This window comes from Mesorhizobium sp. C432A (assembly GCF_030323145.1).
Lineage (GTDB): Bacteria > Pseudomonadota > Alphaproteobacteria > Rhizobiales > Rhizobiaceae > Mesorhizobium.
On record NZ_CP100470.1, the window covers coordinates 3,488,692 to 3,545,861 of the forward strand.

Genomic DNA, 57,170 nt, shown 5'->3' on the forward strand with positions numbered 1-57,170 from the left:
GCGCGGCCCAGGCCGGCGGCGCGGCGGATGAAATGCTCGCAGAACATCCAGAAGCGGGTGCCTTTCAGGGGGCCGAAGACAGGGCCCATGAAGGTCTTGTAGTAGAAGCCGGCGGCCAGGATCTTGCCGCCGAGCTGGTTGACGGCGTTGATGTCCCAGGCGAGCGAGGGAAAGCGGTTCTGGCTGACGGCCACCAGCCCGTCATAGATCTCGACCATGGTTGCGGCGACGTTGGGCTCGCGCACTTCGCCGCGCAGCACCGTCACCAGCGCGTTCGGTTCCTCGACGCCGGCCGAGAGCAGGCCGCGCGGGCGGTGGTATTTGAACGAGCGGCCGAAAAGCGTGACGCCGTTGGCAAGCAGCGCCGAGGCCAGCGTGTCGCCGCCATGGCCGGTGTAGGGCGTGCCGTCGAAGGTGAAGCGGATGGTGCGCATGCGGTCGACGCGGCCGCCGGTCTCGGTGCGGCGCGGGCTCACGACTTGCCTCCGGCCTTGTGCCGGGCGGCGGCATTGTGGTCGCCGCGGGCGAAACCGGTGCTGGAAATCTCATGCGTGACCGTGTTGCGCACCATCCTCAGATGGGTGCGGCAGCCGCCCGAATGCTGCCAGATCTCATTGTGGTCGCCGGCCGGGTTCAGCCGATCGTAGACATAGGCGTTCCAGGCGTCGAGGTCCTGCGAGGCGGGCTGCGGGCGCTCGCGGTTGCCGTCGCCCTGATAGGTGAACTCGATGACGTCGCGCGGGCCGCAATAGGGACAAGTGATAAGCATTTGTTTGAACCCTAATGCAGCCGGGGCGTTGCGCCCTGGCCCTTGTCGTCAATCACCAGGCCGCGATAAAAACGGTCGAGCGTGAACGGCGCGTTGAACGCGTGCGGTTCGTCCTTGGCGATGGTGTATGCGAAGCACCAGCCCGAGGCCGGCGTGGCCTTGAAGCCCCCATAGCACCAGCCGCAGTTGAGATACATGCCGGGCAGCGGGCCGGCGGTGATGATCGGCGAACCGTCCATCGACATGTCGCAGACGCCGCCCCAGGAGCGCAGCATGCGTACACGCGCAAGGCCGGGAAACAGTGCCAGCATCTCGCTCATGACCTCGTCGACGATGGGCAGATTACCGCGCTGGGCGTAGCTGTTGTAGCCGTCGATATCGCCGCCATAGACAAGGCCGCCCTTGTCGGACTGCGACATATAGAAATGGCCCATGCCGAAGGTCAGGACCGTGTTGCAGAACGGTTTCAGCGACTCTGTCACGAAGGCCTGCAGCACATGGCTCTCTATCGGCATGCTATCGATGCCGGCAAGCTGCATCACCCGTCCGGTGCTGCCGGCAACGGCCACGGCAACTTTCTTGCCGCGGATCTCTCCGCGCGTCGTCTGCACGCCGGTGACGCGGTCGCCGTCGCGCAGGAAGCCGGTGACCTCGCAATTCTCGACGATGTCGATGCCGCGTCGGTCGGCGCCGCGGGCATAGCCCCAGGCAACCGCATCGTGACGGGCGGTGCCGGCGCGCGGCTGCATCAGGCCGCCGACGATCGGAAAGCGCGCCGAGGCCGACATGTCCAGCGCCGGGACCAGGCGCGCGATCTCGGCGGTGCTCATCAGCTCGGCATCGACGCCGAGATGGCGCATGGCGTTGCCGCGCCTGGCCAAGTCGTCGAACTGGGCCGGCGTGTGAGCCAGGTTCAGGCAGCCGCGCTGCGAGAACATGACGTTGTAGTTGAGGTCGTGCGACAGGTTCTCCCACATCTTCATCGAATGTTCGTAGAAGCGGGTGTTGGAGGGCAGGAGGTAGTTGGAACGCACCGCCGTGGTGTTGCGGCCGACATTGCCGGAACCCAGCCAGCCCTTTTCCAGCACCGCGACATTGGAGATGCCGTGCTCCTTGGCCAGATAGTACGCCGTCGACAGGCCATGGCCGCCACCGCCGATGATAATGACATCATAGGAGGCCTTGGGCTCGGGCTTGCGCCAGGCCGGCTTCCAGTCCTTGTTTCCCTTGAGCGCGTTCGTGAGAAGCGAAAGGGCTGAATATTCCGCCATTCTTCATGTCATCCCTAGAGCATGATGCCGAAAAGTGTGAAGCGGTTTTCGGACGACATCATGCTCTATATCTTTGATTTTTAGAGCCGGATGAATTCAGGTCGACCAGACCTGAAGCCATCCGGCTCGGGTGCGATGCGGCAGACTATAGAGCAGGCGGCGGGCGCAAAGCCAAGATTGCGCCATGGCTTTTCGACTGGCCGACTCCCGCAAGGCGCCCAACTGCCCATGACGTCGCCACGACTTGCCCCACGGGATGAGCGTCTCTATCAAGGACCGCTTTAGAAGCGGCCTTTGCCGCGCTTCGAGTCGCCACCATTATGTTTTTTCGCTTCTTTCGCCTGATCCTGGTCCTCGCGCTCGTTGCCTTGGCGCCGCATTCGTTCGGCGCGATGGCGCAGGGGCTGGGCCAGGCGCCTGCCGGGCTGGTCGCCGACCAGCAGAAAATCCTGCAGGGTTTGGCGACGAAGACCGACGCTCTGGAGAAGAAAGTCCAGGAGGACGGCGTCGACGACACCACCCTTGTCGAGATCCGCCTGCAGCTGGAAGAGCTGTCGCGCGCTGCGCTGAACAGCGCGCTGGCGTTTCGTTCGCGGCTGGGAGAGATCAATTCGAGGCTCGAGCAGCTTGGCGCACCGCCGGCTGCCGGACAGCCCCCTGAACCGGACATCGTGACCGGCGAGCGCCAGGCGCTGGCGTCGGAAAAGGCGGAGATCAACGCCGTCATCGCCGGCGCGCAGAACCTGTCGATCCGCATCAATGCGCTGATCGAGAAGATCGGCAACATGCGCAGCGAGCTGTTTCGCAGCGGGCTGACCAAGCGCTATGTGTTGTCCGATGCACTGAGCCCCCAGGTGTTTTCCGACGCAAGGGACGAATACGCCAACTTCTACAGGGCGGTGTCATCGTGGCTGAGCTTTGCCTTCAAGTTCAAGTTCCAGGCGATGCTCGCGGCGACCCTCATGGCGCTTGCTTTGGCGGTGGTGCTTCTGGTCGGTGGGCGCCGCCTGTTTGGGCGCATCTTCGAGCCCGACGCGTCGGTTGAAGATCCGACATATCTCAGTCGCCTGTCGGTGGCGTTCTGGTCGACTTTGCTGCCGACGCTGGCGGTCAGCGCCTTCCTCGCCTCGACGGTGTTCCTGTACAATTACTACAATGTGCTGCGCGGCGACATAGGCGTGTTCCTCAACGCTCTGGCAGCCGTCATCGCCATAGTGTTCTGTGTCAACCGCCTGACCAATGCGGCGCTGTCGCCCAGCATGCCGAACTGGCGCCTGATCCAGGTCGAGACCGGCCCGGCGCGTTGGCTGGTGCGGCTGACGACGGCCATGGCAGTCGTCATCGGCATCAACAATTTCCTGTCGATCGTCAACGACAAGATGGGCTCGCCCCTGTCGCTGACGGTGGCCAGGAGTTTTGTCGCCACGGTCATCGTGGGCGTCATCCTGATCCTTATGGCGCTGCTGAAGCCTTACAAGGACGCCGACGGGCGCTGGCGCCCCTGGCCGGCCTGGCTGCGCTACACCTGTGTCGCGCTCGGCCTGTTCACGATTGCGGCGGCGCTGTTCGGCTATATCGGTCTTGCCATCTTCGTCTCGTTGCAGGTCGTGGTCACCGGCACCATCCTGCTCACCGCCTATATCGGCTTCCTGTCGGCACGCGAGATCGGCGAGGAGGGTGGTTTCGCCGGCACGTCCATCGGGCGCTGGCTGAAGACCAATTCCAGCTATGAGGACACCGCGCTCGACCAACTCGGCCTCGTCGTCAGCGTCGCCATCAACCTGATGATCGTGCTGGTGTTCCTGCCGCTGATCCTGTTGATGTGGGGCTTCCAGCCCGGCGATATCCAGGCCTGGGGCTATAAATTGGCGACAGGCGTCACCGTCGGTTCGGTGACGATTTCGGTCACCGGCATCCTCACCGGAATCGTCGTCTTCATCATAGGCTATTTCCTGACCCGCTGGTTCCAGGGCTGGCTCGACGGCTCGGTAATGGCGCGCGGCAAGGTCGATACCGGCGTGCGCAACTCGATCCGGCTGGCGGTCGGCTATGCCGGCGTCGCGCTCGCTGGGCTCGTCGGCATCTCGGCGGCGGGCATCGATCTCTCCAACCTGGCGCTCGTTGCAGGCGCACTCTCGCTGGGTATCGGCTTTGGCCTGCAGAATGTCGTGTCCAACTTCGTGTCCGGCCTGATCCTGCTCGCCGAGCGGCCGTTCAAGGTCGGCGACTGGATCGTCGCCGGCGACACATCAGGCACGGTCAAGAAGATCAGCGTGCGCGCCACCGAAATCGAGACCTTCCAGCGGCAATCGGTGATCCTGCCCAATTCGAACCTCATCAACAACGCCGTCGGCAACTGGACGCACCGCAACAAGCTCGGACGTGTGGAGATCAAGGTCGGGGTCGCCTATGGCAGCGACGTCAAGCGGGTACACGCGGTCCTGCTTGAGATTGCTCGCGGCCATGCGCTGGTGCTGAAGAACCCGGAACCCTTCGTGCTGTTCACCAATTTCGGGCCGGCAGCACTCGAGTTCGAGATCCGCGTGTTCCTGGCCGATGTGCTGAACGGCGCCATCGTTCAGAACGATATCCGCTTTGCCGTTCTCGATGCTTTTGACGCCGAGCACATAGAAATCCCCTCGACGCCGCGCGCCGAGGTCAAGGTCAAGAAGACCGACGCATGGCCGATCGACGACGACAAGATCGAGGTCGAGTTCGCCGAGAAGGAGCAGGCGAAGGCCAGAGCCGCCGCCGAGGCGAAGCGGCTGGCCAAGACTGGTCGCAAGGCCCGCAAACCCGATCCTAGCTAGGGCCCCAAGCCCCTCCCAAACCAATTGCGGCATGAATGCGGCATTCAGTTGCGGTTCAGCTTGCATCTCATATAAGCTCACATGCAAAGGCGAGAATGCCTTGCGAAATGCAACAGAGGCGGTGTGGAAACACCGATATTGCAAAATGTGGAAGTCGCTCGTCGTCGCCATCGCTCTTACCGCAGCGAGTGGCTCGGCCTTTGCCGCCAGCGCGGTTAACAAGGATGCTGAGACCCGTACGCTGATCGTGACGGAAGGCGGCGGCAAGACGGAGCTGGCGCTGGCGGCCGGCGAAACCGTGGAATTCTGCCCTAACGGCTGTTTCGTCACCTTGCCCAATGGTGACCTCGAGGCCCTGACCGGCTCGGAAACGGTCGAAATCTCGGGTGGCGTTGCCCGCATCAAGTAAAGTCGGCAGGCAGCTCTTGCAGAGGCCGGGCAATGCCCGGCCTTTTCTCGTCTAGGGCAACGGTTGCTTAACGATGACGAGGGAAATACCCCGGCGCATATCCGTTGCAACCAGACGTTTTAACGTTCGTTGCGCCGTTGCTCGCTATGCCGGATACCAAGCCGCCGAAACGTGGCGCGACGGGTTTTTGAGCTGGGCAGGAAAGATATGGATGCGCGGTCGGACAAGAACGCAATCCCGCTTGCGGTCGACCTCGACGGCACGCTGATTGCGACCGATCTTCTTTGGGAAGGCCTGTTCATCCTGCTCAAGAAGAATCCGCTGTATGTTTTCCTGGTTCCGTTCTGGCTGGCCGCCGGCCCGGCGCGGCTGAAACAAGCGATTGCCGACCGCATCGACATCGATCCGGCCTCGCTGCCCTATCGCGAAGCGCTGCTGCAGCGGCTGCTCGCCGACCATAGCGACGGACGCAAGATCGTGCTGGCGACCGGTACGCCACGCAAGTTCGCCGAGACGATCGCCGCGCATCTGGGCGTCTTCGACTATGTGCTGGCGACCGACGGTCCCCACAACATGACCTCGGGCCGCAAGCGCGACGCGCTCATCGCCGCCTATGGCGACGGCGGTTTCGACTATGCCGGCAACAGCCGGCACGACCTCAAGGTTTTCGGAGCCGCGCGCAACGCCATCGTCGTGGCGCCCGATCGCCATGCGAAGCGCTGGCAGGCCGCGCATAGCGCCGAAAGGATGCCGGCGCCGAAAAGGACATTGAAGACATTCGTCAAGATGATGCGGGTGCATCAGTGGCTGAAGAATTCGCTGATCGCGGTGCCGATGGTGCTGTCGCATGAATACTTCAACATTAACATGATCTGGCAATGCCTGCTGGCGTTCGTCTCCTTCAGCGCCGTGGCTTCCGCCATCTACATTCTCAACGATTTCTTCGACCTTGCGCTCGACCGCAAGCATCCGACCAAACGCAACCGGCCTTTCGCCAGCGGCGCTTTGTCGATCCCGTTCGGTCTCGGCGCGATGGCGGTGCTGCTGGCGATCGGCATTGCCGCCGGGCTTCTGTTGCCGATCGAGTTCCTGGGCGTGCTCGCCGGCTATCTGGTGGTGACCACAGCCTATTCGCTGTCGTTCAAGCGCATGCTCCTAGCCGACGTACTGACGCTGGCCGGGCTCTACACGGTGCGTGTGCTGGCAGGTGCTGCGGCGACCGGGGTCGAAGTCTCGTTCTGGCTGCTCGCCTTCTCGATTTTCTTCTTCCTGTCGCTGGCGCTGGTGAAGCGCTATGTCGAACTGCGCACCACAGCCATTCCGGTGGGCGAGCGCATTGCCGGTCGCGGCTACCGCATCGAAGACCAGGAGATCGTCGCCCAGGCAGGAATGGCGTCGGCCTTCTCCTCGGCGCTGGTGCTGGCGCTCTACATGGACAGCGTCGCGGTACGCGAACTCTATCCGCATCCCTGGCTGGTCTGGCCGCTGGCGCCGATCGTGCTGTATTTGACCATGCGGGTCTGGATCCTGGCGCGCCGCAACGAGATGAATGACGATCCGGTCATCTTCATCATTCGCGACTGGCGAAGCCAGATCGTCGTGGTGATCGGCGCCGCCCTTCTGGTCGCGGGAGGCTGGTAGGGCATGGCCGGCGAACGGTACCGGAGTTTTGGCCTCGCCACGCCGGCCGCAAAGCGAGCCATCGCGGCCGACGATGCCATCGCGCTGATGCGAAGCGGCAAGGCGACAAAGAACGCTCTGCTCGCCTATGGCAATGGCCGCTCCTACGGTGATTCCTGCCAGAACGGGCCAGGTGCGGTCGTGGACATGCGGCCGCTGAACCGCATCGGCGCCTTCAATGCCGAGACCGGCCTGCTCGAGGCGGAGGCCGGCGTGTTCCTCTCCGATATCATTGCGCACACTGCACCTTACGGTTTCTTTCCGACTGTCGTCCCAGGCACCCAGTTCGTCACCCTTGGCGGCGCGATCGCCAATGACGTCCATGGCAAGAACCATCACCGGCGCGGCACCTTTGGCTGCCATGTCGAGTCGTTCACGCTGCTGCGCTCGGACGGGCGGACCTACACCTGCTCGGCAACCGACAATGCAAGGCTGTTTGCGGCGACGATCGGCGGCATGGGGCTGACCGGCCTGATCCTGTCGGCCTCGATCCGGCTGATGCGGGTGCATTCGCTCGATATCGCCGAGAAGGTAACGCGGTTTGCCGATCTCGGCGAATTCTTCGAACTGGCCGAGGCCGCCGACCAGGCCAATGAATATGCCGTCGCCTGGATCGACCAGCTTGCCGGCGGCCATGGCCGCGGGCGCGGCCTGTTGTTGACAGGCAATCATGCCGAGTATGGCTCGCATGCGGCGTCTCGCGCCGGCTCCCGTTTTTCAGTGCCGTTCCAGCCGCCGTTCAATGTGCTCAACCGGCCGTTCCTCACCGCCTTCAACGCCGCCTATCGGTGGAAGAAGGGGCGCTCGCCGGGGCCGAGCCAAACCGGCTACCAGGGCTTTTTCTTTCCGCTTGATGGTGTCGGCGACTGGAATCGGCTGTATGGCCCGAAAGGTCTCTACCAGCACCAGAGCTTGGTGCCGGAAAATGTCGCGCGCCAGACCGTGCCGGCGCTGCTCGAGGCGGCGCGACGGGCCGGGCAGGGCTCTTTCCTCACCGTGTTGAAGCGCTTCGGCTCGATCCGCTCGCCGGGGCTGCTGTCTTTTCCGCGGCCAGGCTTCACGTTGACGCTGGATTTCCCCAATCGCGGCGACAGGACGCTGGCCCTGCTCAGCGAACTCGACGGCATCACGGTCGCGGCCGGCGGCGCGGTCAACCCGTACAAGGATGCGCGCATGGGCGCTGATACTTTCGCGGCCTCCTTCCCGAATTGGCAGCGGCTTGAAGCGCTGCGCGACCCGGCGTTCGTGTCCAGTTTCTGGCTGCGGACGGCGAAAAAGCTCAACGTCCGGCCAGGGCGTGTCGAGGCAGCTGAATAGGTACAATCCGAATAAGTCATGGTGAATAGATCGTAATTTCCGTGGTTTACTCAAAGCATTGTCGTGACTTCATGAAATGTTTGCAGGTTCGTAATACGACCGTTGCGAGTGGCGGGTGCAAAATATGAAATACATCGTCTTCATTCTGTTCACGGTCATGACCAATGCCGCCGCGCAGCTGATGCTGAAGCAAGGCATGATGTCACTCGGGCCGATTTCGTTCGAAGGCACCAATCCGCTGTTGAGGCTGTTGCAGGTCGTTTTCAGCCCATGGGTGTTTCTCGGCCTGTGCACCTTCGTCATCTCGATGGCTTCGCATCTCTATGTGCTGTCCAAGGTCGAGCTCAGCTTTGCGTATCCGTTCCTCAGCCTTGCCTATGTCGCGGTTGCGATCTTCGCCTATTTCATCTTCCGCGAGGACCTCAATGCCTGGCGCATTGCCGGCATCGCCTTCATCTGCGTCGGCACCGTGCTGATCGCGCAAAGCGGTCGAGACTTGGGCGGGCGCGGGCATGACGACCAAACCGCTTCCATCATCCCCAACAAGACCAGCGAGATCGTTCGATGAGACATGTTATTTTCGGCGGCGACGGCTTCGTCGGCCGTCATCTTGCCCCGAAGCTTGTGGCCGATGGTGAAGAGGTTGTCGTTGCCGACATCGTCAAGAGCGACCTGGCGCACTATCGCAACGTTCGCTTCGTCACCTGCGATGTCACGGATACGGCCTCGGTGGCCAACATCGGATTGAAGGCCGACGACATGGTCTACAACCTGTCGGCCAAAATGCTGTCGCCGATCCAGGTGCGGGCCAAGCGTCACGACTTCTTCTTTCCGGTGAATCTCCACGGCACCGAACACATCATGCAGGCGATGGACAAGGCCGGCGCGTCCAAGCTCGTCCACTACACCACGGACATGATCTACGGCCACACGGTCACCCAGCCGATGACCGAGGAGCACCCGGTCGCGCCGCTCGGCGAATATGGCTGGTCGAAGCAGAAGACCGAGGAGCTCGCCGCGCAATGGCGCAAGCGCGGCATGTCGATCTCGCTTTTTCGACCGCGGCTGATCATCGGTCCCGGCCGGCTCGGGATCCTGGAAAAGCTGTTCAAACTGATCGACTGGAATTTTCCTGTGCCGATGATCGGCTCGGGCAAGAACCCCTATCAGTTCATCTCGGTGTTCGATTGCGCGGAAGCTGCCCGCGCGGCCTGGAAGGCAGGCGTGCCCAACCAGGCCTATAATCTGGGCTCCCTCAATCCGCCGCCGGTGAAGAAATTGCTGGGCGACCTGATCAAGCATGCCGGCTCGAAATCGCTGCTGATCCCGACGCCGGGCTGGGCGGTCAAGCGCACCCTCGACCTGCTCGATCTCATGAACATGCCGATCATGGATCCCGAACAATATCTGATCGCCGATGAGGAGTGCGTGCTCGACGTATCCAAGGCCGAGCGCCAGCTCGGCTGGGTGCCGCAATATCGCGACGAGGACATGCTGATCGCCGCCTACAGCGAATACCGCGCCAAGAAAGACGGGCTTGCCGTCACCGCAAATCATGTCCCCGCCGAATAGGTGGGACGACCAGGAGAACTCCGAAATGACCGTCATGGCCAAGCCTGAGCAGACGAACGCGCGCACCATGCTCGGCGCGCCGGCGTTGTCGCCTACCGCCATCGCCAAGCCCGACCTGATCAGCGTCGAGCAGGCGAAGGCGATGGATGTTGCGCGCATGACCGACTTGTTCAAGGCGCATCTCAATCCGGGCCAGCTGCATTTCATGAAGCTGCTCGGCTTCCACAAGATCAAGATCGAGCGTGCCGAAGGCATGTTCTACATCGACCAGAACGGCCGCAAGATTCTCGACTTCTTCGGCGGCTTCGGTTCGCTGGCCTTCGGCCACAACCATCCGCGCATCCTGGAGGCCCGGCGCAAATTCCAGGAGGAGAAGCGCCAGGAAATCGCCATCGCCTTCATGTCGCAATATGCATCGGCCCTTGCGCACAACATCGCCAAATGCTCGCCCGGCGATCTCGACATGGTGTTTCTGGGCTCGTCGGGTTCGGAAGCGATGGAAGCGGCGGTGAAGCTCGCCGAGCGCGCCGCCGGGCCTAAGAGGCCAAAAATCGTCTATGCCGAGAATTCCTTCCACGGCAAGACCAAGGGCGTGCTCGGCATTACCGATGGCCAGCTCTACCGCGCGGACTTCAAGATGGCTGAGAACACCGTTCGCATTCCGTTCGCCGATATCGAAGCGGTCGAGCGGCTGTTCCGCTCCGACCCGGAGGTCGGCGTCATCGTGCTTGAGACAATCCAGGGCGGCGGCGGCATCATCCAGGCGCCGGCCAAATACTGGCAGAAATTGCGCGTGCTCTGCGACCAGTATGGCGTGCTGTGGGTGGCGGACGAAGTGCAGTGCGGCTATGGCCGTTCGGGACGCTTCTATGCCTTCGAGCATTATGGCGTCGTGCCCGATGTGACGGCGCTGGCGAAATCGCTCGGCGCCGGCAAGGCGGCGGTCGGCGCGATGATCGCCCGGCGCGAGGTCTATATGAAGGCCTATGGCACGCCGAAGACGGCGATGATCCATGCCATGGCCACCTTTGGCGGCATGGGCGAGGCCTGCGTCACCGCGATCGAGGGCATCAACGTGCTCTATGATGAGGGGCTGATCGACAACGCCGCCACTACCGGCGACTATCTGCTGCAGCGCCTGCAGGCGCTGAAGGAGAAGTACCCGAAGATCATCAAGGATGTGCGCGGCAAAGGCTTTATGGTCGGGCTCGAGTTCCACGACTTCTCGCAGACCTTGCCGATGGTGCTGCGTCCGATCGTCAGCGTCCTCGACGACAAGCTGAAGGGCTCGCTGTCGGGCTTCGTCGGCGCGCTGTTGCTGCGCGACTATGACGTGCTCGTCGCCTTCACCGAATACAACCGCAACGTCATCCGTCTCGAGCCGCCGCTGATCTGCCAGCGCGAGCATGTCGACCATTTCGTCGATGCCTTCGATAGCCTGCTGTCGCGCGGCATCGTGGGGATCGTGAAGGATTTCGTCAAAAGCCAGGTCCGTTAAAGAAGTCCGTTGAGCGAAGTCCCGAGTCCGACAATGCTGAGCAAGTCTCCCGCCCCGCAAAACACACTCGACCGGCTGACCGCGGCCGCTCTGGCGTGGGGCGAGGGGACTTATGCGCGATGGGCCGCGCCAATCGGCGCGATCGCGTTTTCGCTCTATATCCTGCTGACGGCGTTTACCGCCTGGACGATGCCCGATGCCAATTGGGACATGCTGCCTTATCTCACAATCGCCGAGGAGGGCGCTTACCCAGATGCCCAGGCGCTGCATGACTATGCCTACAGGACGGTCCAGGCCGGCGTTTCGGCCGCCGACTACAAGGCGCTGACAGACGATGGCGGCGGCTTCCGCAGCCATATGGCGCAAAATGCCGCCGACTTTCACTCGCTGCTTGGCATGTACCGGATCAAGTTTCTCTATGCCGAGATGCTGTCGACGATGAGTTCGGTGATGTCGCCGGTCGAGGCGATGCGGGTGCTGCAGGTGGTCTCGGTGCTGCTGTTCGGGATGATCACGCTGCTGTGGCTGCGAACCGAAGGCGCGCTTGCGCTGGCGCCTGTGGTCGGCGCGGTGCTGATCATGGCCGATTTCGGCGATGCCGCACGCGCCTCGACCCCGGATCTGTTGTGCTCGGCGCTGTTCCTCGGCGGGCTGCTTGCCTATGTGCGCGGCCGCGAGGCAGCGACCGCTGTCCTGCTTTTCCTGGCCTTCATGGCGCGGCCGGACAACATCGTGTTCCTGGCCATTTTCGCCGTGCTGCTGCTGGTCTTCCGGCAGCGGGCGTGGGGCGCGCTGGCCGGCTTTGCCGCGTCCTTCGTCGCCTATTTCGCGATTTCGCACTGGGCCCAGCATCCCGGCTGGTGGCCGCATCTGTGGTTCTCCAGCATCGAGCAGCACTACAATATGGATGGCTTCGAGCCGCCGTTCTCGGTTGGCGCCTATCTCAAGGCGTTTGCCGCATCCTTCATTCGCGCTATCAGCATCAACAGCTGGGTCGGGGTCTCGGTTCTGGCGCTGGCCGCGTGGTTTGCGCTCGGCCGCGCCGGCTTCCGGCTCGATCGCCGCGCCGGCATCCTGCTTGCAGCACTGGTGCTCGGCGTGCTGGCGAAATTCACCGTCTTTCCGATCCACGACACCCGCATCTACTTCCCGAACCTTCTGCCGCCCTACCTTTTGCTTGTCGGCCCGATCATGGCGCTGTGGGCGTCGGCAAGCCTGAATGGAAGGCGGCCCATCGCCATACCTGGAGGTAAGCCATGAGTTCCATTTCCGGGCTGGCGCGCATCGCCCTTTCGCTCGGCCTGCCCGCCGGCCTGCTCGATCGCGGGCCGGCGTTGCGTGGCACGAAATTCCTGGCCAAGGCGGCGCTGAAGGCGCGGTTTGGCGGTGGGCAAGCCTTCCAGATGGTCAATGTCGGCGCTTGCGACGGCGCGCTGTTCGACGACGTCACGCCGTGGCTGCACCGCATTCCGCGGGCGCGGGCCGTGCTGGTCGAGCCGATCCCGTACAATCAGAAGCGGTTGCGCGCCAACTATCCCGACACGGAACGCTTCGTCATCGAACCGGTCGCGGTGACGAAGACCAAGGGCACGATCACCGTCCACACTTTCGATGCCGCGGCACTCGAGGCCGGCACGCTGCCGATCGAGTTCATCGGCTGCTCGTCGGTCACCGACACCAATCTGATGTCGGGCAAGAATGCCTGGGGCGAGGACGACGCCAATTTCAACAAGTTCGCGCCGCACGTGAGGGATATCGAGGTGACGTCGGAAACGCTGCAGACGCTGCTCGACCGCAACGGCATCACGCATATCGACGCCTTCCTGGTCGATTGCGAGGGCGCCGACTGGATCGTCTTCGAACAGCTCGACCTCAAGCGCTACCGCCCCGGCATGATGAAGGTCGAGGTCGGCGCGCTGCCGGCGGCTGAAATCGGCGAGGTCGTGGTCAAGCTCAAGACATCAGGCTATCAGGTCGGCTTCCAGGCCGAGGACATCTGGGCCTTCGCCTGAGATAGATCGCCACTGGCGGCACGCCGGCGCGCCGGGTCGCGTCGCATCTGCGACGTGTCGCAAACAGGCGGTAGCTCCATCCACGTCCTCTGCATATTGTGCGCCATTCGAACGGGCGCGGACACGCCCGCTTTATCCCCTTGGAGTCGCGGCAATGGCAGAGTTTCCGAAACAGGCGAAGGTCGTCATCGTCGGCCTGGGTGGCATTGTCGGCGCGTCGATCGCCCATCATCTGATCGAACGCGGCTGGACCGACATTGTCGGCATCGACAAATCGGGCATCCCGACCGACATCGGCTCGACGGCGCATGCCTCGGACTTCTGCTACACCACCAGCCACGACTTCTTGTCCTGCTGGACGACGCTCTACTCGATCGATTTCTACGAAAAGATGGGCCATTATGCCCGCATCGGCGGCCTCGAAGTGGCGCGCGTCGGCGACGACAGCCGCATGGACGAGATCAAGCGCAAGATCGCCTCGGCCAAATCCTTCGGCACCCGCGCCCGGCTGATCGAACCGGCCGAGATCAAGGAAAAATTCCCGCTGATCGAAGAGTCCATGGTGCAGGGCGGCCTGTGGGATCCGGACGCCGGCCTGGTCATCCCGCGCTCGCAGACCGTCGCCGGCAAGCTGGTCGACCAGGCGGAAGCTACGGGGAAACTCAAATCCTTCGCCAACACGCCCGCCAAATCTCTCATCGTCGAGGAAGGCCGCATCAAGGGCGTCGTTACCGACCGCGGCACGATCATGGCCGATTATGTCATCGTCTGCGCCGGCATCTGGGGCCGGCTGATCGCCGAGATGGTCGGCGAGGACCTGCCGGTCATGCCGATCGACCATCCGCTGACCTTCTTCGGTCCCTACAATGAGTTTGCCGGCACGGGCAAGGAGATCGGCTGGCCGCTGCTGCGCGACCAGGGTAATTCGGCCTATATGCGCGACACCGGCGACCCCAGGACCGCCGAGGGTGGGCAGATCGAATGGGGTTATTACGAAGAGACCAATCCGCGCCTCTGCCATCCGCGCGATTTGCTGGAAAAGGATCAGGCGCGGCTGTCACCGTCGCAGCGCGATCTCGACATGGAGCAGATCCTGGCGCCGCTTGAGCGCGCCATGGAGCTGACGCCGATCCTGGGCGAACTCGGCTACAATGAAAGCCATTCCTTCAACGGCCTGTTGCAGGTGACCCCCGATGGCGGCCCGTCCATGGGCGAGAGCCAGAAGGTGAGGGGCCTCTGGTACGCCGTCGCCATCTGGGTCAAGGACGGCCCCGGCATGGGCAAGCTGATCGCCGACTGGATGACGGACGGCCGCACGGAAATCGACCATCACGCCATCGACTATGCGCGCTTCTATCCGCACCAGACGAAAGAGCAGTTCATCTGGGATCGTTGCACCGAGACGGCGATGAAGGTCTACAATCCGGCGGTGCATCCGCGCGAGCCGTTCTCCAAAGGTCGCAACATCCGCCGCTCGCCGTTCTGGGAGCGCGAGAAGGAGCTTGGCGGTTACTTCATGGAGCTGGGCGGTTGGGAGCGCGCGCATGGCTATGCCGCCAACGAGCATCTGCTGGAGAAGTATGGCAACCGGGTTCCCGTACGTGAGAACGAATGGGACAACCGCCATTTCTGGCGGGTGTCCAATGCCGAGCACCTGGCGATGAGCGAGGATTGCGGCATCGTCAACCTCTCGCATTTCTCGATGTACGACATCGAAGGGCCGGACCATGTCGCGCTGCTGGAGTGGCTGTGCGCGGCCAAGATTGGTGGCGACAACAATATCGGCAAGGGTATCTACACCCACTTCCTCGACGAGGAAGGCATGGTGCGCGCCGACTTCACCGTCATCCGCATGGCCGACCGCTGCCGTCTGATCGACGGCGCCGACGCCGGTCCGCGCGACTTCCGCTACATGCAGCGCACCGCGCAGGACAAAGGCTTTGACGTCACCATCACCGACGTGACGGAAAAATACGTCACCATCGGCATCTGGGGACCGAACGCGCGGGCGACGCTGCAGAAAGTGGTCGAAAATCCGGATGGTCTCTCGCTCGAGAACTTCCCCTTCGCGGCGATCAAGCCGGTCAGGATCGGCGGCAAGGACGTCACCGCCTTCCGCATCTCTTATGTCGGCGAGCAGGGCTGGGAACTGCATATGCGTTACGAAGACGGCCTGGCCGTTTGGGACGCGCTGCGCTCGACCGGGGTCATGCCGTTCGGCGTCGAGACCTATGCCAACACCCGGCGCATGGAAAAGAGCCTGCGCCTGCAGAACGCCGACCTGTTGACCGAGTACAATCTGCTCGAGGCCGACCTTGCTCGACCGAAGGTCAAGGAGAACGATTTCTGCGGCAAGGCAAAACATGTCGAATACCGCGCCCGCGAGCACCAGCCGGCGATCCTGTGCACGCTGGTGATGACGGAAAACGTCGATTCGAAGGGTGTTGCCCGCTATCCCGTCGGCACCATGCCGGTGATGGATCCGAAGACCGGCGAGACGCTGGTCGACGAACTCGGCCGCCGCTCCTTCACCACATCGATGGCCTACGGCCCGACCATCGGCAAGAACATCGGCCTCGCCTATCTGCCCTGGGCCCATGCCCAGGAGGGCCGCAAGTTTGCCATCGAATATTTCGGCGAGACCTACCCGGTCGAGGTGGCTGCCGTCGGCTACAAGCCGCTCTACGATCCAGAGAATCTGAAGCCGAGGAGTTGAGCTTCATCGGTTCCAACCAACATATCGAAAAGCCGGCACCTCGCCGGGCTTTTTGCTTTGTCAGCAGCCGGTTTTCGCTTACCTTCGGGTATGTCTGCTTTTTCTTGCGCACGACATTTCCTTTCAGGCAGCGCCGCGCTGGCGCTGGGGCTCTGGCTGGTGCCGCCGGTTCAAGCCGCCGAGCCGGTCGACGTCGAGCTGGTGCTGGCCGTCGACGTGTCGCTGTCGATGTCGCCGGGCGAACTTGAAATCCAGCGTCACGGCTATGCTGCTGCGCTGACGCACGACAATGTTCTGCAGGCCATCGCCGATGGCGCCTACGGCAAGGTCGCCGTCACCTATGTCGAATGGGCGGGAGCGACCACGCAGCAGGTCGTCGTGCCGTGGACGGTGATCGCCAGCCGGGCCGATGCCGAGCGGGTGGCCGCGCAGCTTTCCGCCCATCCGCCGGCCAGCGCCCGGCGCACCTCGATTTCCGGCGCGCTGGAATTCGGCAGCGATCTGTTCGCCGAAAGCGGTTTTCAGGGGACAAAGCGCGTCATCGATATTTCCGGCGACGGGCCCAACAACCAGGGCGCGCCCGTCGACATCACCCGCGACGCGGTGGTCAAGCAAGGCATCATCATCAACGGCCTGCCGCTGATGACGCGCGGCGGGTTCGGCGGCGCCTATGACGTCAACAATCTCGACCGCTACTACAGCGACTGCGTCATCGGCGGTCCCGGATCCTTCATGATCCCGGTCAATGACTGGACGCAGTTTCCCGAAGCCATCCGCCGCAAGCTGGTGCTGGAGCTGGCCGGCGCCGCTTCGCCGCAACGGGCGCGCGAGGAGGCCGGGCATCCGCCGGTGGTGCTGGCGCAGGACCGGCCGACCGACTGCCAGGTCGGCGAAAAGATGTGGCGCGACCGCAGCTGGATGTTCGATGCCCGTTAGCGTTCGCATCATCACGCTGCCGTGAAGGGCCGGTTTCATTGACAAGCCCATGGGCGTCTGTGACACAATTCGGCATCCGAAAAAACAAGGGGAACCGACATGAACAAGACCATCGTCGCTGCCGCGGTATTGGCGCTTGCGGCTGCAATATCCGTGCCGGCCGAGGCTGCCACATCGGTCACCATCGGCATCAGCGGATGGACCGGCTTTGCGCCGCTGACGCTCGCCAAGCAGGCCGGCATCTTCGAGAAGCATGGCCTCGACGTGACCCTGAAGAAGGTGCCGCAGGCCAGCCGGCCGCTCGCCATCGCCAGCGGCGATCTGCAATGCGCCGCCACCACGGTCGAGACCTGGCTGGTGTGGAACGCCAGCGGCGTCACCACCAAGCAGATCTTCCAGCTCGACAAATCCTATGGCGCCGACGGCATTGTCGTGCGCAACGACATCAAGACCGTCGCCGACCTCAAGGGCAAGAATGTCGCGTCCTCGGCGCCGGGCACGTCGCCCTATTTCATGCTGGCCTGGGTGCTGAACAAGAACGGCCTGTCGACCAAGGATGTGACCGTCGTCAACCTGGAACCGGATGCGGCGGCGCAAGCCTTCCTCGCCGGCCAGAACGATGCGGCGGTCACCTATGAGCCGTTCATCTCGGCGGTGCGCGACAAGTCCGATCAGGGCCACATATTGGCGACCACGCTCGACTACCCGATGGTGCTCGACACGGTCGGCTGCACGCCTGAATTCCTCACCGCCAATCCCGACGCCGCCAAGGCGCTGGCCGACAGCTATTTCGAAGCGCTCGACCTGATCAAGAGCGATCCGCAGAGATCCTACGAGATCATGGGCGCCGACGTGAAGCAGTCTGCGAAAGAATTCGAGGATTCGGCGAAATACCTGAAATGGGCCGACAAGGCGGAGAACAAGCAGTTCTTCACCAAGGAATTCCAGGACTTTTCCAAGACCGCCGGCGAGCTTCTGCTGCAGATGGGGTTGATCAAGGAAGCGCCAGATGTTGCAGCGCTTGCCGATACCAGCGCGGTGGCGAACTGATAGTCCGGCCTTTGACCATCATGCGGCGGTGCCAGCGCGCCGCCGCTTTCTACCGGGCAACGCGACTGAGCATGGGGACGATCTGACGATGCGGACGATCTGAAGATGCGCCCCTTGCATCCGGTGTCGCCGGGCATTCGAACCGTGCTTGGCATTTCCTTCTTCGTGCTGTTCGTCGCCTTCTGGGCGTGGATCACGCTTGGCGGCCACGTCAACCGCATCTTCCTCGCCGATCCGCTGTCAATGCTGCGGGATGGCTGGCGGCTGCTGGTCGAGGATCGCTTCTGGCTCGACATATTGATCACCATCTGGCGGGTCTTCGGCGGGTTCCTGCTGGCGTCGATCGTCGCCGTGCCGATCGGCATCGCCATGGGCGCCTGGAAGCCAATAGAGGCGTTTCTGGAGCCGTTCGTCTCCTTCGCCCGCTACCTCCCGGCTTCGGCCTTCATTCCGCTGCTCATCCTGTGGGCCGGCATTGGCGAGCTGGAAAAGCTGCTGGTCATCTTCGTCGGCTCGGTGTTCCAGATCATCCTGATCGTCGCGGTCAAGGTGGGCTCGACGCGGCGCGATCTGGTCGAGGCGGCCTATACGCTGGGCTCGACCAACAACGGTATCGTCAAACGGGTCATCATGCCGGCCAATGCGCCCGAGATTGCCGAAACGCTGCGGCTGGTGCTCGGCTGGGCCTGGACCTATGTTATCGTCGCCGAGCTGATCGGTTCGTCCTCAGGCATCGGCTACATGATCATCAACAGCCAGTCGCGGCTGGCGACAGGGCAGATCATCTTCGGCATCATCGTCATCGGGCTGATCGGACTGTTGTCCGACTTCGCCTTCAAAGCGTTCAATCGCTGGCTCTTCCCCTGGAGCCTGGCATGAGCAAGTTGCTTATCGAAGGCGTCTCGCGAACCTTCGCCGGCGTGCGCGGCGGGCAGCCGGTCAAGGCGCTGATGCCGGTCGACCTTGCGGTCGCGGCCAACGACTTCATCACCATTCTGGGGCCGTCCGGCTGCGGGAAGTCGACGCTGCTCAGGATCGTTGCCGGCCTGGAAGCGCCGAGCGAAGGCCGTGTGCTGCTTGACGGCAAGGCGGTGACGCGGCCGGGACCGGATCGCGGCATGGTGTTCCAGTCCTACACGCTGTTTCCGTGGCTAACGGTGGCGCAGAATATCGCCTTCGGCCTGCGCGAACGTGGCATGGCCGAAAAGGAGCGAGACGGGATCGTCGCTTCCTATGTCGACCTCGTCGGGCTGAAGGGCTTCGAGAACCATTGGCCAAAGCAGCTGTCCGGCGGCATGCAGCAGCGCACGGCGATCGCCCGGGCGCTGGCCAACGACCCCGAAATCCTGTTGCTGGACGAGCCGTTCGGTGCGCTCGACAACCAGACGCGCGGACTGATGCAGGAACTGCTGCTCGGCATCTGGGAGCGGCGCAAGAAGACAGTGCTGTTCGTCACCCACGACATCGAGGAGGCGATCTTCATGGCCTCGCGGGTGATCGTGATTAGCGCGCGGCCAGGCCGCATCAAGTCGGATGTCGCCATCGACCTGCCGCATCCACGCCACTACACGCTGAAGACCAGCCCGGAATTCTCGGCGCTCAAGGCGCGGCTGACCGAGGATATCCGCGTCGAGGCGATGCGGACGGCGCAGGCGCAGCCCGCCGAAGCCTGAGTGCGTTTTCGGATCAGGCCGCCAGCAATTGCTTGCGGTCGACGCGCTCCTGCTGCGGCGAGCGGGCATAGAGTTCGCGGTAGCATTTGGAGAAATGCGACGCCGAGACGAAGCCGCAGGCGACCGCTACCTCGACCACCGGCATCGATGACTGGATCAGCAGATGCCGGGCACGGTCGAGGCGAATCTCGAGATAGTAGCGGGCAGGGGAGCGGCCCATCTCGGTGCGGAACAGCCGCTCGATCTGGCGGCGCGACAGGTCGACATGGTCGGCGATCTCGATCAGCGACAGCGGTTCGGAGAGATTGCCTTCCATCAGTTCGATGATGGTCAGCACCTTGGAATTCTGGACGCCCAGGCGCGCGCGCAGCGGCAGGCGCTGGCGGTCGGTCGGGCTGCGCACGCGGTCGGTCAACACCTGCTCGCAGACGCGGTTGACCAGATTGTCGTCGAAATCGTCGCCGATCAGCTTGAGCATCATGTCGAGGGCGGCGGTGCCGCCGGCGCAGGTGTAGATGTTCTGGTCGATCTCGAAGAGGTCGGCAAAGACGTTGGCCTTGGGAAAGGCCTCGGAAAAGCCCGGCAGGTTTTCCCAATGGATGGCGCAGCGCTTGTTGGAGAGCAGGCCGGCGGCGGCAAGGATATGCGCGCCGGTGCACAGGCCGCCGACGGCGACGCCTCTGTTGTATTCCTCGCGCAGCCAGGCGAAGGCCGACCTGTTCTGGTAGCGCTCGACATTCATGCCGCTGCAGACGATGGCCATGTTCGGCCGATCCGGCCCGGCCATCTTCTTGCGCTCTTCCTCGAGCGAGGTGTTGACGGCGCATTCGACGCCATTGGAGGCGCGCACCGGCTTGCCGTCGATGCTGGCGAGGCGCCAGCGATAGGCCTCATAGCCAAGCATGCGGTTGGCCGAGCGCAGCGGGTCGAGCGCCGTCGCAAAGGCGATCATGGTGAAGTCCGGGACAAGGAAGAATACAAACGATCGCTTGATCGGATGCTTTACGGCGTTCAAGGGAACCTCACGCAGCCATGGCGCGAACAGGATGTCGCGAACAGCACAGCGACATCAGGAAAAACCATTCCTGTCAATTGGCTAGGGGGCTAAGCGGAAACTATATTTGCGACATGGGTCGCAAATGGGCAATCGTCCGGGATGACAGGGACGGGCTGCCGACGGATTGGGCATGGTGGTGGCGGCATAGGTGCCAAAAACGAGAAACGCCGCTTCGGTCAAACCGAAGCGGCGCTGTTATCGACTGTCGGCAGCGGCAGGGAAGCGCTGAGCGCTAGCCGTTATCTCAGGCAACGAAACCGAGGCGCACCGCATTCATGGCGCCGGTCTGGCCGGGCATGGTGTTGGCAAGGCGCTGGCGCTCGAGAGCGGTCGTCAGGTTCATTTCGCGGCGGGCAAAGAGGCGGGCAAAAAGCTTCATCATCATCTCCTATCGGTTGCTCAGACGGGTCGCCTTCGCTTGATGGAGTGGGGCAGCTCGTTTGCTGGCGTTGATATAGGCCTGCGTGAGCAGAAACTAAATCGCAAATGCGAAGCGCTTGAATGGAAATGCGACATCGGTTGCGACATTATTGGGTATGGTGCCCAAAATTTGCGATTATTTACAGCGTGTTATCGGCGACATTGAGGCGCCATGCAAGTGACGCATATGCGCCATGCAGCGGCGACACGGCTCTGAAAATCATTTGAATGCAAATAAGTTGGAGAAGCCTGCGGGGCAAATAGAGAAGGCCTGCCGGGCTGGTCTGCGCGGCAGGCCTTCAGCACATGGTACACAATGGTTTACTTTGCTCCAGCCCAGGATCCGACGCCGTGGCGTGCACCGGTCTTGGTGTCGGCAGCTTCAGGCCAGCCGATATCCTTCTGCAGTTCGATCGGCAGCGAGCGGATCGCACGTTCGGTCTGGAAGCGGGCGCGGGCCGCGCTGAACTCGGTCGCAAGCCGACCGATGGATGACAGGATAGACATTTCATTCTCCTTTGGTTGTGGCACGTCCCGCATGAACGCGTTCCGTCGCCTGGATATTCCGCATCGAGTGCAATTCCGTGTCAGGAGCGTTGGAGCCATGGCACGTCCTGCCTTCGATGGAGTTGACTATCATCCCAATCTGATGTTCAATCAAACGAAATGGAATGATGCTTCACATCAGAAAAATTGAAGGTCGATCCCGATGAACGCCCCACTCAATCATCCGCTGCCGCTGCTCGATCTCGACGTTTTGCGCACCTTCGTGGCCATTGCAGAGACCGGCAGTTTCACCACGGCGGCCAATGCGGTGTTCCGCACGCCGTCGGCGGTCTCCATGCAGATCAAGAAGCTCGAGGACATTCTCGGGCGCTCTGTTTTCGCGCGGGATGCGCGCTCGGTGACGCTGACCACGGATGGCGAGATGCTGCTCGGTTATGCCCGCCGGCTGTTGTCGATCAACCGCGAGGTGGTGTCGAAGTTCATCATCCCCGAGATCGTCGGCGTGGTGCGGTTGGGATCGCCGGACGATTATGGCGAGCGCGTGCTGCCGCATGTGCTGAAGCGGTTCGCGCAATCGCATCCGTCGATCGCCGTCGACGTCACCATCGACCAGAGCAGCAATCTGCGCCGCCGGATGGACGACCGCGCGCTCGACATCACGCTGCTGACCAATTCCTACAAGACCAGCGCGCTTGGCGCCGAGGTGTTGCTCACCGAGCCGATCGTCTGGGCCGGCGCCAAGGGTGGCAGCGCGCATCTGCGCGAGCCTTTGCCGGTGTCGCTGTGGGAAGAGGGCTGCGCCTGGCGGGCCGGCGCGCTCGATGCGCTGAGCCGTGAAGGCCGCAACTACCGCATCGCCTATATGAGCGCCCACACGGCAGGCCAGCGCGCCGCCATCATGTCGGATCTCGCGGTTGCACCGTTGCCGAAGTCGTTCCTGGGCAACGACATGGTCGAGCTTTGCCCGAAGGACGGCATGCCCGATATCGGCACCTACAATCTGGCGATGGTGGTGTCGCCGGACGCCAGCGCGCCGGTCAAGGCCGTCGCCGACCATATCCGCGCGACGTTCGAGCTTTTCCGCGAAACCGGCAAGTTCTAGAGCGGTTCACCGTTTCACGGAAACGGCGAGCCGCTCTAACTCCTTGTTTGATGCAATTCCCAAGGGAAAGCGCTACACGCTTTTCCCGGGAAAACCGTTTTACACTTTTCCTGGAATTGCTCTGCTATTCCGCTGCTTGGGCGGGGCGCGCCGCGAGAGCGGGTCGCGCCGTGCGCCGCGCAGTTGCGCGCCGCTTGGTGGGCTCACCTTCAAGGAAGGCGACGATGCTGTCCCTGGCGCGACGCGCCTCCGGCATCTCGATCAGCGGCCAGACGTGGAACATGCCTTCCTCGTAGACGACCTGGACGTCGACGCCGGCAGCGCGCGCCTTTTTGGCGAAGATCAGATTGTCGGGGCTGAGCAGGTCGTGCGAGCCGGTCAGAAGCAGGGTCTTCGGCAGCACCGAGAGGTCGCCATAGAGCGGGCTGATGTGCCAGTCGCTGCGATCGATGCCGGCACTGTACATGCGGATCGCTTCCAGCCCGCCGGAAATGCCGAGCCACGGATCGTTGCGTTCCGCCTCGAACACTTCGGGGTTGGACAGCGACATGTCGAGGCCGGGTGAAATCAGCACGTGGCGCGACGGCAAGGGCAGGCCTTCCTCAGCCGCCATCATGGTCAGCACGACGGCCATGTTGCCGCCCGCGGAATCGCCCATGAAGACGATATCTTCAGCGTCGGTCTCATCCAGCATCTGCCGGTAGACGTCGCCGACCATGCCGAACATGGCGTGGAAATCATGTTCCGGTGCGATCGGGTAAATCGGCACGGTGATGCCGAAACCCAACCGCTCGGCCATCTCGGCGATCAACCCCCAATGATAGGATGTGATCTGGAAGACATAGGCGCCGCCATGCATGTAGAGGATTCGCCTGCGTTCGCCCGCCTTCGGCGCGATCTCGTAGACGGGAAAGCCATCGACGCTGCGCTCGGTGATATCGAGCCGCTCCCGCAGCAATGCCGGGGGATGATGATCCTCGGTCTTGCGCGCATAAGCGATCCAGCGCTGCAGGTTTTCCGGGCTGGCAAATGCCTTCTTGCGGCTGTGCCGGAGGATGAAGGAAACGAGGTGGCTTTTGAAACTGGGCATTCGCGTACACAAGCTCGGCAGCAGCCGACTAAGAGAATTCCCCACTATCCCGAAAATCGTACCTCCAGCCGAAATGTCAAGATTCTGGCCCAAGCCAACACGGTTGTTTGATCAGCCACGTCCGCGGCTCTGCGCAGGGCGGCTCAGCGCCGGGGCAGCAGCGCGGCGCGCAGCTTGATGTCGGTCGCAGCCGGGACCATGCGGCGGCCTCGGCGCTTAGTCAGCAATTTGCACTTGTCGGCGAAGGTCATCAGCGGCCCGAGCCCAGGATCAGGCGCGACAGGTTGGTCTGGGCGTCGATGCGCGGCGACACGGGCCAGCCGATGTCCTTCTGGATTTCGGGTGGCAGGTTGTTCATGGCGCGCACGGCCTGTGCATTCTTCATGGCCGCACGAAAACGGCCCAGGGTCTCGAACATCTCTATTCTCCTTTGGAGCGTTGTGGCGGCGGAATAGTCCGGTCCGCCATTCGATGTCCGTTAAATGCTTCACATCTGTATCGGACGTATTGCGCCAAAACAGCGTTTCGGTTTCCAGATCGGTGCGATCTGGAAACATTTGCATACAAATGAAATTGGTCGAATTGGCGGCCTTCGTAAGGCGGCTTATTCCCGGCTGCGCCTGGCGGCATGGCCTTCACGCGAACGCCGGCGTGGGGCGGCGTCGCCGGCGACGCCATCCTCGCTGACGGTCGTGCGTGGCGGCAATTTCACCGCCGCCGACAGTTTCGGGAACGGATCGACCTTGTTGGGAAGCGCCATCGCGTAGACGAAATGCTCCTGGAATTTCGGCTCCAGAGCGGTCTCGATCTTCTCGATGTGGCTGACCGTGTCCTCGATCTCGCGGCGATAGCCACGATTGAGCAGCGCCATGCGCGCACCGGCGCCGGCGGCGTTGCCGACGGCCGAGACCTTGTCGAGGTCGCAATCCGGGATCAGGCCGAGCACCATGGCGTATTTCGGATCGATGAACGAGCCGAACGCGCCGGCGAAATGGATGCGGTCGACGTGTTCGGTGTTCTGCTTTTCCATCAGAAGCTTGGTGCCGGCATAGAGCGCCGCCTTGGCAAGCTGGATGGCGCGCACGTCGGTCTGGGTGATGGTGATCTTGGGTTCGCCTTCCTTCAAGACATAAGAGAAGGTGCGGCCGTTGACCGTGACGCGCGGCGACCGCTCGGCCAGCGACCCGTCGATCACTCCATCCTCGGAGATGATGCCGGCGAGGTACATTTCGGCCACGATCTCGATGATGCCGGAGCCGCAAATGCCGGTGACGCCGGTCGCCTGCACGCTGTCGAGGAAGCCGGGATCGTCGGACCAGAGTTCAGAGCCGATGACGCGGTATTTCGGCTCCAGCGTATCGGGGTCGATGCGCACGCGTTCGATGGCGCCGGGGGCAGCGCGTTGGCCGCCGGAGATTTCCGCGCCCTCGAAGGCGGGACCGGTGGGCGAGGAGGCTGCGACCACCCGCTTGCGGTTGCCAAGCACGATCTCGGCATTGGTGCCGACGTCGACGATCAGCATCATCTCGTCCTGGCGGTGCGGGCCTTCCGACAGCGTCACGGCTGCGGCGTCGGCGCCGACATGGCCGGCAATGCAAGGCAGCATATAGAGGCGGGCGCCCTGGTTGAGCTTCAGGCCGATATCGGAGGCTTTGATGCGCACCGCGCCCGAGACGGCGAGCGCGAAGGGCGCGCCGCCGAGTTCGGTCGGATCGATGCCGAGGAACAGATGGTGCATGATCGGATTGCCGACAAAGACGGAATCCAGGATGTCGTTGCGCTGGACATTGCCTTCCGCGCAGACCTTGTCGACCAGGCCCGAGATCGCCTCGCGCACGGCGACCGTCATGCCTTCGCGGCCGTCCGGGTTCATCATCACATAGGAGACGCGGCTCATCAGATCCTCGCCGAAGCGGATCTGCGGGTTGGAGGTGCCCGACGAAGCGGCGACGCGGCCCGACAGCAACGACACCAGATGCATGGCGATGGTGGTCGAGCCGATGTCGCAGGCCAGTCCATAGGCCTCGTTCTTGAGGCCGGGCCACAGTGCGATCACGCGGGCGATGTCGCTTTCGGCATCCTTGTGGATGGCGGCGGTCGCGGTCCAGTTACCTTTGCGCAGTATGCCTTGCACCTGCGGCATCAGGTAGAAATCGAATTCGAGGTTTTTAAAGCCCCAATCCTTCATCAAGGCGATCTTGAGGCGGTCGAGATCGCCCAGCGGCTTGTGCATGTCGGGCTCTTCGATCTCGACATAGCACATGCGGATTGCCGCATCGCGGGCGATGACGCGCGTGTCGGCATCCTTGCGGATGGTCTGGCCGTTGATGACCGTGTCCTGCGGCACGTCGATGACGAGGTCGCCGAGAATCTGCGCCGAGCAGGACAGGCGGCGCCGCTCGGGCAGGCCGCGGACGCGCTCATAGCGCTCTTCCTTGGCGCCCTTGGGCGAGATGTGGTCGTTAGACGAGACGATCTTGTGCTTGGCGAAATTGCCTTCCTGCACTTCGATCTGGCAGCGACCGCAGGTGGCGCGGCCACCGCAGACGCTCTCGACATAGACGCCGAGCTGACGTGCGGCATCGAGCACCGGTGTGCCGACGGGAAACCGCCCGCGCTTGCCTGACGGCATGAACAGCACGAGCGGATCAGTAATGTTTGCAGGCGAGTTCACGATTGCGCGCTTATCCCCTGGCCATGCGGGCTTCACGGCCGCCGCGCCGGCGACCGCCATTGCCGCCGCCTTCGCCCGGAGCGTTAACGGCGGTGGGCGCTGCGACCGCCTGGCCGCCTTCGGCCGGTTTGTAATCCTTGTAGGTGCGGATCCAGTTGGTGCAGTTCTCGTCGGTGCCGTTGAGCACATTGGCGCCGCGCACGGCTTCCATTTCCTGCGGGCGAACCGGGTTCATGATAGCGCTAGTCATGCCGGCGCCGATCACCATCGGGATGAAGGCGGCGTTGATGCCGTGGCGGTGCGGCAGGCCGAACGAAATGTTGGACAGGCCGCAAGTGGTGTTGACCTTGAGCTCTTCGCGCAGACGGCGCAGCAACGCGAAGACCTGGCGGCCGGCATCGCCGAGCGCGCCGATCGGCATCACCAGCGGGTCGACGACGACGTCATGCGCCGGAATGCCGAAATCGGCGCAGCGCTGCACGATCTTCTTGGCGACGGCGAAGCGCACATCCGGATCCATCGAAATGCCGGTCTCGTCGTTGGAGATCGCGACGACCGGAACATTGTACTTCTTGACCAGCGGCAGGATGGCTTCGAGCTTTTCCTCTTCGCCGGTCACGGAGTTGACCAGCGGGCGGCCCTTGGCGACCTTGAGCGCTGCCTCGATGGCGGCGGTGACCGACGAGTCTATCGACAGCGGCAGGTCGACCAGGCCCTGGACGATCTCCAGCGTCTGCACCAGCAGGCCGGGTTCGGTTTCGTTCGGATTAACGGAGGTGACGCCGGCATTGACGTCGAGCATGGTGGCGCCGCAGGCGGCCTGTTCCAGCGCATCCTTGATGACTGTCTCGAAATTGCCGGCGATCATCTCGGCGGCCAGCTTCTTGCGGCCGGTCGGGTTGATGCGCTCGCCGATGACGCAGAAAGGCTGGTCGAAGCCGATGATGATCTCTCGTGTCGCCGAGGCGACGATGGTCCGGGTCATGAAGTCTCTCCGCCTGATATAAAGATTTCTTTATATCGTTGTCTGGTTTCATTCAAGCGAATGGCTGGCCGTCCGCGCTGTCAGTGCGCGGTCTTCACCATGTCCACCTGCGTTTCGGTAATGTCGTCGTGCAGTATGCTCTCGAGCCGGTCGGCGACCATCTGATCGTCGTGGCGGATCTCGCGTTTCCATGGCTGGCGGCCTTTCAGCACGCCCGATTCATCGACGATCTCGGCGACATATTCCTCCTGGCGGTAGGCCATCACATGGATGCCGGAGACACCAGGAATTTCCTTCACCTCGTTGATGATGTCGGTGCAGAGCTGCTTGCCTTCCTTCTTCTGGTCCTGGGCGCCTTCCAGCCGCTTGATGATGGCATCGGGAATATGGATCCCGGGCACGTTGGAGCGGATCCATTTGGCCGTCTTGGCCGAAGCCAGCGGGCCGACGCCGCACAGGATGAAAACTTTTTCCGTATGCCCCAAGTCCCGCGCCCTCTGCATGAAGGTTCTGAACATCGGCACGTCGAAGCAGTATTGCGTCTGCACGAACTGCGCGCCGGCGGCGATCTTTTTGCCGAGATGGATCGGGCGGAAATCGAAGGGTGGCGCGAAGGGGTTGACGGCGGCGCCGAGGAAAATTTGCGGCGGCGTCGTCAACTTGCGGCCGGACAGGAACTTGCCGTTGTCGCGCATGATGCGGCAGGTTTCCAGCAACGACATGGAATCGAGGTCGAAGACAGGCTTGGCGCCGGGCTGGTCGCCGGCCTGGACGCCGTCGCCGGTGAGGCACAGCATGTTGGCGACGCCCATCGCCGCACCGCCCAGCACGTCGCCCTGGATGGCGATCCGGTTCCTGTCACGGCAGGCAATCTGCATGATCGGGGCATAGCCCATGCGGGTCAAAAGCGCGCAGATGCCGACCGACGACATGTGGCAGTTGGCGCCGGAGGCATCGACGGCATTGATGGCGTCGACCCAGCCGTCGAAGATTTTCGCCCTGTTGTAGACGTCTTCGGGATCGGCGCTGTCGGGCGGGTTGAGCTCGGTGGTGACGGCGAATTCGCCGCGTCGCAGCACGCGCTCCAGTCGGCCACGCGAGGAGTGGCCGGGCAGGGGATCTAGCGGCAGATGGATGCCGGACGGGTTTTCATCGCGCTGACGGCCGATCACGCGCCCGCTCCGGTATTGGCTTTGGCAGCGGCTTCACGGGCCGCTGCCGACTGCGCCGTCACCCGCAGCCAGGCCGAGGTTTCGCGCAGCGACTGGTCGACCGGCTTCTGAACGGTCAGGATCCTGTCGCCATGCTCCATGTTCCGCGAACCTTCCCAGGCCTTGACCCAGACGCAAGGCATGTCGGGCTCGACCTCGCAATTGCCGTTGGCGCGCACGCCGCCACACGGGCCGTTGCGCAGCTGCTTGGGGCAGTTCATCGGGCACGACATGCCGGTCGAGGACAATATGCACTGACCGCACATGCGGCAGTCGAACATGAAGCCTTTTACGCGTTTTTCAACGAACTTGATCGGCGCTTCGACGCGGCCGTAGCCAAGGCCTTTCCACAGCGGATGGAGCAGCAGGAACATGTCTGCGAATCTGGAGTAGAACCATTCGAGCAATCGCGAATGGCGGATCGACCACAGCCTGATCGCAAACGAGCGCTGCACGCGCCGCTGCGGCGATACGTCGGCCGGCTTGTAGTCGGATTTCGGCGCTGCCTTCTTGACCTGCGTGGCCTGGGTCACCGCCGGGCCCCCTTTGCCGGGAGTCGTGTCAGACATTTTCTTTCCCGCCCGCCTTGACCAGAGCGACCAGCCGCTCGCGGTCGTATTTCGCGTCGATGTCGCTGAATGCCTTCTCGACCTCGGCTTCGAGGTCGTCGCCGACCGGGATCGGATCGGCCTTGCGCCATTCGGCGAGGTAATCGTCGGTGCCGCCGGCGCCGGTGCGCATGGCGCACATATCGATCGCCTCGGTGAAGCGCAGCGGCAGTTCGCGCTTGGCGTTCTGCCGGCCCTTCTTGACGATGACCTGGGCGGGGATGTCGCGCCAATAGACGACGATCAGATCGGCCATGAATTCTCTCACTCCCTGTAGAGCGCCGTGCGTCCATGAGGGAAACGACGCTCCACCACTTTGTCCAGCAGGTGCGAGCATTGCCGGATGCGCAGTGGGGCTGCTTGTTATGGGACGACGCGCGCGCATTCAAAAGCGACGCTATTGGACGTCGCAAAAAGAAAGGCGAGATTCCGAGGGAAGGCTGGCTACCAAACCCGCTTGGTCAGGCCGGTCCAGAGATAGAACCAGATCGTCGGATGGTACCATTGTTTCGACGGCAGGCCGGGGTCGATCGTGACAAGCTTGCCGTCCAAGGCACCGCGGACCGCCTCGACGCAGATGTCACGCGAGAACGCCGCCTGGCGCAACGCATAGCTCGAAATAGTGTCGCCGGGCTCCGGCTTGCCGCGCGCCTGTTTCAACACGCCGCCGGTGTCGACGCCGGCGTCGACCAGATGCACGGTGGTGCCGAAATTCTGGAGATCGCCGCAGGCCAGCGCCCAGTAGCCGCCATTCATGCCGCGGTATTTCGGCGCGATGCCGGCGTGGTAGTTGAGCACCGGGCAGGGCATTTGCGCCAGCGTCTGCCGGGACAAGAGCCGGCAGCCGGCGAGCAGCACCACGCCCGGGCGGATGTCGGCGATCGCCTGCAGGCAATCGGCTGCGTTGGCGGAGGAGACGTGGATGATCTTTTGTCCCGGCTTCGGCTCGGTCTCAAGCTTCTGATCGGCGATGAGCCGCTCTGCGTGGCCAGCGAAGAAGCGCTTGCCGAGCCTCGTCAACACCATCGTGCCGAGTTGACCGATGGCCGAAAACCAGCCCTGGCGGCGCGCCCGGCCGAGCAGCAATTGTTTTTTGGATTCAGGGCTTTCGAGGATGACGCTGATAGGGTCGAGCTGGTCGGCGATGGCGTTGACGATGGCCCAGATGTGCGGCCCGCCTTCGGTGACGATGACGATCGCAGCACTTTTTTCAACCGCTGATGCCATGGCGCGCTTTCTTGCCGGCGCGCAACCATTTGCCGTGCGCTGCCCGGCTCAATTCTGTGCCGGGCGAGGTTAAATCTTGATGACCGCCCGGCCAGCGAGAGACCAACGGATCAGCGCTTGAACTCGATGATGTCGAGTTTCGATTCGTAGTAGGGCGCCGGGAATTCGATGCGCCATTCGTTGGCGCTGGTGCGGAAGGCATAGCCGACCTGGTCGCTTTCCGGGCCGCTGCCATAGGGTTTTGGCTTGTTGTCATTGACATAGCCGGAGCCGAGATAGATCGCGCGTTTTTCGCTATCGTCGAAGAAACGGCCCTTGGTGCGTTGCGAGCCGCTGACCTTTTCCAGCTGCCAGCCGGAGCCATCGTCCGTGACCTTGCACTTGAACCAGCCATAGATGACCAGCGGGCCGGTCAGGCCCACCTTGATGGTTCGGCATTGCCAGTTGCCGCTCAGGTCCTTGTCGGAAAAGGCCACTATCGGCTTTGCCAGCAGCGCGTAGAGTTGGCTGACCTCAGCCGGGTCTCCCGCTTTTGCCTCGGCCAGCGCCGCCTTGCGGGTCTCGCCATATTTGTCGAGGCGAACCTTGTCGGCAGGCGTGATGATCTTCTGCACCTCGCCGTCGGCGCGAGCGGGCAAGACGAGGCAGAGGAGGCCAAGGGCGGCGAGCAGGAGGCGAGGGGTCATCGGGACGTTCCGTGTTCGGATGGCTGCTGAATCAGCCTGTTTGCTTGTGGCTCACAACTTAAGCATCCGCGGCGGCCTGTCATCTGTTCTCGACAGCATCCCGGCTCAAGAACCGCTTCAGGCGTGGGCGGCGGCCTGCGCCAGCCCGGCCGTCAGGTCGCCATAGCCCGTCGGGCGCCGTTCATAGGCGAGGCCAAGTAGTTTCGCGGCCTTCTCGGCGACCTTGTCGAGTTCCGGATCGTCGGTCTGGGCGATGTAGATCAGCTTTTGGTAGTTGCCGAAATAATCCTTGATCAGTTCCGGGTGCTTGTCGAGGCCGAGCGGCTTCATGAAGAAGGCGTCGAACTGGCGGCACAGGAAGTCTGTCATGTAGAACGACATCATGTCGTCGTCGGCGACCTTCGCATAGGCGTCCATGCCCTGGTAGAAGGCAAAGCAGTGCGGCCCGGCCATGCGCTCGACGCCGTGCTTCTCCAGGACCCGGTCGAGCATGCCGCCGGTACCGCAATCGGCATAGCCGACGAAGATGTTGCTATAGCCTTCCGCCTTGGCCTTTTCGATCGCCTTGTCCATCGCCGGTGCGATGCGGTCGGGGTAGAAATGGAACTCCGCCGGCAGGCAGGTCAGGTCGAGATGGACGAGCTTGAGCTGCTCCTTGACGGCCAAAACTTCGCGCGCAATCATTCCACAGGCGATGACCAGCAGCCTGTCGTCTTGATTCGGTTTCGTTTTTTGCATTCTGGCCATGGAACCCGGTCGAAGCGGCCTTCGTTGCTGTGGGGCGAATCTATCGAGAGAGGGATAAACCGTCCATGAAACTGTTACGCGTTGCGCCGATTGCAATCCTTGCCTGCGTCCTGGCGCTTACGGCCTGTGCCAACACCGTCCGTGGTGTCGGCCGGGATATCAAATCGACTGCCAAAGCCGTCGACGACACCGTCACCAAACCCTGACGCAGCCATCCGTTCCAATAGCTGGGAACAAAAAAGCCGCGCTGCAAGGCGCGGCTTTCGATTGTGGGCCAGACGCCTTGCAGAACAGATCAGGCTGAAGCGCGCATATTATGCTTGCGCTTCATGAAGTCCTTGGCGGTCTCGACCGCCACAGCCGCGTCGCGGCAATAGGCATCGGCGCCGACGGCCTTGCCGAATTCCTCGTTGAGCGGCGCGCCGCCGACCAGGACGACATAGTCGTCGCGGATGCCCTTTTCCTTCATCGTGTCGATGACGACCTTCATGTAGGGCATGGTCGTGGTCAAAAGCGCCGACATGCCGATAATGTCGGGCTGGTGCTGCTCGATGGCGTCGAGGTATTTTTCCACCGCATTGTTGATGCCGAGATCGATGACGTCGAAGCCGGCACCTTCCATCATCATGCCGACGAGGTTCTTGCCGATGTCGTGGATGTCGCCCTTGACGGTGCCGATCACCATCTTGCCCTGCTTCGGCGCGCCGGTGGCGGCCAGCAGCGGGCGCAGGATGAACATGCCGGCCTTCATGGCGTTGGCCGACAGCAGCACCTCGGGAACGAACAGGATGCCGTCGCGAAAGTCCTCGCCGACGATGCGCATGCCTTCGACCAGAGCTTCGGTCAGCACCTTGTAGGGCACCCAGCCGCGCTCGAGCAGGATGTTGGTGCCTTCCTCGATCTCTTCCTTCAGCCCGTCATAGAGATCGTCGTGCATCTGCTGCACCAACTCGTCGTCGGAAAGCTCGGAGAGGATGATCTCGTCGTCGGCCATTTTTCTCGGGCTCCTTGCCGCGCGGATGCGATCACGGCGGCTTAAAATAATCGCGTCAATACCTAACCCGGCGGGGGCAGGTATCCATAGCTGATTTGCGACTTCCCGCAAAAGGAAAGCGACCGCAAATCTATTGGAATTCTTGTCGATTTTGCGACAGGCGTTGGCGCTGGCGGGCCGTTTCGAATAGGGTGCATGGCTACGATCCGGGCGAGAAGCCGCCATACGCGGCCGCAAACGGTTTTTAGGGAAAAACGATCATGAGTGAAAACGCGTCAGTCGACCAGGAAGCGTCCAATGCGCGACGTGGACGTGCTGCCAGCGGCGGCGCGGCTGCAAGGCGGGCGGCGCGCTCGGGCGGCGGACCGGGCACCCAGCTCACCTATATCAAGCGCAAGATCAACATCTATGAGGTCCTCAACGAGGAAGGCCTGGCGATTATCGAAAACAACACCGATACGGTGCTGGAAGAGATCGGCATCATCTTTCGCGACGACGCCGAGGCGCTGCAGCTTTGGAAAGAGGCGGGCGCCGACGTCAAGGGCGAGCGCGTGCATTTTCCCAAGGGCCTCTGCCGCTCGCTGCTGAAGACCGCGCCGCCCATCTACACCCAGCATGCGCGCAACGCCGAACGTTCGGTGCAGATCGGCGGCAACGCCACGGTCTTCGCGCCGGTCTATGGTCCGCCCTTCGTGCGCGATCTCGACGGTGTCAGGCGCTACGCGACGATCGAGGATTTCCGGAATTTCGTGAAGCTCGCCTATATGGCGCCGTCGATTCACCATTCGGGCGGCACGGTTTGCGAGCCGGTCGACGTGCCGGTCAACAAACGCCATCTCGACATGATCTACAGCCACATCAAATATTCGGACAAACCGTTCATGGGTTCGGTGACGGCGCCAGAGCGGGCCGAAGACACCGTCGCCATGGCCAAGATCGTGTTCGGCGACGATTTCGTCGAAAACAACACCGTGCTGACCAGCCTGATCAACGCCAATTCGCCGATGGTGTTCGACGAAACCATGCTGGGCGCGCTGAAGGTTTATTCGCGTCACAACCAGGCTTGCATCGTCACGCCGTTCATCCTTGCCGGCGCGATGAGCCCGGTCACGGTGGCCGGCACGCTGACGCAGGTTCTGGCAGAGGTGCTGGCCGGCGCCTCTTTCACGCAGTTGATCCGTCCCGGCGCGCCGGTGCTGTTCGGCACCTTCGCCTCGTCGATCTCCATGCAGTCTGGTGCGCCGACCTTCGGCACACCGGAGCCGTCGCTGGTTTCCTACGGCGCCGCACAGCTTGCCCGCCGGCTCGGTCTGCCGTTCCGCACCGGCGGCTCGCTCTGCGCCTCCAAGGTTCCGGACGCGCAGGCCGCCTATGAGAGCGCCAACACGCTCAACTCGACCATTCTTGCCGGCACCAATTTCGTCCTGCATTCGGCCGGCTGGCTCGAGGGCGGACTGGCCTCCTGCTACGAAAAATTCATGATGGACATCGACCAGCTCGGCATGACGCAAAAGTTTTCCGAAGGCGTCGACCTCTCGGAAAACGGCCAGGCGATGGACGCCATCCGCCAGGTCGGCCCGGGCAGCCACTATCTCGGCTGCGACCACACGCAGGCGAATTTCCAGACCGCCTTCTATCGCTCCAGCATCGCCGATAACAATTCCTACGAGCAGTGGCTGGCCGAGGGGGAGAAAACAGCGCCGCAGCGCGCCAACGAACTCGCCCGCCGCTGGCTGGAGACCTACGAGGCGCCGTATCTCGATCCGGGCATCGACGACGGGCTGAAGGACTACATCGCGACGAAGAAGGCGTCGATGGCTGACGCCTTCACCTGAAAGGAGCCCGAGTCAGGCGGGGCTAAAGTCGCCAACATCATCCACAAGGAAGTCTGGCGGAGCGCTTTCTCCGACCCGGACAAGAAGGGATGATTGCGCGGCGCCGGGCTGACGAGATAGCGGCCGCGCTTTCCGCCGACGGCCTCATCCTGCGCGGCGGCTTCAATTTCGCAACAAGCGAAACGCCGCCGCATGGCCCTTCAGCCGCCCCTGCCAAATCCGTGCTATTGGTCGGGCAGGCGGGAGCGGCACCCTGGCCGCATTTCCTGCGCTGGCGCGACCGGCAACCGCAAACCATTGCTAATCCGCTCGACACATGGTCGCGCGAAGTGATCGGTGCGGTGGCGGAGAAATTCGGCGCGCGCGCCGTTTCGCCTTCGGACAGACCTTATCTGCCGTTCCAGCAATGGGCGATGCGAGCGGAGGGGCTGAGACCGTCGCCGCTGGGCATCCTGATGCATCCGCAGTACGGGCTCTGGCATGCCTATCGCGGCGCGTTGCTGTTCGAGGATGAGATCGCGCTTCCTGAACGTCGCGAAGCGATTCACCTTTGCGACGCCTGTGTCGCAAAACCTTGCCTGAAATCCTGTCCGGTTGATGCCTATTCGGTCGATGGTTTCGCCTATGAGTCCTGCCTGGCGCATGTGCGCGGGCAAAACGGCGAACCATGCCGCGGCGGCGGCTGCCTCGACCGCAACGCTTGTCCGTATGGCACGGCCCATCGCTATCCGCTTGAGGTTCAGGCCTTTCACATGACGGCGTTTGCTGGCCTGTAGCGGCGTTGAACGCCTGCACAAAGTGTTGAACGGGATTGTCAGGGAACGGCTTGCCCTGACAATGCCTGCTTATATGTATCGCACGACAATCAATGGGGCGAGCCATGGCGAAGCAGGACATTGAGATAGAGACCGGGGACGGCGTGGCGAAGGCGGGATTGTTCCGTTCGGCGACTGTTTCCCCGGTCAAGGCCGGTACCATTCTCTACATGGACGCCTTCGGTCCGCGACCGGCGCTCGACGCAATGGCGGAGCGGCTGGCGGGTGAGGGCTATGCGGTGCTGGTGCCGGATCTTTTCTATCGCAAAGCACCCTACGGGCCGTTCGAGCCCAAGACCGCTTTCGTCGTGGAGGAGACCAAGGTCGCGCTGACGGCGTTGGTCCACGGCACGACACAGGACATGACCATCCGCGACAGCAGGGCGTTCCTCGACACGCTTACCGCTGAAGGTGTCACCGGACCGGTCGGTGTCGTCGGTTACTGCATGGGCGGGGCGCGGGCCTTGAATGCGGCTGCAACCTATCCCGATCGCATCGTGGCGGCGGCAAGCTTCCATGGCGGCAATCTGGCCAGCGATGCCGCCGACAGGCCGCACCGCAAGGCTGCAATGATCAAGGCGCGGGTCTATGTCGGAACGTCTGGGGTGGACCGCAGCTTTCCGCCGGAGCAGTCGGCGCGACTGGCCGAGGCGCTGCGCGTGGCGGAAGTCGACCACGTCATCGAAAACTATGCCGGCATGGCGCATGGCTGGTGCGTGTCGGACCACAGCGTGTTCAACGCGGCCGGCGCCGAGCGCCACTGGAAGCGACTGACGACGCTGTTCGCCGAGACGCTGATCTAACGAGGCGTTGCCTGAAGTCGCAACGAACGGGTAGAGACTGCACGATTGGCGCGGCCTGTTAAAACAGCGCCAGTCGAGCGGGAACGAACAGCCTGATGCAATCCTATGATGTCGTGGTGATCGGCGCCGGTGCGGCCGGAATGATGTGCGCCATCGAGGCGGGCAAGCGCGGCCGCTCGGTCCTGGTGCTCGATCACGCGGCAAAGCCCGGCGAGAAGATCCGCATCTCCGGCGGCGGCCGCTGCAACTTCACCAACATCCATGCGAGCCCGAAGAATTTCATCTCGGGCAATCCGCATTTCTGCATTTCGGCGCTCAGCCGCTACACGCAGCGCGATTTCATCGGGCTCGTCGAACGCCACGGCGTCGCCTATCACGAGAAGACGTTGGGACAGCTGTTTTGCGATGGCTCGGCGCGGCTGATCATCGACATGCTGGTCTCCGAAATGCAGGATGGGGGCGTGGAACTTGCGCTGTCGACCGAGGTGAGGAACGTCAGCAAGGCCGCGGACGGTTTTGTGCTGACGCTCTCCACTGGCAGCGTCGCCTGCAATTCGCTGGTCGTTGCCTGTGGTGGCAAGTCGATCCCCAAAATGGGCGCGTCCGGTTTCGGCTACGAGCTTGCGGCGCAGTTCGGCCTGGCGGTGGTGGAAACACGGCCGGCGCTGGTGCCGCTTACCTTCGACGCAAGAACGCTGGAGCGGCTGGCGCCCTTGGCCGGCAATGCCGTCGATGCCGAAGTCGCCTGCGGCAAGACGCGGTTTTCAGAAGCGATGCTGTTTACGCATCGCGGCTTGAGCGGGCCTTCCATCCTGCAGATCTCGTCCTATTGGCGCGAGGGCGACGAGATCCGCATCGCCATTCTGCCGGGGAGGGATGTGGCGGAACTGCTGCGCGCCGCCCGGCGCGTCAACGGCAGGCAAGCGGTGCAGACGGTGCTTGCAAACCATTTGCCGAAGCGCCTTGCGCAAGCAGTCGCCGAGCGCAGTGGGATCGATGGCAATCTCGCTGATTTGACAGACCTGCAAATGAAAACCGTCGAAGCCGCCGTCAACGACTGGCGCATCAAGCCGGCCGGCTCCGAGGGTTACCGCACGGCGGAAGTGACGCTTGGCGGTGTCGATACCAACGGGCTCGATCAGAAGACGATGCAGGCGAAATCCGTGCCGGGGCTGTTTTTCATCGGCGAAGTCGTCGATGTCACGGGCTGGCTGGGCGGCTATAATTTTCAGTGGGCTTGGTCGTCCGGCTGGGCCTCGGGCCAGGTGTGCTGATATTCAGGTGAGGCCGGCCTGCAAACGACGGCTTTCTGTGCTTCCGGTGCTCGCGTACCAAAAGTACGCTCCGCTCCGGTTCTCGAAATCCATCGTTTTCGGCTCGGCCTGACCTGAATCTCAGCGCACCTGTTGCGCGTGCATCCGTCGCCTCGGAAAAAAATCTTTCCATAACCCCAAGGATTGGCCATTAGCCTTCGTCCAACAGGCAAATGATGGCGATGATGCTGGATGAAAGCGAAGCCTCCGACGCCGAATTGATCGGGCGGGCGAAGGGCGGAGACAGGGGTGCCTTCGGCAAATTGCTGGAGCGGCACTACGACTTCGTCTATCGCGCCGCCTATCGCTGGTGCGGAAAGAAGGCCGATGCCGAAGACATCGCCCAGGAGGTCTGTGTCCGTCTCGGCAAGGCGATCCGCGACTACCGCGGCGGCGGCGCGTTCACGACATGGCTCTATTCCGTGACGTTGAACGCGGCGCGCGACATGATGCGCAAGACCACGCGCGAAAACGTCAAGACCGAGGCTTTCGGCGCCTACAGCATGATATCGGGAGAGGCCTCGGCGGAACCTGAAGATCCCACTGAGGCGCTCTGGGCAGCGGTGCGGCAATTGCCGGACAAGCAGCGCGATGCAGTACTTCTGGTCTATGGCGAAGGTTTGAGCCATGCGGCCGCCGCCGAGGCGATGGCAATCTCGGAGACGACGGTTTCCTGGCACATCCATGAAGCGAAGAAACGGCTGAAGACGTTGATTCGTTCAGCCGGGGAAGTGTGACCATGGTCGACGACAACGAACTCAACAGGCTGCGCGACGCAGCAGTACCGGCGCCAGGCGAAAGCGCGAAGGCACGCGCCTTCGAAGCCGCCATGAGCGCCTATGATCAGGAAAATATTTCTGCCGTCACCCAAGGATCGGTCGGCGGGCTTCGTCTCACAGAGCGAGCACAAAAGCTCTGGAGCGAGATCATGCAAAAGAAACTCATCGCCACGCCAGCCATTGCCGGGCTCGTCGCCCTGCCGATCGCCGGATACGCCACCTTCCACATGCTGAGGGAACAGCCGTTGCCGTTCGGCGGCGACGAGAAGATCACCGAAACGCTGGCCGACAAACCGGCAACCAACGCGCCGGTAAAAGAAAAGCAGGCGCCTGAAGGCGACAAGAAGGCCGACGCCGATGTGCGAAGCCGCGACACCACTACGACGCTTACGCCGCCCGCGCCGCCGAAGCCCGAATCGACCGTTGCTGTCGCCCCGGCGCAGCAGGATGCGCTCGGACGCGGCGTGTTGGCCGAGCCTGCGCCAGTTGAGAGCCGCGAGTTTTCGCTTGACGGCACCGCTGCCCCGGCCGGCGGCGCGCGGGTCGACCGCATGGCCGGCACGACCGAATCCAAGTACCTGGCACAGCCTTCGACGATGCCGGCCGACCAGATTGCGCCGCAGGAGCCAAACCGCGACCGCGTCGAGGATTTCAAGACCAATCCGGTGCATGCAGCGCTTCAGGATCCGGTCTCGACCTTCTCGATCGACGTCGACACCGCTTCCTATTCCTTCGTCCGCGGCTCGCTGAAGCAGGGCTACCTGCCGCAGGCCGACACGGTGCGCGTCGAGGAGATGGTCAATTACTTCCCCTATGACTGGAAGGGGCCGGACTCGGCTTCGACGCCGTTCAATTCGACCGTCAGCGTGATGCCGACGCCGTGGAACGGGCACACCAAGCTGATGCACGTCGCCATCAAGGGCTTCGACATCAAGCCGGTCGAGCAGCCGAAGGCCAATCTGGTGTTCCTGATCGACGTCTCGGGTTCGATGGACGAGCCTGACAAGCTGCCGCTGCTCAAGTCGGCTTTCCGGCTGCTGGTCAGCAAGCTCAAGGCGGACGACACCATCACAATCGTCACCTATGCCGGTGACGCCGGCACCGTGCTGATGCCGACCAAGGTTACCGAGAAGGACAAGATCCTCAACGCCATCGACAATCTGTCGCCCGGCGGCTCGACGGCCGGCGAGGCGGGCATCAAGGAAGCCTACAGGCTTGCCCAGCAGTCCTTCATCAAGGATGGCATCAACCGTGTGATGCTGGCCACGGACGGCGACTTCAATGTCGGCCAGACCGATGACGACGATCTGAAGCGGCTGATCGAGCAGGAGCGCAAGACCGGCGTCTTCCTGTCGGTGTTCGGCTTTGGACGCGGCAATCTGAACGACCAGATGATGCAGACCATCGCCCAGAACGGCAACGGCACCGCCGCCTATATCGACACGCTGGCCGAGGCCGAGAAGGTTCTGGTCGAGGATGCCTCCTCGACGCTGTTCACCATCGCCAAGGACGTCAAGATCCAGGTCGAGTTCAATCCGGACAAGGTCTCGGAGTACCGGCTGATCGGCTATGAAACCCGCGCCTTGAACCGCGAGGACTTCAACAATGATCGCGTCGATGCCGGCGATATCGGCTCGGGCCACTCGGTCACCGCCATCTACGAGATCACGCCGAAGGGCAGCGGCGGCGAGCAGATGGATCCGCTGCGCTACGGCCAGGCAACGGTCAACAATGGCGGCGTCGCCAATGCCGACGAATATGCCTTTGTGAAAATCCGCTACAAGCTGCCGAACGAAGACGTCTCGAAGCTGATCACCACGCCGGTGACCTCGGCCAACGAGGTCGCGTCCTTCGACCAGGCCAGCACCGACCAGCGTTTCTCCGTCGCTGTCGCCGCCTTCGGCCAGAAGCTGCGCGACGAGGATGCGACCGCGAAGTTCGGCTACGACAAGATCATGGAGATTGCCACCGCCGCCCGAGGAGCCGACCCGTTTGGGTACAGGTCCGAGTTCCTTTCGCTTGTGCGCCTTGCCTCGGCGCTGGGCGGTAACCGGTAGTGGCAATACAGCCGGTTCCTTTCAGACGGGGGTCGTTCTGATACGGGGAACCGACTACGGGCGGGTGAGGCAGGCCGGCGGGGGAAACCCTGCCGGCCTTTTTTTCGGATCGATTGATCCGAAGCGCACAGATGATCCGCCTGATCGTTAAATTGCGCGGCTTTTCCGGAACGTCATCGCAATGCCCTGCTATTATTGCATGGGGTCGGGACTGGGCTTGGGGAGCCGGGAATTGCAGATCATGAACATTGGAAACACGACGCCGGCGGTGAGACACACGCAGGCGTCGGGAACGCTGTCGCCAGAATCCAGGCGCATCATGGATGACGTCGACGCAGCCCGGAATACCGCAAAGTCGGCGCTGACCAATGACCGCTTTCGCGTCATGCTGGAGCAGATCGGCAATCCGCAGTCGTCGGGTGACCTGGTGACGATGAATGAAAGCGCCGACAGCACCGCCCTGGATTTCACGACGGCGCTATCGCGTTACGCTGAAAACAGCGAATAAGTTCGATATCAGGCCCGGCTGCGGCGGCGTTCGCGGCGGGCTTCGCTGGTCTCGGCGGTGTTTTCCGTCGCCACCTTGTTGCGCATCGGACCGATGCGCTCGATGATCCCCGCGACGGTCGGGCGTTCGGATTTGGTGTGCGCGTCGAGCGCCTTGCGCATGGCGGCAAGGTGCTGGAACGAGGTGCCGCAGCAGCCGCCGATGATCTTCGCGCCGCCATCCACCGCCAGCCGGACATAGTCGGCCATCAGCTCCGGCGTGCCGGAATAATGGATCTCGGTGCCACGAAATTCGGGAATGCCGCAATTGCCCTTGACGATCACCGTCGCTTCCGGCTTCGCCTCGGTCATGTCGAGCAGCGAGGCCAGGATGTCGGAGGCGCCGACACCGCAATTGGCGCCGACACCGAGCGGCGTCTCTGAAAGTCCGTCGGCGACGCCGTGGATATCCCTGGGCAGCAGGCCCATCATGGTGCGGCCGGCAGTGTCGAAGGAGCCGGTATAGGTGTAGGGCAGGCCGACGCGGATAGCGGCTTGCGCCGCGGCGCGGATCTCGTCCGGCGCCGACATGGTCTCGATCCAGGCGACTTCGGCGCCGCCTTCCTTCAAGCCTTCGATCTGTTCGGCGAAGGCCTCGACCGCCTCGTCATAGGTCATGGCGCCGAGCGGCACCAGCAACTCGCCGGTCGGCCCGACCGAGCCGGCGACGATGACTTTCCTGCCGGCCTTGTCGGCGACCGCCCGGGCAATCTCTGCGGCGCGCTTGTTCAGCGCATGCACGCGGTCCTGCGCATGGTGCAGCTTCAGCCGGTGGCGCGTGCCGCCGAACGAGTTGGTGAGAATGATATCGGCGCCAGCGTCGACGAAATTCTGGTGCAGGCTGGTGATGGTATCGGGCGCTGTCTCGTTCAGCAACTCCGGCGCTTCGCCGGCCTCCAGACCCATGGCGAACAAATTGGTGCCGGTGGCGCCATCGGCGAGCAGCACGCCCTTTTCGGCCAGCAGAGCATCGATGGGATTGTTCGCGGTCATCGGATCGACTTTCAGATATTTGAATGGAATAAGGATATAAAGAAGTCTTTATGTCCAGTCAATGTGTTTGCAACCTGCAATGCCGCGCGGCGCACCTTTCCGGGGCGTTGGCGATCAGGCAGAACCCGATGGAAATGACGCGCCGGCCAGATTGCGCGCGTAGGCGGCGGCCTCATGCGGGTTGATGTCGGCGGCCCGGATCAGATTGTCGAAATGCTGGGTCAGCGCCTGTACCGGCTGGGTGGCATTCAGCACGACATACATGTCGCCGACATAGATGGCGGCGCGGTAGGGACCGAAGATTGTCAGCGGGATCGAATAGCGCATGCGGCCGTCATAGAGGAACAGGCGGAAGGTGGGGTAGAGATCGTCAAGCAGCGTCGCCATATGGGCAAGCTGCTGCCGGCGATCAGCCTCGGGAAAGCGGTCCCAGACGCCCAGGCCGCGGGCGAAAATCTCCAGCGTGTGGCGCGGCATGCAGACTTCCATATCGGTCTCAGGGCGCCGGTTGTACTCGATGCGGTACTGCGTCTCGCTGGCCTGCGCCAGACGGCTGCGGTTGGTGATGTTGGCTTCGTAGTCGACCAGCTGGCGTGTGCGCAGGAGATCGGGAATGCCGGCCGGCACATAGCGGATCTTGGTGCCTGCGGCCTCGGCGAACCATTTGGCGAGCAGCGTGCGGTCGAAGCCGTCGGGCGCCTCTTCGATCTCCAGGCTTTCGCGGATTTCGCCGGTGACGCCTTCGTCCTGGGAGAGGCCGAGCAGCCAGTCCAGCGAGATCTTGAATTCGGCGGCGATGTTGAGCAGCGTTTCGGCGCGTGGCAGGCGCGTCGAGGCGCCGGACATCAGTTGCGACAGAGCCGACCGGTCGATGCCGACTGCTGAGGCGAAAGCCGACTGGTTGAGATCGGACCTTGTCAGGAGCAGCTTCAAGCGCTCCCGGAAGATTGCCGAAAGGTCCCGTTTGTCCACTGTTCGTTCTCCGCGCTCTCTTAGGAAAAATTTGCGCCCGATCCGTCGGATCAGCACTTCCAGCGTAAATGAATCCGTAGGGTTGTTTACAATGTATAACATCTGCGGTCGAAAATGCGCAATCGCAACATTTTGTACACTTTGTCTCGTTGAGCGGAATCGCTTCTCCTGACACTATGCTGTCAGGAACCAATTCCGGCGACTGAGGGACAGTGGTCGATAGCATGACAGGCAAGCGCATCAAGCGACGCGACGCAGCGGCCATCGAGTGGCCGACCGTGCTCCTCGCTTTCTTCTGTTACGGAATGTGGCTCGCTGCCGGGCTCCTGCTCTGGCCCTCTTATCCGATCCCGGCACTTCTTCTCCTCGGCTTCATCCTGGCCTTGCAGTCGTCGATCATGCACGAAGTGCTGCATGGCCATCCGACGCGCAGCGCGCTCATCAACGAAGCCTTCGTCTTCCTGCCGATCGGCCTGGTCTGGCCGTTCCGTCGCTTCAAGACGCTTCATTTGCGCCACCACGCCGACGAGCGCCTGACCGATCCCCTCGACGATCCCGAGAGCTATTACCAGGCGTTGTGGATGCATGACGATCTGCCGCCGACAATGAAATTCCTGCTCAAGATCAACAACACCATGGCCGGCCGTTTCTTCCTCGGCCCCTGGCTGTCCTGCATCAGTTTCTTCGTCGACGATGCCAAGCATGTGATTGCCGGCGACAAGGTGATCGGCAAGGCATGGCTGCTGCATGCGATCGGCCTCGCCATCGTAGTGCCGATCGTGCAGTTCGGCTTCGGCATTCCCGTATGGCTCTACATTCTGGTGCCGGTCTGGCTCGGCCAGTCGCTGATCGCGGTCCGGACTTTCGCCGAACATCAGTGGTCCGAGCACCCTGAAGGACGCACGGTGATCATCGAGCGCTCGCCGCTGTCGTTCCTGTTCCTCAACAACAATCTGCACTTCGTCCACCACAAGACGCCGACGGTTGCCTGGTACAGACTTCCAAAACTGTTTGCGGACCGCCGCGACGAGTGGCTGCGGATGAACAATGGCTACGCCTATCCGAACTATTTCGCACTGATCAAAGCCTACGCATTCAAGGCCAAGGAGCCGATCGTGCACCCGGTGCTGCGCCGCCAGGCGGAGCCGGGCAGGGCGTTCAAGCCGCGCATCAGGGCGCGCAGCATCAGCGGGCTTGGCAGCGCGCCAGTTCCGGCCGAGCCGCCGAAGGAATAATCCCCGGACTTCCCGAACCCGTGTCGGCCAATTCTGATTGGACGCCGCGTTTTTGCGATCCTTTCCCGAGCCATGATGATTGAGTGTCGGCATGAGTGATTTGGTTGCGGCATTGCCGATGTACGACTGGCCCGAAGTGCGCGGCGAGGTCGACGCGCAATGGGCAGCGTTGCGCGAGGCTTTTCGGCACAAGGGCGTCGATGCGCCGCAGACAATCGTGCGCCGCAATGGCGACCTGCCGCCGGTGCCGGGGGGTATCCAGGACGCCGAGGGCAGACTGATCGCGCCCAATCCGGCGACACTGCCGCCGAACGAACTCGACCATCATCAGCTTTGGCTCCATCCGGCGCTGCTGTTCGCGCAGACCTGCTGGGGGCCGATGGAACTTGGCCTGAACAAGCATGTGCAGGTGGTCGGCCAGCCGAGCTACGACGCTTACGAAGGCGGCCAGGGCGAACTCTATTCCAGCGCGCTGGTGATGCGCACGGCCGAGGGACCGGAAGTTCGCTCGCCCGCGGATGGCAAAGCCTTGCTGCCGCTCGATCTGATGCGTGGCAAGCGTTTTACCTACAACAGCCTCGATTCGATGTCGGGCATCATCGCGCTGACGCGCGACCTGCAGGCCGCCGGCGAAAGCCTGGATATCTTTTCCTCACGCAGCGAAAGCGGTGGCCATCGCCGCTCGATCATCGCGGTCGCCGAGGGCAAGGCGGATATAGCTGCCATCGACTGTGAGAGCTGGGCGCTGGCGCAGCGTTTCGAGCCTGCGGCAAACGCCGTGAAGGTCGTCGGCTGGACGGCAAGGCGCAAAGGCCTGCCCTACATCACCGCCAGGACGACGCCGGAAAAGACGCTCAAGGCTCTGCGCGAGGCGCTTGCCGGATCAGCCGAGCAGCCTCGCATCCAACGGGTAGGTTGAAAGCTGCTCGTTACCGGTCTCGGTGATCAGGATCTGTTCCTCGATCTTGACGCCCTCATGGCCGCCGAGACGACCGATATAGCTTTCCACGCACAGCACCATTCCCGGCTCCAGCACGCCATCGGGCGTGTCCGGCGTCCAGTCGCTGGCATGTGGCAGGGTTGGATACTCGTCGGCGAGGCCGACGCCGTGATAGAGCACGCCGTAGCGCGCCGGGAAGCAATCTCCCGGCGGCACCACGGAGCGTTCGACCAGGTCGCGGAAGGATATGCCGGGCTGCATCAATTGCGTGTTGTGGGCGATCTGGTCGGCGGCGATGTGGAAGAGGTCCCGTTGCTCGTTCGATGGTCTCGCATCGCCGCAAAGCCAGGTGCGGGAGAGATCGGCGCAGAAGCCGTAGGGACCGATCAGGTCGGTATCGAAGGCGACGAGGTCGCCTTCCTCGATCACACGCGATGAGCATTCCTGGAACCACGGATTGGTGCGCGGCCCCGAGGCAAGCAGCCGGGTTTCGATCCATTCGCCGCCGCGCGCAATGTTGCCGCGGTGGAGTTCGGCCCACAATTCGTTTTCGGAAATGCCCGGCGTCAGCGCCTTCTCCATTTCACCCATCGCCGCTTCGCAAGCGACGATTGCGCGGCGCATGGCGAGGATCTCGTCCGGCGATTTGATCAGCCGCGCATTTTCCATCACCGCTTCGCCATTGCCGATCGAAATGCCGAGCCGGGCGAGTTCCTCGACGCCTTCCGGGTTGATGTGGTCGACCGCAATGCGGCTGTTGCCGCCGCCATGCTCCTTGACCAGATCGGCGATGCCGGCCGCCCAGCGGCGGACTTTGTGCTCGGTCAGCTCGCCGCCATAGAGATACATCCACGACACTGCCGGCCGCACCTCGTCGACGACGCCGGAATGATCGGACAGATGCTCGCAGGAGAAATAGTCGAACAGCACCACGGGTCCCTCAGTGGCGACGAAGCAGTGGCGGGTCGGATTGTGCGCGACCCACAGCTGCATGTTGGTCGAATCGGTGGCGTAGCGGATGTTGACGGGGTCGTAGAGCAGCGCGCCGGCGTAGTTTCGGCGCCTCAGTTCGGCGCGGAGGCGCTCGAGCCGGTATTTGCGCATCGCGGCAAGATCGGGCGCGGCGATGCCTGCCGCTTGCCATTCGGCTTCAGCCAGCGCGCCATAGCCCAGCACATGCTGGTTCAGCGACGCCGCCTTCTGGCGCGATGTTTCGCGCGAGGCTTCGACGGAGCCGGGCTCGAACGGCATGATCTTGCGATGACGACCGAACCCTTGTTTCTCCACCCGACGCCTCCCTGCCGACTTACTGTGGCGCTGCGCCCGCGGCCGCTTTCTTCAGCCGCGTGACCGTCAGCGTGCGGGTGGGCGGCTCGCTGTCGAACAGCATCGGAACGACCAACTGCTGCGGCGAGCCGTCAGCGACATAGCCGGCCTCGCTCAAGGCCCGCAGGATGCCCTCGGGAGGTTCCTTGTCATTGGCCATCACGAGCACCGCCGGCTCGATCAGCAAATGGCCGAAGTCCGGCATCTCGTCGTCGAGCACGACCAGATCGGGATCGACAAGACGCAGATTTCCCACCCAGTGCCAGCTCGATATCGCCGTGCGAACCGGACCGTTTGCCGTCAGCTGGCCATAGAGCGACTGGTAGTCGACACGCACGATGCTGCCGCGGCTGTCGCCGCCATTGAGGTGCGTGTACCAGGTCACCGGCAGCACGAGGATGGCAAGCGTTGCGCCGACAAAGACGACGACGTCCTGCACCTTCATTCCCTTGTCGCCTCTGGCATCCATCCGCAAGGCCAGCGCGACCGGCAGCAACACAAGAATGGGAAGCATCCAGCGATCGCGAAATTGCGTCGTCCCGCTCGCCAGGACGAGCACGATGGTCATCGCCAGGGCAAAAGCGATGGTGCGCCACACCAGTTTCTCGGTCCATGGCGCCGGTTGCAGAGCCGGCGCCGGCTTTTTCCATGCGATGAGCAAAGCCGCGACGAATATGCCGGCCGGCAACACGGCGAAATACAGGATAGCCTTGCCCAGTCCGCGCATTCCGTAGAATGCGGTTTGTATGGCGCTTTCTCCTCTGCCCATGCCGAAGCCGCCGCTGTGCGACAGCAACTGGTCGGTGTAGGTCAGGTTCCAGTAGAGCGTCGGCAGGCAAAGCAGCACCGCCACGACAAGGCTGATCGAAAACCGGCGGTTGAGGATGACGCCGCGCGTTTCGCGCAGCGACAGGGTGGACAGCATCAGCGCGCCGAGAAAGATCGCGTTGTTGTATTTCGACAGGATGGCGGCGGCCATCGCCACGCCAAACAGCACATAGGTGGCCAGCGAACGCCGCTGCACCAGTTCAACGAGCGCAAGAAACAGCACCACTGAAAAACAGAAAGCGGCGATCGAGTGGGTGAGGGCGTGCTGCATCTCCCACACCATCTGCGGAAACAACAGCAGGCCGAACAATGCGGCGGCGCCAGCGCGGCTGGAATAGCCTAGGCGGCGGACAGCGATGAAAACCGACGCCAGCGCCGCTCCGATCAGCAGGTACTTCACGATCTTGAGCGCCAGGATGTTCGTTCCGACCACGGCGGCGACGAGGCGGGCAAGCCAGGTGTAGAGCGGCGGCTGCGAGCCGCCATAGCCAGCCCAGAGGTAGGGCATGTACATCAGCTGTTCGGAATCGTCGACGCCGACACCGGTTCCCACGACATGGGACAGCAGCGCCATCACCACGATCTGGACGACGCAATAGACCGCGACGCAGACCAGTGCGGCGTTGAAGGGACCGACCTTGCCTTCGCAGAGCCAGTCCGTCCATTTCTCTAGATACTGCAAGGGGATCGTCTTCTCATCGAGGGAAAATGCCTGCGGCCAACTGCCGAAGGCCCCTTACACGATCTCACGCTCCCTGTCGCCTTTTCAGGTCCGCATCTTCTCGCCGCTGGCGTCGAAGGGCGCCTCGACATTGATACGCGCCGGACGCCGGTGGCCGAGGATCTCGATCTCGAACAGTCCGGCACTTTCGTCCTCGGCGAGTGCCGCCGGCACATAGCCCTGCGCCATCGATTTCTGCACATAGTGCGCATAACCGCCCGAGGTGACCCAGCCGACCACGCGCCAGTCGCCGTCGACGATGCCGCGCACGGCGGAAGCGCCTTCGGCAGCCTTCGAGCCACGCACTTCCTTGCCCGCCATGTCGAAGCGCGGCGCGCCATAGCCATGCGGCTTTTCCACCGTGCCATAGTCCTTGCCGACCTTGGCCCAGATCGGCTCGTCGCCCATGACATCGGCGTCGGCCGCATCGACGATGAAGGAGACACGGCGCAGTTTCGGCCCTTCCGCCTGTTCCTTGGCAGCGGCCTCGCGGCCGATGAAGTCGTTCTTCTCCAGCTTGATGAAGCGGTCCATCGCGCCTTCGAACGGGCCGTAGATCGGCCGCAGTTCGCGGTACCAGGTCGGGAAGTTCTTCTCCAAGCGCATGGAGAGCAAAGCGCGCATGCCGAAATCGACGAGGCCGAACTCCTCGCCGGCGTCCTTGATCGCCTTGTAGACCAGGCGCTCATAGGCCGGCGCCATCCAGATTTCATAGCCGAGATCGCCGGTATAGGTGATGCGGTTGACCATGCAGGGCGCGCCGCCGACCGCCATTTCGCGGAAATCCATGAAGCGAAACGCCTTGGTCGAGATGTCGACATCGACCAGCTTCTGCAAGAGGTCGCGCGATTTCGGACCGGCGATCGACAGGCCGACCAGCGTCTGATCGAAGCGGTGGATACGCACCGAACCATCCTTCGGCAGATGCGTCTCGAACCAGCGCATGTGGTATTTCTGCGCGGCGGACGAGCCCCAGATCATGAATCTGTCTTCGCCTGCCTTGGCGATGGTGAAGTCGCCGATCAGCTTGCCGAATTCGTTGATCATCGGCGTCAGCACGATGCGGCCGGTCTTCGGCATGCGGTTGGTCATCAGCCGGTTGAGGAAATCCTCAGCCGCAGGTCCCGACACTTCGTATTTGGCGAAGTTGGCGATTTCGGTGACGCCGACGCGTTCGCGCGTGGCGCGCACTTCCTCGCCGATAGGACCGAAATCGTTTGAGCGGTGGAAGGAGACGACGTCCTTCGGCTCCTTGCCCTTCGGCGCGAACCACAGCGGGGTCTCCAGGCCCCAGCTATCGCCCATGACGGCGTTGTTGGCGAGCATGGTATCGTAGAGCGGCGTCGTCTGCGCCGGACGCGCAGCCGGCAGCTCTTCATTGGGGAAGCGGATGGAGAAGCGGCGCGAATAGTTTTCGCGCACCTTTGCGTTGGTGTAGCGCAGGCCGGCCCACTCGCCGAAGCGGGCGACATCCATGCCCCAGACGTCGAAGCCGGGATCGCCATGCACCATCCAGTTGGACAAAGCGAGGCCGACGCCGCCGCCCTGGCTGAAGCCGGCCATGACGGCGCAGGCGCACCAGAAATTGGTCAGGCCCTGCACCGGCCCGACCAGCGGATTTCCGTCGAGCGCAAAGGTGAAGGGGCCGTTGATGATCTGCTTGATGCCGGCTTTCTCGATGCCGGGGAAATGCTTGAAGCCGATCTCCAGCGACGGCGCGATGCGGTCGAGGTCGGGCGGCAGCAGTTCATGGCCGAAATCCCACGGCGTGTTGACCGGCGACCATGGCTTGCAGGCCTTTTCATAGGTGCCGAGCAGGATGCCGTTGCGCTCTTGTCGGGTGTAGATCTCGCCCTTGAAGTCGAGCACGCCGATCATCTCGCGGCCGGTCGATTTGTTGAACTCCTCGACCTCGGGCATCGGCTCGGTGAGCAGGTACATGTGCTCCATGGCCAGCACCGGCAGTTCGACGCCGACCATGCGGCCGATCTCGCGCGCCCACAGGCCGCCGCAGTTGACGACATGCTCGGCGTGGACGGTGCCCTGTTCGGTGACGACGTTCCAGGTGCCGTCAACTTCCTGCGTCAGTTCGACGACGCGGTTGCGCAGCACGATCTCGGCGCCCAGCTTCTTGGCCGCCTTGGAGTAGGCGATCGTCGTGCCGGAGGGATCGAGATGGCCTTCGACCGGATCCCACATGGCGCCGACGAAATTGGTCTCGTCCATCAGCGGGAACATCGCCTTGGCTTCGGATGGCGTGATCAGCTCGGTGTCCATGCCGAGATAGCGGCCCTTGGCGTGGGCCAGGCGCAGAAAATCCATGCGCTCGGGCGTATCGGCCATCATCACGCCGCCGGTCAAATGCAGCGAGCAGGACTGGCCGGAGATTTCCTCGATCTCCTTGTAGAGCTGCACCGTGTAGGCCTGCAGCTTGGCGACGTTGGGATCGCCGTTCAGCGTGTGGAAGCCGCCGGCCGCATGCCAGGACGAGCCGGAGGTGAGCTCGGAACGCTCGATCAGCATGATGTCGGTCCAGCCGGCCTTGGCGAGGTGATAGAGCACCGAGCAGCCAACGACGCCGCCGCCAATGACAACCGCTTTAACGTGAGATTTCATGAGAGATAGGTCCGTTTTTTAAGAGATTGAATCGAATGGGCGGGGCGTGAAAACAAAGCGGAGATCGGCCGCAGCGACGTTCTCGGCCAACCTGCCATCAAGTGCGGCAAGGATGGTCTCGCAGGCGGAAGTGCGATGGTTCAGGACGTCATGGTTCCAGAGACGCAGGATCGAATAGCCTTGCGCGCCCATGAAATCGTCACGGCGACGGTCATAGGAGCTGCCGGCGTGTTGATGGCCGTCGATTTCCACGACAAGCCATTTTTCGCGGCAGGCGAAGTCTGCAAAAAAGGGTCCGATGGAAAACTGGCGGGTGAAGCGATAGCCGCCAAGCTTGCGCGCCTTCAATTCAAGCCATAGCAATGCTTCCGCCTGATTGCCGCCTTGCCTCAGCGTTCGCGCGCGTTGGGTGGTGCCCATCTTGCGGCGACTGCGGGTTTCATGAGCGCCGTCCCCCACTCCGTCGCCGCTTCGCGGCGCCACCTCTCCCCCCTCCGGAGGGAGAGGAAGGGAGCCAGCCCGCATAAATTCGCGCCCTTGCATAGGCTCGCGCCTTTCCTCTCCCCCGTCGATCGGGGGAGAGGTGTCGAGCGAAGCTCGACGGAGTGGGGGTCGATTGTTCATCAACAACATCGATCAAAAATCGGTCGGCGCGCCGCCTTCGGACGTGCGCCTTTCGACGAAGTCGTTGAGCTCTTCGCGAATCGCCGGGTCCATGTAGGGTTCCTCGTAGGATGCCAGCCGCTCCTTCCAGACCTTGTTGGCCTTTTCCAGCGCGGTCGGCGATCCGGCTTCGGCCCAGGTCTCGAAATTGCGCCAGTCGGAGAGGATGGGCGAGTAGAAGGCTGTCTTGTAGCGGTCCTGCGTGTGCTGGGTGCCGAAGAAATGGCCGCCGGGGCCGACCGACTGGATGGCGTCGAAGCCGAGCGCTTCGTCGGACAGGTCGAGCGGGGTGAGGAACTCGGCCACCATCTGCAACAGGTCGATGTCCAGGATGGTCTTCTCGTAGGAACAGCGCAGGCCGCCTTCGAGCCAGCCGGCGCCGTGCATCATCAGATTGCCGCCGCCCTGGATGGCGCCCCACAGCGAGAACACGCTTTCATAGGCTGCCTGCGCGTCGACCGTGTTGGCGGCGCAGGTATTGGAGGTGCGGTAGGGGATCTTGTAACGGCGGGCAAGCTGGCCGCCGACAAGCTGCGCCTTCATATATTCAGGCGTGCCGAAGGCCGGCGAGCCTGACTTCATGTCGACATTCGAGGTGAAGCCGCCATAGCCAACCGGCGCGCCCTTTCTCACCATCTGGGCAAAGGCGATGCCGGACAGCGCCTCGGCATTTTGCTGCACCAGCGCGCCGGCGATGGTCACCGGCGCCATGGCGCCGGACAGGGTGAAGGGCGTGATGACGACGACCTGACCCTTGCTCGACATCTGGATGATGCCTTCCATCATCGGCACATCGAGTTTCAGCGGCGAATTGGTGTTGATGATGGTGAAGACGGACGGCTCTTCGAGCATCTGCTCATGGCTGATGCCGCGGGCGATCCTGGCGATCTCGATGCCGTCGACATTGCGCTCCTTGCCGAGCGAATAGATGTGGAACACCTTGTCGGTCAGCGTGGCGAGGTCGCGGATGCATTCGAGGTGGCGCACGGACGGATGGATGTCGGTCGGCTCGACCGGATAGCCGCCGGTGCAGTTCAGGATGTTGTGCATCTGCGCCAGGCGCAGGAAGTTGCGGTAATCCTGCTGGTTGCCCGGACGGCGGCCGCGATCGAGGTCGGAGCAGTTCGGTGCCGACGCCATCATCGACAGGATCACATTGTTGCCGCCGAAGCGGACATTGTGCGCCGGGTTGCGGGCATGGAGCGTGAATTCCGACGGGCAGTTGGAGATGAGATCGAGGATCATGTCGCTGTCGAAGCGCACGCGCTCGCTGCCCTCGCGGACATCAGCGCCGTTTTCCTTCATGATGCGGCGCGCTCCGTCATGCAGCACGTCGACGCCTATTTCCCTCAAGACGCGCAGCGAGGCAAGGTGGATCGATTCCAGCTCGTCGTCAGAGACCAGCTTGGTCGGCGTTAGCGGATTTCTCAGTTGCCGAAAAGCCGGCTGTTCGAAGGCGGCCGAGCCGCCGGCGCGCTTGCCCGCACGGCCACCGCGACGGGCACGGTCGGTTGCCAAAGACGGTTCGGCTGGATGCAGGGCGGCGGTCATGATGGTCCTCGTACGATGCTGGTAGCGGGCGGCATAATGGACCGGCGGCTGTCCGACCATTGCGGAGGCGGCGACCACTAGGACGAGGGAAGCGACATGCCCGAACGGCAGTCCGATAGCTGACAACCTTGCCGGGGATTGGCGGACAGGACGCGCCCACTGCGGCTCTTGGCGCAAGGGGATTTCAGGCGCGGCCCTTCCTTTCCCTAAATCGAACCGCTAGCTCAGTGGTTTGCCGCTGGATGGGCCGGCAATTCATGTGGAAGGCATCATGGCTGCGACCGGTTCGAGCGATGGCGAAGCGGGGACGCAATGGGCAGCGCTTGCCGGCGTAACTGCCGCCCTCGCGATGTTCGGTGCGGCGCAAGGGCTGAGCTCGCCGCTGTTTACGCTGCTGATGCAGAAGCAAGGCATGTCGCCGGCGCTGATCGGCTTGTCGGCAGCGATGATGCCGCTTGGTCTGATCCTTTCGGCCTCGTTCGTGCCGGCAGCCGTTCGGCTGGTCGGCGCGCGCAACCTGGCTGTGGGTTGCTCATTGATTGGGGCGCTGTGCTTCCTCGGCATCGGCTACCTGCAGGACTGGGTGGGCTGGTTCGTCATCCGCTTCATCATCGGTATCGTCATCAACCCGCTCTATATACTGGGCGAAGTATGGGCGCTGTCGCTGGCGCCGCCGTCGCGCCGCGGCAGGGTGATGGGGGCATTCAACACCGTGCTGGGCGCTGGCTATGCTGCGGGGCCTTTGGTCCTGACCGCGGTAGGGATATCGGGCTGGGTTCCTTTCCTGGTCGGCATGGCCGGCTTCATCCTGTGCGCCGCGATCCTTCGTGCTGTTTCGTCAAGCCTCGCCGGCTTCGAGGATGACGGCCAATTGCCGGGCGGCTTTTTCGGTTTCGCCAGGCTGGCGCCGGCGCTGTTGTTTGCCGTGCTGGTTTCGGCGGCGGTCCAGCAGGGCACCTACGCTTTGATGCCGGTCTTCGGTGCTGCCTATGGCTTGCCCGAAAGGACGCTGGCGGCCCTGGTGATGGCACTGTCGCTGGGAAACATCTTCCTGCAAATCCCGCTCGGCCTGCTGGCCGAGCGTTTCGGCGGGCGGGCGATGATCATCTTCTGTGCGTTGGCGACAACGGCCTGCGCGGTTTTGCTGCCGTTGCTGATCACGACGCCGGCGATCTGGCTCGTCCTTCTCGTCATGGGCGCGGTCGGCTATGGCGTCTACACCATGGCGCTGGTGGAGCTCGGCAGCCGCTTCAGGGGAACCGTGCTGGTCGCCGGCAACGCCGCCTTCGCATTGATGTGGGGCGCCGGCGGCATTGTCGGCCCGCCTGGCGCCGGTGCCTTGATGCAGACCATCGGTCCGCTCGGTCTGCCGGTGGTGATCGCCGGCCTCGACGCGCTGCTGGTGAGCTTCGCGCTCTATCGATCGTTCAAGCGCCAAAACTCCTGACGGCCCAAAACTCCTGATAGGCCAAAACTCCTGACAGGCCCAAAAACTCCTGACAGGCCTTGTCTGGAGCAAACGGTTTTTCCCGGGGCGGGGCTTACCCGTGTCGGACAGAAAAGCTAGTCCTGAACCTGGTTTAGGTCCCAATGATGAACCTGGCGGAAGCTGACAACGAGAAGATGCAGTGGGCGGCGATCAGCGGCGTGATCGCGACCGTCTCGGTGTTCGCCATCGCGCAAGGCCTGTCCTATCCGCTGCTGAGCTTCATCCTGCAACGCCAAGGCGTTTCGCCGGCCATCATCGGGCTCTCGGCGGCAATGACGCCGATCGGCTTCATTGTCTCGTCGCCGCTGATCCCGGCACTGGCGCGCCGGTTCGGGGCAGGGCGCACCGCGCTTACCTGCGCGGCGCTTTCGGCTATTGCGCTTGCGCTGATCGGCTGGACGCAGAATGTCTATCTGTGGTTTCCGCTGCGCTTCTTGATCGGGGTGGTGACCAATCCGCTCTATGTCTTGAGCGAAATCTGGGTCATTGCACTGGCGCCGCCATCGCGCCGCGGTCGCGTCATGGGTGTCTATTCAACCATCATCTCGGCCGGCTTCGCTGCCGGGCCGCTCTGCCTGCTCGCTGTCGGCACCGTGGGATGGCCGCCATTCCTGGTGGGGATCGCCGCCTTCATCTTCTGCGGCGCCTGCCTGGGGCTGGTGCTGCCGCGACTGCCGAAGGTCGACGAAGCCGGGCGCAGGGTTTCGGTCATGGGCTTCGTGCCACTGGCATGGCTATTGCTGTCGGCGGTGGTCGTTGCCGCCGGTTTCGAACAGGGCGTGCTGGCGCTGCTGCCGGTCTACGGCACGCATTATGGCATCGCGGAAGCGCGCATGTCGGCGGGGTGATGATCGCAGGTAATATCGCCATGCAGATGCCGCTCGGCTTGCTGGCGGAACGGCTGACGGCGCGGCTGGTGCGATTCGTCTGCGTCGTGGTGACTGTGCTGGGCTGCGTGCTGCTGCCGCTGCTGATCGAGACGCCGTTGATCTGGCCTTGCGTCTTTATCTGGGGCGCGGTCTCCTATGGCATCTACACCTTGTCGATCATCGAGCTCGGCGAGCGCTTTGCCGGCTCGGCGCTGGTCGCCGGCAATGCCGCCTTCTCCCTGATGTGGGGCGTCGGCGGCATCGTGGTGCCGCCGCTGGCGGGTGGCGTCATGGATGTGATCGGCGCCTCCGGCCTGCCGATCACGCTGGGCACGATTTGTCTGGCACTGGCTGTGGCCACGGTCCTGCGCCGGCGGATGGTTTGAGGCCGCATTCCCCCGATGACCTGACGTACCATCTTGAATAAAACCGCTTGCAACGCGATGTAGGCAGGGCTGCCCGCCACTAGCCTGGAGACCATGCGTGACCCAATCGACGACAAAACGCCAGACGGATGCCACCGTGGAGGACAAGTTCCTCTGGTTGGAGGACCGGACCAGCAAGGAATCGCTCGACTGGGTGCATCGCCAGAACGAGATCACCGTGGCCGAACTACAGGGCGATCCGTCCTACCAGGCGGCCTTCGAGACGGCGCTCGACCTGATGACGGCCGAGGACAACATTGCGGTCGGTGCCGCGCTCAACGGTCAAGTCTATAATTTCTGGCAGGACAAGACCAATGTGCTCGGCCTATGGCGCCGCACGACGGTCGCTTCGTACAAGACCGAGAAGCCTGTGTGGGAGACGATCATCGACTTCGACGCACTGTCGGCCAAGGAGGGCGTGAAATGGGTGTTCAGCGGCGCCAGCCGCCTTTACCCCGACTTCAACCTTTGCCTGGTGGCGATGTCGCCGGATGGCGGCGATGCCAGCGAGATGCGCGAATTCGACATCGAGACCAAATCATTCATCGAGGGCGGCTTCCGCGCTCCGGCCTCGAAATCCGGTTTTTCCTGGCTGGACAAGGACACGGTCATTGTCTCGGCTGCCTTCGATGAAGACGACAAGACCCAGTCCGGCTATCCGCGCGTCGTCAAGCTGTGGAAGCGCGGTACCCGGTTGGAGGAGGCGACGCCGATCTTCGAGGCCGAGAAGCAGGATCTCGCGGCCGGCGCGGGGGTCGAGCATGATGGCGACAGGCAGTATTTGTTTCTGGCCCGCACGATCGCCTTCTTCTCCTCGCACAGTTTTCTGCGCCTGCCGTCGGGCGAAAACCGGCGCATCCCGCTGCCGGACGATGTCACCGACACCGCGCTGTTCAAGGGCAGGTTCGTGTTCGGGGTGCGCAGCCCATGGACGGCGCCGGGCGGCACTGAGTGCTTGCCGGACGGCCTCTATTCCTTCGATTTCGAACACTGGATGGACACCGGCGACCTGGGCCCTGTTGAAACCATGCTCGCGCCAGCGCACCGTGTTTCGGTCGCCGGCATTGCCCGCACTCAGGACCGGCTGTTCATCAATCTGATGGACAATGTGCGCGGCAAGGTCGTTGTCGCCGAGCGCAGCGGCGACCGCTGGTCGCTGAAGCCGGTGGCGCTGCCCGAGAACGGCAATGTCGGCATCGCGCATGCCGAGCATTTCGGTTCCAGCGTCTCCTTCTCCTTCACCGATTTCCTGACGCCGAGTTCGATCATCTGGTCGGACGATGACGGGGTGACGCTGGCCACCGTGAAATCGCAGCCGGCGCGGTTCGACGCCGCGCCGCTGGTCTCGGAACAGTTCGAGGCGCGCTCGAAGG

The 57,170-nt window shown here is 62.9% G+C and carries 50 protein-coding genes and 2 pseudogenes (2 of these 52 only partly in view); 28 read left to right on the plus strand and 24 right to left on the minus strand.

Translation table 11 applies throughout. The features are described 5' to 3' along the window. The 3 genes and pseudogenes from NLY33_RS16850 to NLY33_RS16860 form a co-directional block, all read right to left on the minus strand. Positions 1–476 (minus strand): annotated as a pseudogene (locus NLY33_RS16850) (sarcosine oxidase subunit alpha); it reaches 2,517 nt to the left of the window's first position. Then, entirely contained in the window at positions 473–769 is a 297-nt protein-coding gene (locus NLY33_RS16855) for a sarcosine oxidase subunit delta (RefSeq protein ID WP_023688092.1), read from the minus strand. The pseudogene NLY33_RS16850 and the gene NLY33_RS16855 overlap by 4 nt, the downstream one beginning before the upstream one ends. 11 nt (positions 770–780) lie before the next feature. Further along, positions 781–2,040, minus strand: a complete 1,260-nt coding sequence (locus NLY33_RS16860; RefSeq protein WP_023706101.1) for a sarcosine oxidase subunit beta family protein — start codon at positions 2,038–2,040, stop codon at positions 781–783. A 320-nt stretch (positions 2,041–2,360) separates the two neighbouring features. Here NLY33_RS16860 and NLY33_RS16865 point away from each other — a divergent pair, with 320 nt between their 5' ends. The 14 genes from NLY33_RS16865 to NLY33_RS16930 all read left to right on the plus strand — a co-directional run bounded on the left by NLY33_RS16865 (position 2,361) and on the right by NLY33_RS16930 (position 19,713). Next, positions 2,361–4,850, plus strand: a complete 2,490-nt coding sequence (locus tag NLY33_RS16865; protein WP_023706100.1) for a mechanosensitive ion channel family protein — start codon at positions 2,361–2,363, stop codon at positions 4,848–4,850. Between the two features lie 145 nt (positions 4,851–4,995). After that, positions 4,996–5,259, plus strand: a complete 264-nt coding sequence (locus NLY33_RS16870; protein WP_023670370.1) for a hypothetical protein — start codon at positions 4,996–4,998, stop codon at positions 5,257–5,259. A 207-nt stretch (positions 5,260–5,466) separates the two neighbouring features. Beyond that, on the plus strand, positions 5,467–6,900 hold the full coding sequence (locus tag NLY33_RS16875) for a UbiA family prenyltransferase (protein WP_023707851.1): 1,434 nt from the start codon (positions 5,467–5,469) through the stop codon (positions 6,898–6,900). Between the two features lie 3 nt (positions 6,901–6,903). Next, a complete protein-coding gene (locus NLY33_RS16880) occupies positions 6,904–8,256 on the plus strand; it encodes an FAD-binding oxidoreductase (protein ID WP_023706098.1) in 1,353 nt (450 codons plus the stop codon). Positions 8,257–8,380: 124 nt separating this feature from the next. After that, on the plus strand, positions 8,381–8,824 hold the full coding sequence (locus NLY33_RS16885) for an EamA family transporter (protein WP_023700340.1): 444 nt from the start codon (positions 8,381–8,383) through the stop codon (positions 8,822–8,824). Continuing rightward, positions 8,821–9,828: an NAD-dependent epimerase/dehydratase family protein gene (locus NLY33_RS16890; RefSeq protein ID WP_023700339.1), complete on the plus strand. Its 1,008-nt coding sequence runs from the start codon at positions 8,821–8,823 to the stop codon at positions 9,826–9,828. Before NLY33_RS16885 ends, NLY33_RS16890 begins: the two co-directional genes overlap by 4 nt. 67 nt (positions 9,829–9,895) lie before the next feature. Continuing rightward, positions 9,896–11,326: an aspartate aminotransferase family protein gene (locus NLY33_RS16895; RefSeq protein ID WP_031196357.1), complete on the plus strand. Its 1,431-nt coding sequence runs from the start codon at positions 9,896–9,898 to the stop codon at positions 11,324–11,326. 33 nt (positions 11,327–11,359) lie between these two features. Then, on the plus strand, positions 11,360–12,586 hold the full coding sequence (locus NLY33_RS16900) for a glycosyltransferase 87 family protein (RefSeq protein ID WP_023706096.1): 1,227 nt from the start codon (positions 11,360–11,362) through the stop codon (positions 12,584–12,586). Then, positions 12,583–13,338: an FkbM family methyltransferase gene (locus NLY33_RS16905; protein ID WP_023706095.1), complete on the plus strand. Its 756-nt coding sequence runs from the start codon at positions 12,583–12,585 to the stop codon at positions 13,336–13,338. The genes NLY33_RS16900 and NLY33_RS16905 overlap by 4 nt, the downstream gene beginning before the upstream one ends. A 154-nt stretch (positions 13,339–13,492) precedes the next feature. After that, entirely contained in the window at positions 13,493–16,054 is a 2,562-nt protein-coding gene (locus tag NLY33_RS16910) for a GcvT family protein (RefSeq protein ID WP_023706094.1), read from the plus strand. A gap of 90 nt (positions 16,055–16,144) precedes the next feature. Further along, positions 16,145–16,990 (plus strand): DUF1194 domain-containing protein, encoded by an 846-nt coding sequence (locus tag NLY33_RS16915; protein ID WP_023691008.1) that lies wholly within the window; start codon positions 16,145–16,147, stop codon positions 16,988–16,990. 99 nt (positions 16,991–17,089) lie between these two features. Continuing rightward, positions 17,090–18,040 carry an ABC transporter substrate-binding protein gene (locus NLY33_RS16920; protein WP_023670382.1) on the plus strand — a complete coding sequence of 317 codons (951 nt, stop codon included), beginning with the start codon at positions 17,090–17,092 and terminating at the stop codon, positions 18,038–18,040. A 105-nt stretch (positions 18,041–18,145) separates the two neighbouring features. Next, entirely contained in the window at positions 18,146–18,919 is a 774-nt protein-coding gene (locus NLY33_RS16925) for an ABC transporter permease (protein WP_023670383.1), read from the plus strand. Continuing rightward, on the plus strand, positions 18,916–19,713 hold the full coding sequence (locus tag NLY33_RS16930) for an ABC transporter ATP-binding protein (protein ID WP_023706092.1): 798 nt from the start codon (positions 18,916–18,918) through the stop codon (positions 19,711–19,713). Before NLY33_RS16925 ends, NLY33_RS16930 begins: the two co-directional genes overlap by 4 nt. 13 nt (positions 19,714–19,726) lie before the next feature. Here the strand turns inward: NLY33_RS16930 and NLY33_RS16935 are convergent, their stop codons facing one another. The 3 genes from NLY33_RS16935 to NLY33_RS16945 form a co-directional block, all read right to left on the minus strand. Then, entirely contained in the window at positions 19,727–20,665 is a 939-nt protein-coding gene (locus tag NLY33_RS16935) for a GlxA family transcriptional regulator (RefSeq protein WP_348524244.1), read from the minus strand. A 349-nt stretch (positions 20,666–21,014) separates the two neighbouring features. Continuing rightward, positions 21,015–21,149 (minus strand): hypothetical protein, encoded by a 135-nt coding sequence (locus tag NLY33_RS16940; RefSeq protein ID WP_023681787.1) that lies wholly within the window; start codon positions 21,147–21,149, stop codon positions 21,015–21,017. 362 nt (positions 21,150–21,511) lie between these two features. Beyond that, a complete protein-coding gene (locus NLY33_RS16945; protein ID WP_023700331.1) occupies positions 21,512–21,697 on the minus strand; it encodes a hypothetical protein in 186 nt (61 codons plus the stop codon). A 202-nt stretch (positions 21,698–21,899) separates the two neighbouring features. Here NLY33_RS16945 and NLY33_RS16950 point away from each other — a divergent pair, with 202 nt between their 5' ends. Next, positions 21,900–22,799, plus strand: a complete 900-nt coding sequence (locus NLY33_RS16950) for a LysR substrate-binding domain-containing protein (RefSeq protein WP_023670389.1) — start codon at positions 21,900–21,902, stop codon at positions 22,797–22,799. 124 nt (positions 22,800–22,923) lie between these two features. On the opposite strand, the gene NLY33_RS16955 is transcribed toward NLY33_RS16950, so the two are convergent. The 10 genes from NLY33_RS16955 to NLY33_RS17000 all read right to left on the minus strand — a co-directional run bounded on the left by NLY33_RS16955 (position 22,924) and on the right by NLY33_RS17000 (position 32,027). After that, positions 22,924–23,889, minus strand: coding sequence for an alpha/beta hydrolase (locus tag NLY33_RS16955; protein ID WP_023707852.1), 966 nt, complete (start codon positions 23,887–23,889; stop codon positions 22,924–22,926). A 250-nt stretch (positions 23,890–24,139) separates the two neighbouring features. Continuing rightward, complete coding sequence (locus NLY33_RS16960) at positions 24,140–24,307, minus strand: hypothetical protein (protein ID WP_196813564.1); 168 nt, start codon at positions 24,305–24,307, stop codon at positions 24,140–24,142. 186 nt (positions 24,308–24,493) lie between these two features. Continuing rightward, positions 24,494–26,623, minus strand: a complete 2,130-nt coding sequence (locus NLY33_RS16965) for an ASKHA domain-containing protein (RefSeq protein WP_033002274.1) — start codon at positions 26,621–26,623, stop codon at positions 24,494–24,496. Next, the gene (locus tag NLY33_RS16970; protein WP_023670394.1) at positions 26,574–27,548 is read right to left on the minus strand and encodes a methyltetrahydrofolate cobalamin methyltransferase; all 975 of its coding nucleotides are present in this window, start codon (positions 27,546–27,548) and stop codon (positions 26,574–26,576) included. Before NLY33_RS16970 ends, NLY33_RS16965 begins: the two co-directional genes overlap by 50 nt. Before the next feature lie 80 nt (positions 27,549–27,628). Further along, on the minus strand, positions 27,629–28,720 hold the full coding sequence (locus tag NLY33_RS16975) for a methylenetetrahydrofolate reductase (protein ID WP_023706089.1): 1,092 nt from the start codon (positions 28,718–28,720) through the stop codon (positions 27,629–27,631). Further along, positions 28,717–29,328: a methylenetetrahydrofolate reductase C-terminal domain-containing protein gene (locus NLY33_RS16980; RefSeq protein WP_023706088.1), complete on the minus strand. Its 612-nt coding sequence runs from the start codon at positions 29,326–29,328 to the stop codon at positions 28,717–28,719. Before NLY33_RS16980 ends, NLY33_RS16975 begins: the two co-directional genes overlap by 4 nt. Further along, positions 29,321–29,623, minus strand: coding sequence for a virulence factor (locus NLY33_RS16985; RefSeq protein ID WP_023670397.1), 303 nt, complete (start codon positions 29,621–29,623; stop codon positions 29,321–29,323). The genes NLY33_RS16980 and NLY33_RS16985 overlap by 8 nt, the downstream gene beginning before the upstream one ends. 188 nt (positions 29,624–29,811) lie before the next feature. Then, complete coding sequence (locus NLY33_RS16990) at positions 29,812–30,594, minus strand: formyl transferase (protein WP_023706087.1); 783 nt, start codon at positions 30,592–30,594, stop codon at positions 29,812–29,814. Positions 30,595–30,704: 110 nt separating this feature from the next. Further along, entirely contained in the window at positions 30,705–31,280 is a 576-nt protein-coding gene (locus NLY33_RS16995) for a DUF4893 domain-containing protein (RefSeq protein WP_023706086.1), read from the minus strand. A 117-nt stretch (positions 31,281–31,397) separates the two neighbouring features. Continuing rightward, positions 31,398–32,027 (minus strand): DUF1638 domain-containing protein, encoded by a 630-nt coding sequence (locus NLY33_RS17000; RefSeq protein WP_023706085.1) that lies wholly within the window; start codon positions 32,025–32,027, stop codon positions 31,398–31,400. A gap of 65 nt (positions 32,028–32,092) precedes the next feature. On the opposite strand from NLY33_RS17000, the gene NLY33_RS17005 reads away from it, so the two are divergent. Further along, entirely contained in the window at positions 32,093–32,233 is a 141-nt protein-coding gene (locus NLY33_RS17005) for an entericidin A/B family lipoprotein (protein WP_023670401.1), read from the plus strand. 89 nt (positions 32,234–32,322) lie between these two features. Here the strand turns inward: NLY33_RS17005 and NLY33_RS17010 are convergent, their stop codons facing one another. Further along, the gene (locus NLY33_RS17010) at positions 32,323–33,021 is read right to left on the minus strand and encodes a cobalamin B12-binding domain-containing protein (protein ID WP_023670402.1); all 699 of its coding nucleotides are present in this window, start codon (positions 33,019–33,021) and stop codon (positions 32,323–32,325) included. A 260-nt stretch (positions 33,022–33,281) separates the two neighbouring features. Here NLY33_RS17010 and NLY33_RS17015 point away from each other — a divergent pair, with 260 nt between their 5' ends. The 7 genes from NLY33_RS17015 to NLY33_RS17045 all read left to right on the plus strand — a co-directional run bounded on the left by NLY33_RS17015 (position 33,282) and on the right by NLY33_RS17045 (position 41,131). Beyond that, entirely contained in the window at positions 33,282–34,856 is a 1,575-nt protein-coding gene (locus tag NLY33_RS17015) for a trimethylamine methyltransferase family protein (RefSeq protein WP_023670403.1), read from the plus strand. Positions 34,857–34,945: 89 nt separating this feature from the next. Continuing rightward, positions 34,946–35,632, plus strand: a complete 687-nt coding sequence (locus NLY33_RS17020; protein WP_023706084.1) for a 4Fe-4S dicluster domain-containing protein — start codon at positions 34,946–34,948, stop codon at positions 35,630–35,632. Positions 35,633–35,736: 104 nt separating this feature from the next. Further along, positions 35,737–36,474, plus strand: coding sequence for a dienelactone hydrolase family protein (locus NLY33_RS17025; protein ID WP_023706083.1), 738 nt, complete (start codon positions 35,737–35,739; stop codon positions 36,472–36,474). Positions 36,475–36,569: 95 nt separating this feature from the next. Next, the gene (locus tag NLY33_RS17030) at positions 36,570–37,748 is read left to right on the plus strand and encodes a BaiN/RdsA family NAD(P)/FAD-dependent oxidoreductase (RefSeq protein WP_023706082.1); all 1,179 of its coding nucleotides are present in this window, start codon (positions 36,570–36,572) and stop codon (positions 37,746–37,748) included. 215 nt (positions 37,749–37,963) lie between these two features. Beyond that, on the plus strand, positions 37,964–38,524 hold the full coding sequence (locus NLY33_RS17035; protein WP_023688122.1) for an RNA polymerase sigma factor: 561 nt from the start codon (positions 37,964–37,966) through the stop codon (positions 38,522–38,524). A gap of 2 nt (positions 38,525–38,526) precedes the next feature. After that, positions 38,527–40,623, plus strand: a complete 2,097-nt coding sequence (locus NLY33_RS17040) for a vWA domain-containing protein (RefSeq protein WP_023706081.1) — start codon at positions 38,527–38,529, stop codon at positions 40,621–40,623. Between the two features lie 241 nt (positions 40,624–40,864). Further along, the gene (locus NLY33_RS17045) at positions 40,865–41,131 is read left to right on the plus strand and encodes a hypothetical protein (protein ID WP_023724232.1); all 267 of its coding nucleotides are present in this window, start codon (positions 40,865–40,867) and stop codon (positions 41,129–41,131) included. Between the two features lie 8 nt (positions 41,132–41,139). Here the strand turns inward: NLY33_RS17045 and bmt are convergent, their stop codons facing one another. After that, on the minus strand, positions 41,140–42,162 hold the full coding sequence (gene bmt, locus NLY33_RS17050) for a betaine--homocysteine S-methyltransferase (RefSeq protein WP_023681769.1): 1,023 nt from the start codon (positions 42,160–42,162) through the stop codon (positions 41,140–41,142). Positions 42,163–42,276: 114 nt separating this feature from the next. Further along, positions 42,277–43,134, minus strand: coding sequence for a helix-turn-helix domain-containing protein (locus NLY33_RS17055; RefSeq protein WP_023681768.1), 858 nt, complete (start codon positions 43,132–43,134; stop codon positions 42,277–42,279). Positions 43,135–43,358: 224 nt separating this feature from the next. Between NLY33_RS17055 and NLY33_RS17060 the strand changes: the two genes are divergently transcribed. Beyond that, positions 43,359–44,369: a fatty acid desaturase gene (locus tag NLY33_RS17060; RefSeq protein WP_031196356.1), complete on the plus strand. Its 1,011-nt coding sequence runs from the start codon at positions 43,359–43,361 to the stop codon at positions 44,367–44,369. A gap of 91 nt (positions 44,370–44,460) precedes the next feature. Continuing rightward, positions 44,461–45,288, plus strand: coding sequence for a phosphate/phosphite/phosphonate ABC transporter substrate-binding protein (locus NLY33_RS17065; RefSeq protein WP_023706079.1), 828 nt, complete (start codon positions 44,461–44,463; stop codon positions 45,286–45,288). Here NLY33_RS17065 and NLY33_RS17070 read toward each other — a convergent pair. The 5 genes from NLY33_RS17070 to NLY33_RS17090 form a co-directional block, all read right to left on the minus strand. Then, on the minus strand, positions 45,253–46,560 hold the full coding sequence (locus NLY33_RS17070) for a M24 family metallopeptidase (RefSeq protein ID WP_023707855.1): 1,308 nt from the start codon (positions 46,558–46,560) through the stop codon (positions 45,253–45,255). The two genes, NLY33_RS17065 and NLY33_RS17070, sit on opposite strands and share 36 nt — an antisense overlap. 55 nt (positions 46,561–46,615) lie before the next feature. Further along, complete coding sequence (locus tag NLY33_RS17075; RefSeq protein WP_023706077.1) at positions 46,616–48,145, minus strand: ArnT family glycosyltransferase; 1,530 nt, start codon at positions 48,143–48,145, stop codon at positions 46,616–46,618. A gap of 84 nt (positions 48,146–48,229) precedes the next feature. Then, entirely contained in the window at positions 48,230–50,800 is a 2,571-nt protein-coding gene (locus NLY33_RS17080) for a GcvT family protein (RefSeq protein ID WP_023706076.1), read from the minus strand. An 18-nt stretch (positions 50,801–50,818) separates the two neighbouring features. Further along, entirely contained in the window at positions 50,819–51,283 is a 465-nt protein-coding gene (locus tag NLY33_RS17085) for an endonuclease domain-containing protein (RefSeq protein ID WP_023707856.1), read from the minus strand. A gap of 153 nt (positions 51,284–51,436) precedes the next feature. Beyond that, a complete protein-coding gene (locus NLY33_RS17090) occupies positions 51,437–53,014 on the minus strand; it encodes a trimethylamine methyltransferase family protein (protein WP_023706074.1) in 1,578 nt (525 codons plus the stop codon). Positions 53,015–53,285: 271 nt separating this feature from the next. Here NLY33_RS17090 and NLY33_RS17095 point away from each other — a divergent pair, with 271 nt between their 5' ends. The 3 genes and pseudogenes from NLY33_RS17095 to NLY33_RS17105 all read left to right on the plus strand — a co-directional run. Beyond that, on the plus strand, positions 53,286–54,461 hold the full coding sequence (locus tag NLY33_RS17095; protein WP_023706073.1) for an MFS transporter: 1,176 nt from the start codon (positions 53,286–53,288) through the stop codon (positions 54,459–54,461). Between the two features lie 176 nt (positions 54,462–54,637). Next, positions 54,638–55,758 (plus strand): annotated as a pseudogene (locus tag NLY33_RS17100) (MFS transporter). 97 nt (positions 55,759–55,855) lie between these two features. Next, on the plus strand, positions 55,856–57,170 hold the 5' portion of the coding sequence (locus tag NLY33_RS17105; RefSeq protein WP_023706072.1) for a prolyl oligopeptidase family serine peptidase. Its footprint extends 755 nt past the window's final position; the window shows 1,315 of its 2,070 coding nt (coding positions 1–1,315); the start codon lies at positions 55,856–55,858; the stop codon falls past the right edge of the window.

Excerpts from the sequence above, each read along its gene's own strand:
- NLY33_RS16855 (WP_023688092.1), bottom strand. The coding sequence starts at position 769 with ATGCTTATCACTTGTCCCTATTGCGGCCCGCGCGACGTCATCGAGTTC.
- NLY33_RS16860 (WP_023706101.1), bottom strand. The coding sequence starts at position 2,040 with ATGGCGGAATATTCAGCCCTTTCGCTTCTCACGAACGCGCTCAAGGGA.
- NLY33_RS16865 (WP_023706100.1), top strand. The coding sequence starts at position 2,361 with ATGTTTTTTCGCTTCTTTCGCCTGATCCTGGTCCTCGCGCTCGTTGCC.
- NLY33_RS16870 (WP_023670370.1), top strand. The coding sequence starts at position 4,996 with ATGTGGAAGTCGCTCGTCGTCGCCATCGCTCTTACCGCAGCGAGTGGC.
- NLY33_RS16875 (WP_023707851.1), top strand. The coding sequence starts at position 5,467 with ATGGATGCGCGGTCGGACAAGAACGCAATCCCGCTTGCGGTCGACCTC.
- NLY33_RS16880 (WP_023706098.1), top strand. The coding sequence starts at position 6,904 with ATGGCCGGCGAACGGTACCGGAGTTTTGGCCTCGCCACGCCGGCCGCA.
- NLY33_RS16885 (WP_023700340.1), top strand. The coding sequence starts at position 8,381 with ATGAAATACATCGTCTTCATTCTGTTCACGGTCATGACCAATGCCGCC.
- NLY33_RS16890 (WP_023700339.1), top strand. The coding sequence starts at position 8,821 with ATGAGACATGTTATTTTCGGCGGCGACGGCTTCGTCGGCCGTCATCTT.
- NLY33_RS16895 (WP_031196357.1), top strand. The coding sequence starts at position 9,896 with ATGCTCGGCGCGCCGGCGTTGTCGCCTACCGCCATCGCCAAGCCCGAC.
- NLY33_RS16900 (WP_023706096.1), top strand. The coding sequence starts at position 11,360 with ATGCTGAGCAAGTCTCCCGCCCCGCAAAACACACTCGACCGGCTGACC.
- NLY33_RS16905 (WP_023706095.1), top strand. The coding sequence starts at position 12,583 with ATGAGTTCCATTTCCGGGCTGGCGCGCATCGCCCTTTCGCTCGGCCTG.
- NLY33_RS16910 (WP_023706094.1), top strand. The coding sequence starts at position 13,493 with ATGGCAGAGTTTCCGAAACAGGCGAAGGTCGTCATCGTCGGCCTGGGT.
- NLY33_RS16915 (WP_023691008.1), top strand. The coding sequence starts at position 16,145 with ATGTCTGCTTTTTCTTGCGCACGACATTTCCTTTCAGGCAGCGCCGCG.
- NLY33_RS16920 (WP_023670382.1), top strand. The coding sequence starts at position 17,090 with ATGAACAAGACCATCGTCGCTGCCGCGGTATTGGCGCTTGCGGCTGCA.
- NLY33_RS16925 (WP_023670383.1), top strand. The coding sequence starts at position 18,146 with ATGCGCCCCTTGCATCCGGTGTCGCCGGGCATTCGAACCGTGCTTGGC.
- NLY33_RS16930 (WP_023706092.1), top strand. The coding sequence starts at position 18,916 with ATGAGCAAGTTGCTTATCGAAGGCGTCTCGCGAACCTTCGCCGGCGTG.
- NLY33_RS16935 (WP_348524244.1), bottom strand. The coding sequence starts at position 20,665 with ATGATCGCCTTTGCGACGGCGCTCGACCCGCTGCGCTCGGCCAACCGC.
- NLY33_RS16940 (WP_023681787.1), bottom strand. The coding sequence starts at position 21,149 with ATGAAGCTTTTTGCCCGCCTCTTTGCCCGCCGCGAAATGAACCTGACG.
- NLY33_RS16945 (WP_023700331.1), bottom strand. The coding sequence starts at position 21,697 with ATGTCTATCCTGTCATCCATCGGTCGGCTTGCGACCGAGTTCAGCGCG.
- NLY33_RS16950 (WP_023670389.1), top strand. The coding sequence starts at position 21,900 with ATGAACGCCCCACTCAATCATCCGCTGCCGCTGCTCGATCTCGACGTT.
- NLY33_RS16955 (WP_023707852.1), bottom strand. The coding sequence starts at position 23,889 with ATGCCCAGTTTCAAAAGCCACCTCGTTTCCTTCATCCTCCGGCACAGC.
- NLY33_RS16960 (WP_196813564.1), bottom strand. The coding sequence starts at position 24,307 with ATGTTCGAGACCCTGGGCCGTTTTCGTGCGGCCATGAAGAATGCACAG.
- NLY33_RS16965 (WP_033002274.1), bottom strand. The coding sequence starts at position 26,623 with ATGGCGGTCGCCGGCGCGGCGGCCGTGAAGCCCGCATGGCCAGGGGAT.
- NLY33_RS16970 (WP_023670394.1), bottom strand. The coding sequence starts at position 27,548 with ATGACCCGGACCATCGTCGCCTCGGCGACACGAGAGATCATCATCGGC.
- NLY33_RS16980 (WP_023706088.1), bottom strand. The coding sequence starts at position 29,328 with ATGTCTGACACGACTCCCGGCAAAGGGGGCCCGGCGGTGACCCAGGCC.
- NLY33_RS16985 (WP_023670397.1), bottom strand. The coding sequence starts at position 29,623 with ATGGCCGATCTGATCGTCGTCTATTGGCGCGACATCCCCGCCCAGGTC.
- NLY33_RS16990 (WP_023706087.1), bottom strand. The coding sequence starts at position 30,594 with ATGGCATCAGCGGTTGAAAAAAGTGCTGCGATCGTCATCGTCACCGAA.
- NLY33_RS16995 (WP_023706086.1), bottom strand. The coding sequence starts at position 31,280 with ATGACCCCTCGCCTCCTGCTCGCCGCCCTTGGCCTCCTCTGCCTCGTC.
- NLY33_RS17000 (WP_023706085.1), bottom strand. The coding sequence starts at position 32,027 with ATGGCCAGAATGCAAAAAACGAAACCGAATCAAGACGACAGGCTGCTG.
- NLY33_RS17005 (WP_023670401.1), top strand. The coding sequence starts at position 32,093 with ATGAAACTGTTACGCGTTGCGCCGATTGCAATCCTTGCCTGCGTCCTG.
- NLY33_RS17010 (WP_023670402.1), bottom strand. The coding sequence starts at position 33,021 with ATGGCCGACGACGAGATCATCCTCTCCGAGCTTTCCGACGACGAGTTG.
- NLY33_RS17015 (WP_023670403.1), top strand. The coding sequence starts at position 33,282 with ATGAGTGAAAACGCGTCAGTCGACCAGGAAGCGTCCAATGCGCGACGT.
- NLY33_RS17020 (WP_023706084.1), top strand. The coding sequence starts at position 34,946 with ATGATTGCGCGGCGCCGGGCTGACGAGATAGCGGCCGCGCTTTCCGCC.
- NLY33_RS17025 (WP_023706083.1), top strand. The coding sequence starts at position 35,737 with ATGGCGAAGCAGGACATTGAGATAGAGACCGGGGACGGCGTGGCGAAG.
- NLY33_RS17030 (WP_023706082.1), top strand. The coding sequence starts at position 36,570 with ATGCAATCCTATGATGTCGTGGTGATCGGCGCCGGTGCGGCCGGAATG.
- NLY33_RS17035 (WP_023688122.1), top strand. The coding sequence starts at position 37,964 with ATGGCGATGATGCTGGATGAAAGCGAAGCCTCCGACGCCGAATTGATC.
- NLY33_RS17040 (WP_023706081.1), top strand. The coding sequence starts at position 38,527 with ATGGTCGACGACAACGAACTCAACAGGCTGCGCGACGCAGCAGTACCG.
- NLY33_RS17045 (WP_023724232.1), top strand. The coding sequence starts at position 40,865 with ATGAACATTGGAAACACGACGCCGGCGGTGAGACACACGCAGGCGTCG.
- bmt (WP_023681769.1), bottom strand. The coding sequence starts at position 42,162 with ATGACCGCGAACAATCCCATCGATGCTCTGCTGGCCGAAAAGGGCGTG.
- NLY33_RS17060 (WP_031196356.1), top strand. The coding sequence starts at position 43,359 with ATGACAGGCAAGCGCATCAAGCGACGCGACGCAGCGGCCATCGAGTGG.
- NLY33_RS17065 (WP_023706079.1), top strand. The coding sequence starts at position 44,461 with ATGAGTGATTTGGTTGCGGCATTGCCGATGTACGACTGGCCCGAAGTG.
- NLY33_RS17070 (WP_023707855.1), bottom strand. The coding sequence starts at position 46,560 with ATGCCGTTCGAGCCCGGCTCCGTCGAAGCCTCGCGCGAAACATCGCGC.
- NLY33_RS17080 (WP_023706076.1), bottom strand. The coding sequence starts at position 50,800 with ATGAAATCTCACGTTAAAGCGGTTGTCATTGGCGGCGGCGTCGTTGGC.
- NLY33_RS17090 (WP_023706074.1), bottom strand. The coding sequence starts at position 53,014 with ATGACCGCCGCCCTGCATCCAGCCGAACCGTCTTTGGCAACCGACCGT.
- NLY33_RS17095 (WP_023706073.1), top strand. The coding sequence starts at position 53,286 with ATGGCTGCGACCGGTTCGAGCGATGGCGAAGCGGGGACGCAATGGGCA.